The sequence below is a fragment of the uncultured Shewanella sp. genome, assembly GCF_947495455.1.
Lineage (GTDB): Bacteria > Pseudomonadota > Gammaproteobacteria > Enterobacterales > Shewanellaceae > Shewanella.
In genome coordinates this window covers 1-57,671 of sequence record NZ_CANLZC010000015.1, presented here as the reverse complement: position 1 = coordinate 57,671, position 57,671 = coordinate 1, and the positions used below count along the sequence as shown (strand labels likewise).

Sequence of the window (57,671 nt, the reverse complement as noted above, 5' to 3'; positions counted from 1 at the left end):
AAAACAACGCACTCAATCGGATTATGGAGCACTAAAGGCCAATATAACCTTAACAGTTTGAAACAGCATCTGATTAATTTTATGAATTTAGAAAATACAGACAATAAAAATAGAATATTCGCGGTGATTAATCACACTCAAACACCATTACGCTTGTACTACAGTATTTTTCATTTTTTTATGATGATAAAAGATCCCAGCTACATTCCATTTTTTAACGCTCAAGATAGCCATAAAAAAGCGTTGATAAAAAAAGTATACGCGATATTGGCAACCCCAATTGCTATCGAGGATAGACAACAAAAAACGTTAGAGTACAATGATGTTGAAACAGAATTACAACATTATTTAAGGGTTTTACACACATCGAGGGTCAACTCCACACAAAATACTGGCACTTCATTAATTGAAGCCAATGCTTTTTATTTATCTCTACTTAATTTATGTCGCTACAAACATCAATTAATAGAAGAAAATAATAGAATAAATCAATATAGAACAAGTATCGCTTAGGCTAATAATATGCTCGACACTAAGTCAGCACAAAAACCGCCGACAAAATAAAGCACACAATGAACAAGTCCTCTTCAAATTGAGAGCCTTAACAATACGCAGGCATTTTTCTAACGCCTTTACGCTGCCATCTTCCAGTACATGGCCTCATACTGCCCCCCACAAAACGTGCAAACTCGCTCCCTGTATCATAATAAGCAATAGTGATTGATCCACTTCAATCACCTTCTATTGTATAACAAACTATCTGCCGAATTTAAGGTCTGCCAACGCCGGAAAAATCCACATTAACTGTGTATATCTCACCTGTTAGCCTTGATATTGCATCATCAGGATCAAAGGTTTTTGTCGTCATAATAAACAGCGTTTTTCGATCTTTCCCTCCTAATACGCAAGCCAGTGGATGCACTTCTTCAGGCAAACTGATTTGCTCCAAATACTCCCCTTGTAAACTGACTCTATAGACAAAACAAGACTGACTGCAAGCGACCCAAATAGCCCCTTGATCATCGAGACAAATACCATCAGGGCAACTGCCATTTGGAAAGCTGGCCACTTGCCATTTATGGCATAACTGTCCCTTAGCATCTAATTTAAAGGCACTTAAGCAATCTGAAAAACTTTCCGCTACAAATAAAGTACCACCATCAGCACTAATAGCCATTCCATTTGCGGTGCCGATTTCAGCCACGGCTGTGGTGCAATGTCCATCAATATCAAGATGCTTAATATTACCCGTTCTGGGCGCCTCACCTTGCATATAATTAAAACTGATATTACCGATAAAAGCATGTCCTCTTTCATCAATAATCATGTCATTACTGGCAAAACTCTCCTCATCATGTAAATCAGCCCAAACAATAAATTGCTCACCATCTTTCTTTAACACCTTATGTTCAAATACAGATACCGCACAAAAATCACCATTAGGCATCCACCCAATACCGGATAATACTCCGTCATAACCTGCCTCCACCCTCACTTTGTTATGACTATCCAGCACCTTTATTTCCCCTAAAAACACATCGGTAAACCAAAGCTCACCTTGATGCCAACGAGGAGATTCGGGGTAACACAACCCTTTAATCACACTCTTTACTTGTGCCATAGGATGACTCACCTTGAAGAAGAGATATATTAAGCATAGCTCAAGTGAGTAAAAACATTAAAAATACTTACTAATCAATTAGTAAAATAGTATTGTTGTGATAAAAAGAATGAAACAGATACGATTTACTCGTCAGTAAAAGCAGCATGAATAAGAGGGCAAAATCACATGAATTTAGTAGGTTCAACAATCACACTCAAACAGTATGATGAAAGCGACTGGCCACTCGCGTTACACCTATCAAGCGATCCTAGACTCATGCAACATGTGTACGATCCTTTCACTGAAGCAGAGGCGAGAGCCCGTTTTGAAACAAGGCTCCTACCTTGGACAAAAGAGAGTGAACACTGGCTATCTTTGAGTATTAACCATAATGAAACGCAAGAGAAGTTCGGCAGCATAGGGTTAAAAATCACTAATTCCGATGCTAAAATCGCCGAAATCGGATTTATGCTTAAAACCTCAGCCCAGGGAAAGGGTTATGGTTTTACCGCGCTCTCCCTCATTCTCAAACATGCCTTTGACACTTTAAAACTAAACAAACTGGTCGCAACTTGCGCCGTTAGCAATATCGGCTCCTATAAACTGCTAGAAAAAGCAAACTTTATACGAGAGGGACATTTAAAGCAGAATACCCTCATTGGCGGCCAATATGTTGATGATTATTTATACGGACTGTGCTCAAGAGACTGGCGCTCAAAGTAACTAAAAGCCAATAGAAACACGTCAGTTATAAAACTAAAAGGTGAGGCTAAGCTTCACCATTCTTGATTTTGTCTATAAAAATAAAATCTAAGCCCTTGCTACGCTAGAAGCAGATTTAAATAAAGACTCATTACCAGGTTTAGGCATATGTGGCACCAATAAAGCTAGCCCAAGAGACACCACAGCCATTCCTGCACCAATGTAAAATACCAAAGCAGGGCTCACCATCCATACCATACCAAGAAAAACCGGCAAGATAACCGCCGCTATATGATTAATGGTAAATGAAACGCCAGAGGTTGAGGCAATATCTTCAGGCGACGCGATTTTTTGAAAGTAAGTTTTTGTGGCTATAGCCATAGCAAAGAAAATATTATCAATAACATATAAGCTTGATGCGACCCAATGATTATCCACCAGTCCATAAGCGATAAACACCACTATCAAGCCCGTATACTCAACCAGTAATACATTTCTCTCGCCAAAATGCCCTACAACACGACCAATCTTAGGCGCTAACCAAACTGTTGCAACTTGATTAATAATGAATAACATGGCCATGTTCTCCACCGAAAAACCAAATTTTTCCACCATCAAGAAGCCTGCAAACACCACAAATATTTGTCTACGTGCTCCACTCATAAACACTAAGGCGTAATACAGCCAATAACGCTTCCTTAACACTAAATGTTTATGTTGAACTGATTTTTGCGGTAATAATGGAAAGCAAATAAATAAATAAAGTGCCATAGCACAACCTAATACGCCCGCGATCAAATACACTAGCCAATAAGGCATCTGCAAAAACTCCATGGCGCACCAAATGATGCTGAATGTAAGCAAAGCAGCCATTGCCGTTTTACTTAATATTTTCCCCATCACAGCAGGCGCTTCTTTTTTTCCTAGCCACTGGATCTGCAAAGATGTATTTATGGTTTCAAAATAATGAAAGCCTATAGACATCACAATAGTCGTGGCATATAAGCCATAACTGCTTGGAAAAAAACCCGTTAAACCGACCCCAACAGACAATATTGCAAGAGACACCACAGCTAAATATTGCTCTTTTAATAACAACAATAAAAATACGGCGCCAAAGGCGAGAAAGCCGGGAACTTCCCGCAAGGTTTGTAATATACCAATTTCTGTCCCTGTAAAACTGGCCAGCTCAACACTGAAGTTATTCAGTAATGCTTGCCAAACAGAGAAAGTAATCGCCACACAAATGGCACTGATCAACAAAAATTGTTGAGTGGCTTTATCCTGTAATAGACTCTCTTGAGGCTGGCTCTTATCCCTATATTTCATTTCTATTCCTAAGTTATAAGATAATAGTAAGCAGTCTACTGAGAAATAATGTGGCAAACTTCATTAATTATGACGTATTATTTATCAAATACGCCATACTGAATCCACTCCTTTGATATATTCATGAGGAATAGCCAACATGACGCCCTACCCCTTTAAGCTTAAAAAAGTCATGCAACACCCAATGGAAGGTATTGTCGCCACCCATGAGGCCAATACGATAGGCACACCTCACCATCATACGTGGTGCCAATTACAATATGCCGTTAAAGGCACCATGAACATCATTGCCGACAATCAAAGTTTTGTTATCCCTCCACAAAGAGCCGTTTGGCTGCCAAAATATATCACACACCAAGTCAATAATTTATCAACTGTGGATTATCGAAGCTTACATATAAGTGATGAATTAGGGGAAGAAATCGGTAATAAGATCAAAGTGATTGAAGTCTCTGATTTTTTAAAAGAGCTCATTCTTCGTGGCTGCAATGCATGGCAACAACCGTACCATACCGATCATATTGACCGAGCCATGATGACTTTGATCATTGAGGAAATAAAGCATGCTACTGAGAGTCCATTGCATTTACCTTGGCCAAGCGATCCTCGCCTCAAAACGATCTGCCAAATACTACAAAAAAATCCTGCCGATAATCGAACCTTACCCGAGTTAGCTGCCCTATCGGGTGCATCGGTTCGTACATTGAACCGTATCTTTATTAAAGAATGCCAATTAGGCTTTAGTGATTGGCGACAAAAACTACGTGTATTAATTGGGCTTGAGCGTTTACAAACCAATACTTCTATCACTCAAGTTGCCTTAGATCTGGGCTACAGCTCCAGCTCCAGCTTTATTCAAGTATTTAAAAAGCACTTACATGCTTCGCCTAAAAGTTATTTAAAGCATTTATTATAAATATCATTATGATATAAAGTGCTAAACAGTAGAGGACCTATGATGCAATATTGGTGTATGCAATGCCAAACTCACTATCTACCAGAGCCCACCCGTATCAAATGTGACTGTGGAGGTGCCCTTTGGCTGAAAAACGATAACTTAAGGTTAAATAAGCACGATATTATACAGCATGATTTTTCGCTTTGGCGCTACTGTAAGGCATACCCCATTACAAGAGCGGATGTCACTGTATCTTTTAATGAAACCCTCACACCTATGCCTGAAACATTATGGGATAATATTCCCATTCTCGTTAAAATGGACTCCTCAATGCCCACAGGTTCCTTTAAAGCAAGGGGCGCTGCCATGGTCATTAACACTTTAGCCAAACAAGGCATCGACTGTTTTGCAGAAGACTCCAGCGGCAATGGTGGCTCAGCCTATGCCGGATATTGCGCCAAAGGCAACTTAACACTGAATGTCTTCCTTCCCGCAGGCACGGCGGCAGGAAAAATAGTACAAACTAAAATGTATGGCGCCAATTGTATCGAAATTAACGGTACGCGAGAAGATGTTGCCAATGCAGCAATCAACAGCCTACAGACCCACGGGAGTTATTATGTTGGCCACAATTGGCATCCATTATTTATTGAAGGCGTCAAATCCATCGCTTATGAGATCTGGGAGCAAAATAACTTTCAAGCGCCAGATAATTTCATCGTTCCAGCAGGCAATGGCAGCCTGATTGCTGGCGCCTACCTCGGCTTCAATGAACTTTTAAGGGCTGGAGAAATCAGCAAAATACCAAGATTATTCGGCATTCAATCTGCCGCTATCAATCCTTTTGTTAAACAGTTTAATAACGATGATTCCCCATTAAAGCCTAAAAATACCATAGCAGAGGGGATCCGTATCACTCGATCTTCCCGCATATTTGAGATTATTCAGTTTGTACGCCGTACTCAAGGCCAATTTATTGATGTCACAGAACAACAGATCAAACAAGCCTTAATAAAGATGGGGCAAAAAGGCTTTTTCATTGAGCCCACCTCAGCGACGGCCTTTGCAGGAATAAGCACACTCATTGAAAATAATATTATTAAGCCTGAGCAAACTACGGTCGGAGTCATAACAGGTCATGGATTAAAGGCCACGGAGCAAATACAAATGTTGACACTTAATGAATAAACCCGTCAACAACATGATTGAACTTTTCAGGGTTTTCAATAAATGTAAAATGCTTTCCCCCTTCCTCGACTTCAAAAATCACTAATTGAGAACCTTTAATCATAGTCTTCATCCATATTTGAGAACTCACCGGTGTGGGACTGCCTCGACCAACAATGATTAAGGTCGGAATATCAATACGCCCAATAACATTGCGACAATCTTGATGAAATTCATTATACAGAAGAACAGCAGCTTCAGGGTTTGACAAGGCACAACTAGTGTCAATGAGTAACTGTCTATCCTCAGGTTGAATATTTTGAGTGATTTGCCTCAGTAATAAAATCGTTTTGGCCAAATCGGCTTGCTCGCTCAATAAGGTATTCACAAACTCCATAGAAGAAGCTGAATCCACAAAGGAGCCATAACTGGCCACCTCTGTTGGCGACCAAGTGGGGTTTGAAGTTAACACCGGAATTTTATCCACCAATATCAATTTAGCAAGTCGCTCACTTTGAAATAATTCCCAATAACAACACATCACCGCAGCGCCAGAGGCATGACCCAACACAACCGCGTTATATAGATTCAAATAACAAAGTAATTCATTCACATCTTTCGCTAGCCGATAGATTTTAAAGCCATAACTCACCTTTTCCGATAAACCATGCCCTCGCATATCCAACGCAATGACGCGATATTTATCCCTTAAGGCAGCAATTTGATATTTATATTGCTCACTACTTTGTGACCAACCATGTAATAAGACTAACGGTGTGCCCATACCTTCATCAATATAATGAAGCCTGACATTATCATTAGTCATAAAATAATGATGTGCGAATCGAGAGAAATTCATCTGACCTCTTTAGGCATCGCCTAACGCCTGTTGCATAAAGTTATCTATAACACGATTAAACTTCATGGAATTTTCCAGAAAAGGAAAGTGTTTTCCGCCTTCATATTCTTCAAAAATAACCAATTCCGCATCTTTGATTTGCGCTTGTAGCCATTGCAACGATGACAGCGAAATCGGACTCGCTCTTCCAGCAATAATAAGCGTTGGCACATTGATCCTTTTCAATACAGAGCGCCAATCTTGGTGAACATCATCATAAAAAAGGGTTGCAGACTGCTGCTCAGGCACGATCTGGCTTGAATCCAGTAAACATTGTCTGGAATACAAAGAAATAGGCGGTGTTAACATACAATTTAACAATACCCCTTTATACTGAGCTCCTCCGCTCCCTGCGATCATATTGTTGATCTCGACCGCGGTATTTTCATCCATTCCAGCACCAAAGTGCTTTACTTGTTCAGGCGTCCAACTAGGATTAGAAATTGTTAGTGAAGGTCTATCAAGCAAAACTAACTTAGCAAGTCTTCGCCCATTAAAAAGCTCCCAATAACATAACACAACAGAGCCACCAACGGAGTGCCCTAAAGCAGTGATCTTATCTAAAGATAAGAATTCAAAAAATTCATGAAGATCTTTAGCAAAACGATAAATTTTATAACCATAGTCCACTTGTTGAGATTGCCCATGCCCCCGCATGTCCAGAGCGATAACACGATACTTTTGACATAAGCCTAAAATTTGATATTCAAATTGCCGTGAACACAAGGTCCAACTGGATAACATCACCAATGGCTGACCTTGCCCTTTGTCAATGTAATGCAGCTTCACCTTATCTGAGGTACTAAAATAACCATGATCCGCGGGCAAAATCGTCAGTGGTTTCATGCATCCTCCTAAGAAGGCTCTTGAATGAAGTCATCAAGCACACGATTGAACTTGTAGGGGTTTTCAATAAATGGAAAATGACCTTATCTGAGGTATTAAAATAACCATGATCCTCGGGCAAAATCGTCAGCGGTTTCATGCTTCCTCCTAAGAAGGCTCTTGAATGAAGTCATCAAGCACACGATTGAACTTGTTGGGGTTTTCAATAAATGGAAAATGACCTTATCTGAGATATTAAAATAACCATGATCCTCGGGCAAAATCGTCAGTGGTTTCATGCTTCCTCCTAAGAAGGCTCTTGAATGAAGTCATCAAGCACACGATTGAACTTGTTGGGGTTTTCAATAAATGGAAAATGACCTTATCTGAGATATTAAAATAACCATGATCCTCGGGCAAAATCGTCAGTGGTTTCATGCTTCCTCCTAAGAAGGCTCTTGAATGAAATCATCAACCACTTGATTAAATTTTTCAGGATTTTCTAAAAAAGCAAAGTGATTACCACCCTCTTCTTTTTCAAAAACCACCAATTGCGCATTGGGTATTTGTTGTTGCAGCCATTGATGGGAGGAGACAGAAACCGCACTTGCTCGACCAACAATCAATAGCACGGGTATGTTTATTCGAGGTAAAAGATCTCGCCAATCCTGATGCGCATTACTGTAAAATAAACTAGCGGACTCTTTATTTGGCAACTTCATACTGGTCGCCATAATTTCATCTTGTTCATCTTTTGACAGTGTTTTTGAAAATAAAGAGTGTACAAAATTATATTTATACTTCTCTCCTGCTTCACTGGCTAATTGATTGGTAATATCGATGGCAGATTTAGGATCCAAAACGGCACCAAAATTCTCTTTTTCTTCCCGTGTCCATTTTGAATTAATGACCATAGTTGCAGCCTTGTCCACCAGCACCAGTTTAGCAACACGTTCTGCGCCAAACAAATCCCAGTAACAATAAATAACTGTCGCGCCAACCACATGGCCTAACAGAACGACGTTGTCTAGCTTCAAATGAAGCAAAAGCTCATACACGTCTTTTGCGAAACGATACACTTTATAGCCATAATCGACATATTCAGACTCTCCATGACCCCGCATGTCCACTGCAATCGTGCGATACTTTTGGCTTAAAGCCTCGATTTGATGTCGATATTGCACCGTACTCATGGTCCAACTTGGGATCATCACAATAACTTGGCCTTGACCTCTATCAATGTAGTGTAATTTCACCTTATCTGATGTATAAAAATAACCATGTTCTGAAGAAGTATTCATATTAACACCTTAGATACCACTATCCGTATTTTGAATAAACTCATCCACAACCCGATTAAACTTCTTATAATTTTCAATAAAAAGAAAGTGGCTGCCACCTTCTTCTTTTTCAAAAATAACCAGTTGAGCGCCACTTATTTGTTGTTGTAACCATTCTTGCGATGCCACCGAAACTAACCCTGCTCTACCTACAACTAATAAAGTTGGCAGCGAGATCCTAGGTAAAAGATCACGCCAGTCCTGATAGGCGTTACTGTAAAAAAGCGTCGCAGAGGCTTTGTTGGGAACATGCATACTTGCCTTTAAAATCAATGTTTTTTCTATTGTCGGCAGTTTTTTTGAAAACAACGAGTGTACAAAATTAAATTTATATTTTTTACCTTCTTCTCCCGCAAATTGGTTACTAATAGTCATTGTAGATTTAGAGTCTAATATGGCGCCATATTGCATTTTTTGCTTCAGCGTCCACTTAGTATTCATCATAGATGTAGCCGCCTTTTCAACTAAGATTAGTTTCGCTAATCGACTTCCACCAAACAAATCCCAGTAACAATACACAATACCTGCGCCAATAGAATGCCCAAGCAGAATCACGTTACTTAATTCAAGATGCAGTATTAATTCATGTACATCTTTTGCAAACCGATACATTTTATAGCCATAATCGACATATTCTGACTGACCATGACCTCGCATATCAATGGCAACCGTTCGATATTTTTTGCTTAATATCGCAGTTTGATGTCGATATTGCACCGTACTCATGGTCCAGCTTGGGATCATCACAATGACTTGGCCTTGACCTTTATCAATGTAATGCAATGTCACATTATCACTGGTTTTAAAAAAGTAACTATCATGTTTTGAAGCAAACATACCAACAGCCTAAGCGCTATAAATACGTTAGCTATTATAACATTTCTACGATGAGATGAAGCGCTAAATTGTAAGTATTCATTTATATTGAAACCGACACAAAATTATTTATAATCAATGCATTATGCATAACGCCTCACCCATTTTTCCTCTTGTATATTATTATGTAAATTTATGTAGATTATCGACTCATAAAAAATAAAAGATAAAAAAATGAAACAGCAACTACACTCTAAAAAAACACATAGCCATCAATAAAGGGATGAGTTTATGGCAATTGCTTGTGTTAAAACAAGAGCAAATAAAGGTGTTGATGCCCCATCAATTACCGTTGAAGTGCACTTAAGTAATGGCTTACCTGCTTTTAACTTAGTGGGATTACCAGAAACCTCAGTCAAAGAATCCAAGGAAAGAGTGCGCAGTGCTATTCTTAATACAGGTTTTGAGTTTCCAGTCCGTCGAATCACAGTCAATTTAGCCCCAGCCGATCTCCCTAAACACGGAGGACGCTATGACCTCCCCATTGCTATCGGCATTTTGGCCGCATCAGGACAAATACCGCTAAGCTCCCTCACACACATCGAGTTTATCGGAGAACTCGCACTTTCCGGTCATGTACGTCCTTGTCAAGGCCTTATTCCCGTTATCGTTGCAGCACAAAAACAGCAAGTTGATATTGTGCTGCCAATAGACAATCAACAAGATGCAATTTTAGTCGGCTATAACAAAGTCTACTTTGCTAGCACACTGCAATCACTTTGCGCTTTTTTGCATGGACAAACTCACCTACCCAGCATAGAAGAGGAAATACATTGGCAAAAGATATCCACTCAACAACCGAAAAAAAATGCGGGTTGCTTAAGCGATATTCTTGGTCAACAACAAGCAAAATTAGGCTTAGAAATTGCCGCGGCCGGCAATCACAATTTATTAATGATGGGGCCACCAGGAACAGGTAAAACCATGTTAGCCTGCAGAATATTAAGCATCTTACCTAATTTGAATTACCGAGAAGCCTTAGAAGTTGCCACCTTATATTCTGTTGCTGGCCTGACGATAGACAAAGATACATTCTTTTTACGAAAATTCCGTAACCCACACCATACCAGTTCAGCCATATCACTTATCGGCGGTGGCAGTATTCCTCAGCCGGGCGAAATATCTTTGGCTCATAAAGGCGTATTATTTTTAGACGAGATTGCCGAATTTCCTCGAAAAGTGCTCGATTGCCTCAGAGAACCTATGGAGACAGGTGAAATAGTCATCTCGCGCGCTGCCGCCAAATTGACCTATGCCAGTCAATTTCAACTCATTGCAGCAATGAATCCCAGCCCTTGCGGAGATATCAACAATCCAAGAGCCAACCCAGATCAAATATTACGTTATTTATCCCGATTATCAGGCCCTTTTTTAGATAGATTTGATTTAACATTAGATGTTCCTAAATTACCTCTTGGCACCTTAAATAATTCGTACTCTCAACAAGAAACCAGTAAAGTCATCGCCAAGCGGGTACAGCAAGCTCGCGAAATACAGCTTGAACGTTCAGGCATATTCAACAATGAGCTCACGGGAACCCAACTCAAAAAAAGCAACTGGTTTCATCCTGCCGATTTGGTTTATTTAGAAGAAATACTCAATAAACTAGGATTATCCGTACGGAGTTATCATAAAATACAGAGAGTTGCTAGAACAATTGCCGATCTGAAACAGGTCAAAAACATTGATCGCTCTCATATTGCCCAAGCCTTGAGCTACCGAGCCATAGATAAATTGCTTCACAATTTAAAAGCCTAAACCATTCATTATTGATAGAGTGAAAAATAAATTAAAAGACAATGTCCAATAACCAAGCAAATATTTCATCAAAGCTTAATATTTGAACAGATTTACATTTCATGATTGAGCCTAGAAGCGACTACGAGTACCATAGGTCTCCAATTTTTATCGAGGCAATATTAAATGGGTTCGTTCGTATCAGGGATCACAGGCTGTTTGGCCTTTTCGTTATATACACTAAATACACTTTTCTGGATCGTACCCATTCTCATCATAAGTTTGTTCAAACTCATTCCTATCAAGGTCATACGCACAGCATGCACTTATCTCATCGACTTTTCAGCCAGCTCTTGGATAAGCTTCAACGGCATCATAGAGAAAATATTCCACCCAGTGAAAATTAATCTTGAATGTGAACAAACTCTTAGCAAGAAAGAATGGTATATGGTCATCGCAAATCACCAGTCTTGGGTCGATATTCTAATTTTGCAACGTATATTGAACCATCGTATTCCTTTTTTAAAATTCTTTTTAAAGCAAGAACTCATTTTTGTTCCAGTACTAGGGTTGGCATGGTGGGCACTGGATTTTCCTTTTATGAAGCGCTATAGCCCGTCTCAATTAAAGAAAAATCCAAAGTTGAAGGGTAAAGATATTGAAATAACAAAAAAAGCTTGTTCTAAATTTAAAACAAAACCTGTTAGTGTCATGAATTTTGTCGAAGGAACGCGTTTTAATAAAAATAAACACACCAAACAAGCATCACCTTTTACCCATTTGCTCAAACCAAAAGCGGGCGGCTTGGCTTTCGCTCTTGCAGCGATGGGAGAACAAATCCACAAATTAGTCGACGTCACTATTCACTATCCTGAAGGCAGTCCAACATATTGGGAATATATCTCAGGTAAAGTCAAACAAGTCAACGTGCATATCAAAGTCACTGACATTGACAGTAAAATGCGTGGCGATTATAGCAAAGATCGTCAATTTAAGATTGATTTTCAAGCGGAACTGAATAAGATCTGGAAAAGAAAAGATGAACAATTAACCATCATGTCCCAACAAGAGACTTCAAATAAAGAGGTGAGATAATCAATGCTTAACTTTTTACCCGGCCCACTTCTATATTTAATAAGTGCTGTATTATTAATTATTAATACAACCATTTGGAGCAGCCTTATTCTCATAGGAGGACTCATTAAGCTGATTATGCCATTTAATTCTGGACGTATTTTTATCTCGAAAATAATGAATCGATTTATGTGGGCTTGGGCCACATGCAATGGGGGCACTTTATTTCTACTTGCTGATATTGAGTGGGATATTGAAGGGTTAGAAAGTTTAGATAAAAACGCTTGGTATTTATTAATTAGTAACCATTTAAGCGGATTTGACATTGCGGTTCAAACTTACATATTGCGTAATCACATCCCTATGCTTAAATTTTTCCTTAAAAAAGAACTATTATTTGTTCCATTACTAGGAATAGGTTGCTGGGCTTTAGACATGCCATTTATGAATCGCTCCAGTCCACGCAAACTAAAGAAAAATTCAAAGCTTAAAGGAAAAGATCTGGAAGCAACACGGCGAGCTTGCAAAAAGTTTCGCCATATACCCACCTCTATCATGAATTATGTTGAAGGCTCACGATTTACTGAACAAAAAAAAGCCCGTCAAAATTCACCTTATCGACATTTATTAAAACCTAAAGCTGGCGGAATAGCCTTTACTCTGAGTGCAATGGGAGAGCAGTTTACCAATGTACTCGATATCACACTTTTGTATCCAGAAGCGATCAATAAAAACGCCTTAGTTGAAGTCATGCATGGTCGAGTAAAAAAAATCACCATTCGCATTCGTGTTTTACCTGTACCGCAAGTAGACGATAAACGATACTTTTCAGACCCTCGGTACCGTGTAGAGTTTCAACGCTGGCTCAATGAAATTTGGAAAGAAAAAGATGAAACATTACACCAATTAATCGATGCACATCAAAGGCTGTCAGCAAGCAATGATAAAGCAATCGAAGATCAAAAAAAGTCTATTTAATACCAATCTAAGTAAATAAGTGATCATTCAGCGGGAATTAAAAATGCGGTAGGTAAGGTCTTTAATTGCTCCTGCATTAACAGACAGTCCCACCATCCATGGCGGTCGCGTCTGTTTGACGCTAATAATTATTCTATATCGAAAACAGACAACGCAGCATAACGTATTTTTAAACCCGCACAAAGTGAGCCTAACAAAGCCTTCATCACTGAAGGCTTTTGATTCCAGCTAATTCATGCAGCACAAGCACTGTTTTCTTTTCTTGCCACTTTAACAAGCCAATCTTTTGGGCCTTGAATATACCCTTTTTGAATATCAGTCAAAACCTTATAAATTCGCTTGGTATGTTCTCCGACACTACCATCACCAACGGTCAATACTCGCCTATCTTCAAAAATATAGGAGCCAACAGGCGCCACTACCGCTGCAGTGCCAAAACCGCCCGCTTCGATAATTTCTCCAGATTCGATGTCTTGAATAAATTTCTCCAGCATGACTGTTTCTTGCCTAACTTCACAACCAAGTAAGCGGCCTAACTCTAAAATAGATTCTGACGTAATGGATTTTAAAATCGTATCAGTAAAAGTAGGAATGATCACAGTACCATCTTTTAATATGTGGAAGTGATTCATCGCCCCCACTTCTTCTATTTGTTGGTTAGTTGCATCTAAATATAACACTTGAGCCGCACCATATTCAGCCGCGACTTTCCCCGCTTTTAAAGAAGCAGCATAATTACCCGATGCTTTTGATGCGCCAGTCCCCCCAGATACCGCACGATGAAAACGCTCACTGATCAACAAACGGATCGCTTGATTAAAGCCTGCTTTGTAATAAGGGCCACTCGGGCTTAAAATCACACAAAACGTATATTGCTCACTAGGAGAAACGGACAAACGATCTTCTGTTGCAAAAATAAATGGGCGTATATATAAACAAGCATCATCTTGCATTGGAAACCATAATCTGTCGATATCAATCAATGCCTCAATGCCTGCTCGTTGCATTGCCTCTGGCACACCTTGCATACACAGAATATCCGCTGAACGATTTAAACGCTCAGCATTCTTATCCAACCTAAAAGTGTAAATTTCACCATCTTTATGACGAAATGCTTTGGCTCCCTCAAACACTGACTGACCATAATGGAGTGCTATCGCGCCAGGAGCGACTTCAAAAGGCGCATAGGGCACAATTCGAGGATTAATCCATTGCCCATCCCTAAAATCCATTAAAAACATATGATCAGTTCTTAGCTCACCAAAACCAACATTATCTTTAGGTTCAAAAGCGGTTTGTCGACGCTCACTGTTTGACTTTAAATTGTAACTTATTTGCATGAAATACCACCTTAATCAATGTAACGCAGACTATGTAGCCTCACGCCGAAAGTCAAGCAGAAAGCATTACTCTGTCGTTTCTTTTGTAACTTAAATAAGAAAAATATCAGGTAAATAAGATCGTTAACTACCTCACATCATTCTATATTCATATCACAAAGAATAAACCATACCAAGCAATGGATTAACATGGCCATACATTTAAAACCCAACTGATTAACATAGCTAAAAAACATTAAAATTCAATGAGTAAAATATTCAGTCATTATTCAGCTGCTCTCTCCTATGATGTTGCGAGAAAAAAGGTCTAATAATATCGCGGAGTCAATGATGAAAACAAAATATCTTGTTTTAGCATCTGTAGTTGCAGCAACGCTTTCTATTCCAGCCATGGCAGCCAATAATTTCGTCGGTGCCGCTTACGGTAACCAACAAAATAATTATGACGTCGGTGGTGGTTATTCAAAAAATGTAAATGATCCAACCCATCAATTACGTGCAGGTACTTACATCAACGAAGAAGCACGTCTATATTTGACTTATTCTTTTAATGATGATGATTTTGCAAAGCAGCAAATGGGACTTGTCTCTTACGATTTTCTTATTCCCGTTTCTAGCGATCAAAAATTAAACTGGTTTGTCGGCGCAACAGCAGGTGTGAACCACATCAGTCCTGATACACCTTATCTCAATTCAGTAAATCGATTCGTATGGGGTGGTCAAACAGGTTTACAATATAAACTCGATTCCAAATTAAGTACCGAAGTCGGTTACCGCTACTTAAAACAAGATTACTCTGAAGGCGCTTTCTCTTTTGATAATTCACAACAAGTCTATCTCGGCGTAGATTATCGCTTCTAAAAAGAACCATCATGACAAAGCCCCTTAAAAGGGGTTTTTTTTGGCATAAAAACCCTTTATTGAACTTTTTTTCATCACTTGAAAGAATTGGCTATTCACTACGCCTGTCTCACTGCTAGAATCAGTATTTGTAATCTTGACACAAAAGGAACTCCCATGAGCCTTGAATTATTATCAAAACTAGAAACTAAAATCCAAACTGCCCTTGAAACCATTGAATTATTGAAAATGGAGCTTGAAGAAGAAAGACAATCAAGTAAGTCATTAATAGAGAAAAACCAACATTTGCAACAAGAGCTCACTTCTTGGAATGAGAAAGTGACCGGATTAGTTGGTTTACTCAATGAAGAGGTTAGCTAATTATTAGCTTGCTTGTGCTTCAAGGTTTTGCAACTCAATTAGCTCATTGAGTTCATTAATAGCCTGCTGAACACTTGGCAGGCTTTTCTTTGGTAATAACACTTTCCCCTTTGCAAACTCTAATCTTCCTAATCCTCTGATCCAAATGGATCCTTTCAAAAAAATCCGCACGTGTTTAACAATCAATTTTGGTGCATAAACGGGAAATACCCTCATAAAACGCCTCCTATAATGATTTAAAATTAACACATTTCAAAAACGCAAAATACATGTTGAATATCACTTAACGTCTTTCTTATTCTTCGACACTAACAATAGAAGGTGAGTTGCACTTTTTACAAACAAAAACTAAATTTAATCATGTTTACAGCATAAAAAATCAATTTAACCTTACCAATCAGATAAATAGTTCGCATAAATAAGAAAATGGCGCTTGCCAAAAAAATGACTCTCTGTTAAATTTCATGAGTTACTCAGGGTAATATTGAGCGAATAACGCTTATAGCCGTACTTCTCACAAAAATGAAGTACGGCTTTTTTCTTTTAGGCCCTACTTCAACCCTGTTAAATAATAGGCTATTTGCCTCATTTCATCATAAGATTTAATAGCTCCAGTTTCGATGCGATACTTGCCATTAACAATTAACGTCGGCACGCCTACAATACCTGCCTCTGTTACCGCTTGTTTCATTTGAGCGACTTTACTACTGACCATAAAAGATGCTGCAGCGGCATCAAAATCAGCACTATCAACGCCATTGTCAACAAAGACTTTTTTAATATCATCTAATTGAGTAAAACGTACCTTCTGCTCATGCACAGCACGAAATAACGCCCCTTCAATAACGTCTTCCACATTCAATAATTGCGCAATGGCAAAGGCTTTAGTCATTTCTTCCCCCATTGCCCCTCCCACAGCGGCAACTTGTACTTGCTTAAAGCTCACCCCCTGAGGAAGCTGAGCTTTCATTTTTGGCACTTCCATCTGAGAAAATTGATAACAATGCCCGCAATAAAATGAAAAAAAACTGGTAATTTCGGGCGTTAAAGATGGCTGTTCACGAATAACCGTATAATGCACACCTTCTTTATACTCTGTTGCTAACACATTCAACGTCATGGATAACAAAGTCACCATAAACCAAAAAATCTTCTTCATTATATGCTTCCAAAATACTCGTATAACTAAGAACCAGACATTGCTTAACGATCACTATCATCAAACAATATTTTCTAATTCATTTAGTTTTCAATAAAATAAGGTAACAATATAAAAGATTGATTCACATTAAGCTGTTAGACAAATAGATAAAAAAAGAAGCCAAATGGCTTCTTTTTAAAGAGTAAAAGGGCTTAACTCACAGTGCTTATTTCAGAGTGGTAAGATAAAAAGCAATGTTGAGCATGTCATCATAAGATTTAATCGCACCGGTTTCGACACGATATTTACCATTAACGATCAATGTCGGCACACCATTAATACCCGCATCTTTCGTTTCGCGAACCATTTGTGCCATTTGCGCATTGACCATAAAAGAGTTAGCAGCCGCATCAAATTCAGCCCCATCGACCCCATTAGCCACAAATAATGCTCTGACGTCATCTAAACTCGTAAAACGTTGTCTTTTATCATGAATGGCAGAAAAGATAGCAGGCTCAATTTTATCTTCAACCTTTAACAGCTGAGCAACCGCAAAAGCACGAGCCATGACATCTCCCATGTTCACGCCGCCTTTTCCTTTGCCGCCTAAAAAGTCAACTTGCACTTGTTTAAACGTCACACCTGCGGGTAAACGCTTCTTAATTTTTGGTACTTCCGTTTTTTGAAAAGTATAACAATGGGGACAATAGAAAGAGAAAAACTCCGTAATCTCAGGCTTGCTTGTAGCAGGCCCTTGATTAATCACAGTATAATGTACACCTTCTTTATATTTTGATGTTACTACAGGCTTAGAAACATCAGGTTTAACTGGCGCAGTATCAGCGATTGATAGCAAAGGTGTCATCAGTAATGCCACTGCAATAATGAATGCTTTTTTCATGCTTATTCCTTGTCGACTTCAAATAAAATAATGTTCAATTGCAGCATATCATAGTGTGCTTTGCACTGTATTTCAAAACCGTAATAATATATTACTGACTGAGTCAACTGGGCTTTAGTATTGAGGTATTAAACTCAATGGCGCCTCGTTCAATGCAGCGAGCTGTTCTTTAAACGCTAAAATTTGCTGCTCCCAATACTTATCCTGCCCAAACCAAGGGAAATTCATTGGAAAAGCAGGATCAAGCCAACGCCGACTCAACCAAGCGTTATAATGCAACATGCGCATCGCACGTAATGGTTCGATTAACGCTAATTGCCGTGTATCAAAGTCACAAAATTCTTCATATGCTTCCAAAATCACTTCAAGTTGCATCAATTGTTGCGGCCTATCTCCCGAAAGCAACATCCACAAATCTTGTATGGCAGGCCCCGTTCGTGCATCATCTAGATCCACAAAACTTGGGCCGTCATTAGGGGTCCATAAAATATTACTTGGATGTAAATCTCCATGTAAGCGTATCTCTGATACCTCAACGCTTTCCCATAGGCCACGGGCTTTTTCAAGCACTTGCTCAACAACAGTAAAATACGCCTGACTTAAAGTTTCTGGAACATGACCAGAAGCTTTTAACCAAGCTAATGACTCATCTCCCAATAATTGAGGTGACATTCTATCCCTATATTGAAACACCTTCTGTGATGAATATTGATGGATCCGTCCAATAAATCGTCCCGCCATTTCGAGCTGTTCAAGATTATCCACTTCAAATGAGCGCCCACCAATAGAAGGATATAACGCAAATTTAAACCCATCATACACATGCAAGGATTGATTATTAATCATAACAGGTGCTGCAATGGGTACTTCTTCTGCCACTAAAGCCACTGAAAAGTCATGCTCTTCTTGAATTTGCTCAGTACTCCAACGTTCTGGACGATAAAATTTCACCACATAACGCTGACCACGATCACACCGAAATTGATACACTCTATTTTCATAACTGTTCAATGCCAACAACCCAGTTTCAGGATAAATACCTAATGATTCTATAGCCGTTAAAATAAGATCCGGTGTCAAGGCTTGGTAATGAAACTCGCTTTGTACTGGCACATTTAGCCCTTGTTTATTCATGTTTATTCTTTCACTCATTTAGCGCAACATAAGGTTTTAGTTGCCCAGCTAAATAGATGAGCACCTCAATATCTTCCTCTTTTGACACCGACAGCCAACATATATCACCATAAAATTCATAATGTAATTGTAGCTGGCAGCCTTCAAAATCCAATAACCATTGATGGCGATCGGCTCCCCATTGCCGCTCAATAACATGGCAATCTAATTGTCTGACCAATGGCTCGGCAAAATCGGCAAAATGCTCAAAATCCACATTCGCCAAAATAGATAAGCTTAATTGTACTTCATTAAGCTGTATTGCTTTTATGTTCATATCATTCTTCTCAACTGCTGCAAGACATTATTATTCCCGCTTCATCATAGGTCGATTTTCGAGCGAAAGCAGACAAATTAGCTTGCGACTCAAAAGGTCGTTGTCATACTCGAGTCAACTGCGGCAATTTTAAGAAGTCATCCTTCTCGGCAGTCTCAGTATACTCGATAAACCAGAACCTGTTGATCTTTGGTGGTATTAATTTTAATCACTATTTTTCATCTCTCATTTTTGCTTTCTCTATTCGACTTTTACGACCAGAAAAACCACTCACAGTCCCATCAGTTAATCCATAATCCATTGCTTGCTGGCACATAGCAATGGCCTCATCAAAATCTCCTTTATCATTAAGTAAAGTGGCTAACTGCATAAAGCTGACACCTTTCAAATCTATCAAAGATCCATCTTTACTGATCCTCTCACATAAACATAAAAAAGCAGATGATAAACTTACGCCAAATTTAACATATTCCATATCTTTCTTTTGCTTATAACATTCAGCGATCGCCGCTATCATAGCCCTATATTCATCTTCCAATATTTCAGCTTGCTCGATATTATCAACATGCTTTTTAAGCCGATCATTCGCTTTATCAAAAAGCATAAAGGTTTGTGTATCAAAGACTGCCTGAGACTCTGTCTTCGAGTCCTGAACCAGCTCTTCAAATTTAGGCGTCGATAAACCTTCTGATTTCTCATTAAACTGAGAAGAATCATCGTTAACAGTCGCCTCTGGCGTTGAAATGGCTTTATTTCGCCGATAAAGATAAACCCCTATTAAGACAATAATAATGATGGCAATAATTTTCATTCTATCTTCCTTGGATCAATTAAACGCAAGTAATCAAAATACATATAAAAATCTCAACTATAAAAATCATAGTATATTGTTTAAAATAATTTTCTAACAATCACTATACAATTGAAACTTTATTACCACTCTGCTTTATTAAAAAACAAATTATTTATAGAAATCACCATAATATAAACATATGAAAATTATTTATATATAGGTTTATATTATTGTTTCTATTTAATATTATATAAGCCCGTAATGACATTAATAACCAATGCTCATAATGAATGAATTCAATCCGTTTTTCTTCCAAGCTTATCTTTGGCTCCCACTACTAGGCGGGCTTCATTGCTTAATACTTTGTACTTACATTCGCTTTATTCATCAACCTAGAACAAAAAAACATCATTTACTCACCTATATAACAGGGCTATTGGCGCTGTATTTTTTCACTGGGCTCATCAGTCAACACAACACATCTATCCCTATTAATATATTGTTTACACTTATCATGCCTATTTATTTCTTATTCATGCCATTAATGTACTTATACTGTAAGGAGCATGTAACATCGTCAAGTCATGATAACTTCAATTGGAAACATTTCTATCCCACTGTCGGTATTGTTATTCTGCTTGTGCTAACTTTGAGTAACCATAGATTTATAGCCGTTAATTCATTTGAAAATATTGGAATAGTAAAAAATTTCAATATTATTTTTATTGTTTTCCCTGGATTATTGAGCCTTCAAGCGGTTTTTTATTTTATTTTAATATTCAGACTATTAAATAAATTATTACTCAGTAAAAGTCCACTGGAAAATTCAGCATTACACCATATAAAATTTAAATGGTTACTCATTTTAACTTTTGCTCTTATCATGAATTGGCTGGTCATAAATCTATTACTTATGCTTCCTTTTTATACTGATAATAGGATTACCGTCTTTAATTTACTATTAACTCAAATCATTTTGTTAATATCTTTATACATACTGGCATTTTATGGCTTAAAACAAATGACCGATATAGCTTATATGAGAGATCAAAATCAGTCATCAATGAATCCAATCGCTCTTTCGGCAACAACACAAGCTCACTTACTTACTGAAGAGGAACTCGACTTTATACATCAAGTAATAAACAAGAGTTAGGGTGTATGACCCCATTATTCAACGCTATATATCGCTGAATCAGGGCTGACATGTTGAAAAATAACCCGCATAAAGATCACTTTTTAATCAATGGCTGTTCATTTTTAGCTAAGCTGTGCGTATGCTTAATGCTCACATTTTATTTTGGAGACAGCAATGAAACACCTTATGTCAAAAACGACTGCCTTATTCTTGATGATGTTAAGTCTCTTTTTTACGACACAAGCGTTAGCCAACAATAGCAATAATGAAAATGATTGCTACCGAATAGATGATTCTTATCAAAAAGCCATATGCAACTTCAAAAAAGCAAAAGAGACACGTCACTTCTTTAATACTGCCTACGGTTACGCCCTTTTTCCTACCGTAGGTAAAGGAGGTTTTGTTGTTGGAGGCGCCTATGGTGAGGGTCATGTCTACAAAAATGATAGGATCACAGGTGATACCACCATGACACAACTCTCTGTCGGCTTTCAGCTCGGCGGACAAGCCTATAGTGAAATCATTTTCTTCAAAAATGAAGATGCGTATCAAAAATTCACCAGTGGGAATTTTGAATTCAGTGCTCAAGCCTCTGCCGTCGCCATTGTTATTGGCGCCAATGCGCAAACCAGCACAACAGGCAATTCTGCTAGCGCAGGAAAATCGGCGGCCGCCGCTTCTTATGTTAATGGTATGGCCACCTTTACACTGGCTAAAGGCGGCTTAATGTATGAAGCGACATTAGCAGGACAAAAGTTTACTTTTGACAAAAGAGACTGATCTTTTTAATGAAACAAATATCCACTTTTAATCGCCATTTAAAATAAAAAAGCCAGCTGGGCTGCGCGACTCAACTGACTTTAACCGATTTCAATTTACCTTTGATGCTTCGGCGTTGTCCCCCAAACATTGGCTCTAGCTTGGCCTTTAATAGTGGATTGTTTATTCTTGCTACTTCTGTTTGAAGCTCGAGCACTTTGTTTGTTATCGCTGCTTTTTGAAGCAAACTGATCCTGTGAAAAACGCGTTAATCCTTGCTTGCCTTTTGTTGCTCCTTTAGGCTTATGACGTTGCTGTTCATGACGTGTTTCAGCAGGAACTAAGCAATTCGCGCCATTACCAATTAAATGTGCTTTATTCATATCAACAAGCGCTTCTCGAATAAGCGGCCAACCTGCAGGATCATGATAACGCAGTAAGGCTTTATGCAATCGGCGTTGCCTTCCCTTTTTCGGCACCGAAACTGTCTCGCTAGTATGCTTAACATTTTTTAATGAATTCAACTCAGTATGATAAATCGTTGTGGCATTAGCCATAGGAGAAGGATAAAAGTTCTGTACCTGATCCAGTTTAAATTTTTCCCCCTTTAACCATAGCGCCAGATTCACCATATCCTCATTGGTCGTACCAGGATGCGCAGAGATAAAATAAGGAATTAAATACTGCTTTTTGCCAGCCTCTTTGGAATACTTATCAAACAGTTCTTTAAACTTATCGTATGTGCCCATACCTGGCTTCATCATCTTACTTAATGGCCCTTCTTCGGTATGTTCTGGAGCAATTTTTAAATAACCTCCAACATGATGCTTAGCCAATTCTTTCACATAACGGGGATCTTCAATGGCTAAATCATAGCGAACACCCGATGCAATCAGAATTTTCTTAATACCCGGTACATCACGTGCCGCACGATAAAGATCAATTGTCGCTTGATGATCCGTATCTAAATGACCACAAATAGACGGGAAAACACAAGATAAACGACGACAGGTTTTCTCGGCTTTCTCGCTCTTGCACCCCAAACGATACATATTCGCCGTCGGTCCACCTAAGTCAGAAATAACCCCTGTAAAACCTGGCACTTTATCTCGTATTTCACCAATTTCACGCACAATAGACTCTTGTGAGCGACTTTGAATAATTCGGCCTTCATGTTCTGTAATAGAACAAAATGAACAACCACCAAAACAGCCACGCATAATGTTGACCGAGGTCTTAATCATGTCATAAGCAGGAATTTTATAGTTACCATAAACCGGATGGGCAACACGCTGATAAGGTAAATCAAAAACAGCGTCCATCTCATCAGTATTTAATGGCCATGCAGGAGGATTAACCCATACAGCACGCTCGCCATGAGGCTGGTATAGCGCCCTTGCACAACCTGGGTTTGTTTCTTGATGCAAAATACGTGAAGCATGAGCATATAAGTATTTATCTTGTATTACTTTTTCAAAAGCAGGTAGTAATACATAGGTTTTTTCCCAAGGCTTAGGGCGTGGTGGCTGTACGCTAATAGCTTTAGGCTTGTCATTATCAAATATTTTTGCATCACTAGGACCTGAGAAATTACTGCAACCTACATCATCTGCCCCATAAGGATTCGCTAAAGGCTCGATCTTATGCAATTGATCAAGCTTACGAGAATCCATGCCTCGCCACTGCTCTAATGGCGTTTTACGTAATACCGCCGTACCCCGTATATCATTTAAATCAGCAACAGACTCTCCGGCTGCAATGCGATGCGCAATATCAACAATAGGCCTTTCGGCATTGCCGTACACTAAAATATCGGCTTTCGAATCAAACAATACACTGCGACGAACTTTATCTGACCAATAATCGTAATGGGCTATTCGGCGTAGACTGGCTTCAATACCACCAATCACCACTGGACTGGTTTTATAGGCTTCTTTGCAACGTTGAGTATACACAGTAACGGCGCGATCAGGCCGCTTGCCTCCAACGTTTCCAGGTGTATAAGCATCATCATGGCGTAATCGTCGATCCGCTGTATAGCGGTTGATCATTGAATCCATATTGCCAGCTGTGACGCCAAAAAATAAATTAGGCTGCCCCAGTTGCATGAAATCAGCTTTACTCGACCAATCAGGCTGCGCAATAATGCCAACCCTAAAGCCTTGTGCTTCAAGTAATCGTCCTAGCACCGCCATACCAAAACTAGGGTGATCAACATAAGCATCACCTGTCACTATGATGATGTCACAACTATCCCATCCCAATTGATCCATCTCTTTTCGAGACATAGGTAAAAAGGGAGCAGTGCCATAACACTCCGCCCAATATTTAGGATAAGTAAATAGAGTCGATTCAACTTGCATGAGATAAAAAGCCTAATAATCTGAGTCAAAGCAGAAAAGCCCACTTGCCTTTCCACTCAGGGGGGCGAATTATACACTGAAATAAGAGCGATCCCCAAATTGGAACTTATCTTCACCCCGACTAAAGACATCCTAGCTCATAAGTATCGAGCTACATAGGATCAAAAAATTGAATGCAATTGACAACAACTAAGCCCAACATGACTAACCAAGTCAGTAACGTTCCCCAATATCGCCCAAAATGCGCTCCTCCTTTACCTAAGGTAAGTCCAACCGCATGTAATAAACGCGAAACTATCCACACACTTCCGAAACAATGTAACAAGGTAGGTGACATGCCATTGATTTCCGTCGCCATCATCAAAATGAGGGTCAAAGGGGCATTTTCTAACATATTCCCATGCACTCGAGTGGCTATCAGTAATGGTGTATTATCCTCAACACCGACACCTATTTTATGTTCACGCCTTAATCGGATAACTCGATAAGCAAAAATAATAACCAGTAAAGCCGTCAAACTGGCATAAAAACCTGTAATAGCAAGTGACATCTCTATCCCTCTTAAAATAATTTTGTTTTCTAACTCAACCCATTTCAAATTAAGTTAATAATATTAACAATTGCTTTCTCCTTTTCTAACGTAAATAGAGTAATATTACCAACCTATACCCGTGATACTTCAAGCTGCAGGATTCAGCTGGAGTTAAAAGCCTTTTAGACAAGGCATTGAACATCGAGCCTAGTCATTCTAAGTCGTTGTTTAATAACACAGTATAAAAGGCTTTTAAACCAGCCCTTTGGGAATGTGTAAAAGCACCGACTTCTGCGTTGTATCATCTTAAAAGGCAATCAGCATTTCGGCAATAATACGCCTTGAATTAGGCACTTTTACGCACTCTGAAAACATGCATCTTGAAGTATCACGGGTATAAATAGCAAGCACTTAACACCGACTTTTAATTTATGGTCGGGATCCGCATCACAACCCTTCTTTATAATAGTGAAAAGCAACAGTGGATAACGAACAATTTATAAAAAAACGCAAATTTATCATAAAATTAGGAAAAGCTTTACATAAGTTTGGCACGCCTGCATACCGACTCGAAGCACACTTACAATCTGTATCTCATTTATTGGGGATCGAAGGCTATTTTTTGATTTCCCCTACGAGCATGACATTTGTATTACAACATGATACTGAACAAGAATATAACCACCTTGCTCGAGTGAATCCAGGAGAGTTAGATCTCGGTGCTTTAGCAAGAACCGATGAATTAGTCGAAGAACTCCTCTCTGGCAAACGTAGTCTCACCGAAGCCCTGGAAAGATTAGAAGAAATTATCAATAAACCCAATCCTTATGGAGTCGGGCTCACTTTCTTAGCATATGGTACCTCAACTGGCGCTTTTGCAATGCTAATGGGAACCAGTTGGAGTGATGTATTGGCATCAGCAATACTAGGTTTTATGGTTTATGGCTTAGTCTACCGTGCTGAACGCTCTCCCCGTATGGCGGAAATGCTTGAACCTCTCGCAGCCATTTTATGCGCCATCTTCAGCTGTGCAATGGCACAATTTGATCACTACATCAATATTCCTGTGGTCATCTTATCTGGTATTATTATTTTTGTGCCGGGGCTCGCCCTCACACTGGGACTGGCAGAACTCGCCGCTCGAGATCTCATTTCAGGCACCGCACGCATCATGGATGCCTGTATGCTACTCTTTAAACTCTATTTTGGTGCTATTTTAGGCATGGCCATGGCCGGAGCACTTTTTAACCCCGCTCCTTTTATGGAACCAGAATCCTTACCACAATGGGCCATCTGGTCAGCCGTACCCATACTTTCCATGGCCTTAGTGATTATTTTTAAAGCACGCATAAAAGATTCTCCATGGGGTATTTTAGCGGGCATTGTCGCCTTTTTCTCTTCAATACTAGGCACCCTATATCTAGGAGAATCCATTGGTATCTTTTTTGGTGCATTAATTGTGGGCATTTACTCTAATCTCTTTGCTCGATGGATGAAAGCTCCCGCTTCTATCGCTCTATTACAAGGCATCGTCATTCTCGTACCAGGCAGTAAAACCTATATCGGTCTCAACACATTAATTTTGGGTGAAACTATGCTCAATCAATCTCATATTGGCACTCAAATATTTTTAATTTTTATGTCATTAGTCGCAGGACTCATCTTTGCCAATGTGGCAGTGCCCCCTAGACGAACTTTATAGTGTAACACCCCTTAACTTATTCATATAAAATCAATAGGTTAAGGTAAGTGTAATCACTTTTATGCCTATAGCGCTCCACGTCTATAGACAGGAAAAAACACTGTTTTTTCTTTTTCCACTGCTTTATTCCCACGACAACTTGACTAACCTGTCTTTTACATCTGTTATTAATAAACTTAATACGATAAATCTTACTGACTCAACACATAGGTTACTTAAGATCACCAGCAAGGAGGCGATCGAGCCATGAGGAATATATCATTTTATATATTTACTGTTATGGCTCTAACCTTAATTTCAACAAAAGCTTATGTTCAAGAGACAAGTCCTTTAAATAGACATACCCATAAAAAAACTAACGTAAAACCTAATCAAACGACTAAAAACTCATCAAACCTTGATAAAACGGATCTCAGTAAAAAACTTCACATAAATAAAATTGTCATTAAAAGCAATAATATCTTTGATACCTCACAACCTGATACTTTCTTTATCCATCGTTGGGCCAATGACTTACACATCAATACTCGAGATTGGATCATACGTAAAAATCTAAATTTTAATGAAAACAGTGACGTCACTTTAAAGCAACTGCAAGAAGCCGCTAGGCTGTTAAGAGCAGAACCCTACCTTCGCGATGCGAAAGTGACACTTTCATCACAAGATCCTAGTATAACCGACACAGAGAAAGGCCAAAGCGTACTCGTTGAAACATGGGATAACTGGTCCTTGTTACCCACAGCCGATTTTGGCAGTAGCGGGGGGAATACCAGCACCTCTATCGGCATAAAGGAAGATAATTTACTCGGACTGGGAATCAAGACCCAAATGAAATACAGTTCTGATATCGACAGAAAAGGCTATAAATTTGAAGTAGAAACTCCCGTTTATTTCTTAAGGCATGCAACATTAACCACCACCTTTTATGATAATGACGATGGCCAAGCGACAGATATTTACTTTAATAACCCCTTTTACTCCTTAGAAACAAAGCGAATGTATTCAGCTGAGTACCTTGATGATTTATTGACCGACACCTTAAGACAAAATGGCGAGGAAGTTAATGAGTTCAAACAACAAATAGACAACATTGAATTACAGTATGGTTGGCTGATCCATAAAAGTAATACTGAACTATCACGCTTTATCATCGGGGGAACTAAAGATAAAAATGATTTCACGAATACTGATGATTACCCAGACTCACAACTTCCTCAAAATAGAGATTTCCTTTTCCCTTGGGTAGGATACGAATATATTCAAGATGATTATAAAGTTCTCAACGATATCTACTTAATAAACAAAAATGAAGACTTTAATTTAGGCTGGTATCATTATGCTCAATTCGGCATTGAAACTAAAGATTTAGGCAACAATTTACCTGTTGGATTTCATCTAGAATGGCTTGCTAGCCGAGGTTACGAACAAGAAAACCACCTTTATCTGCTCAATTTTTCTGGGTATAGTGATCTTGCAACCAGTCAAAAAGACTATTTCCAGCTCAATGCTACAGGTGAACATTTTTACCACATCAATCCCAAATTTACTATCTATAACAAACTCAGGCTCAGTACCTCACAAAATAATTATTACGATGTGCCCTTTGCATTAGGTGATGACACAGGACTTCGTGGATACCCCGATAATTATCAATGGGGTGACAACCAATGGCTGATCACCAATGAATTACGCTACTACCCTAATATTAACCTCTACCAATTGGCCGAATTAGGCTGGGCCGCTTTTAGCGATATTGGTCAAGCCTTCGGCGGGGATGATGAAAATAATGAAGTGTCTGGCCCTATAGGAGTATTTGGCATTGGCGCAAGGATCTATTCGTCCAAAGCCAGTTTTGGTAATGTGGCACATATCGATCTCACCTTTCCTTTTACACGGGGTGAAGACGTCAATGCCGTAGAAGTTCGTTTTTTAGTGAAAAGTCATTTTTAATTCATTCAAGCTCGTTTGCTATACTATTCACTCAGTGCTCCCACTAATAATCCTCTTTCAATTAGGAGGAGATTCCCTTAAAATTGCAGCCTCTTTATCTTTCCATCGTTTCAAGGCCAAATTGATGAAACTCACTGCATTGACTCCTGCTCTATATGAACATCTTTATAGAGATATCCATGAATTTCGCACTACATTCGATTTGCCAATTGAATCACCACAAACCCTCGATGAAAAAGCAGATACACTGCACACATCCTTAGCAATTGAAGAGCTCACTGAATTAGCAGAAGCCGATTCAAGAATCGAACAAGCCGATGCAATTGTTGATAGTGTTTACGTATTAATGGGACGTTTGGTCCATCTTGGTGCATCCAATCTCAATGATCATATCGAGATCAGTTATATAATCGATCTACTCTTACATGTTGCGGCGAATAGAGAAATTGACTTCATCAGTTGTTGGAATGAGGTACATTCAAGCAATATGAGTAAAGTGTGCAGAAATGAAGATGAGCTCGCTGATACTATCGCCCATTATGCAAAACAAGGTGTCGAGATTATAGGCAATAAGAAAGGCGATTTTATTATTGCAAAATGTGCAAAAGATGTTGAGATGGCAGGTAAAATAGTTCGCCAAGGAAAAGTTCTCAAGTCTGTGTATTACCGCCCTGCTGAACTTGATAAATTAGTAACAGCTTAAAGCTTAAGCCACTAACAGAAGTCGCGCTTAAAACTCATGGCACGACTTCTATCAATGTGGAACTGATTCACCCTATCCAGTAATCTACCCCTAAACCAATAAATAAGCTCATTCCGGCCCAATTATTATTTAAAAAAGCCTTTAAACATAATGACCTGTCACGATGAAAAATCAGTTTCTGTTGATATAAACCAAAACCAATAAAAGCCAAAATCCCTAAGCCATAAATCCAGCCTCTCTCGGCTACATAGCCTGCGGTAATAAAGCACAATAAGGCCATAACTTGAAAAGCTAAAATAATCTGCCGATCAAAACGACCAAATAAAATCGCCGTTGATTTAATGCCAATCTTTAAATCATCATCCCTATCCGCCATGGCATACATAGTGTCATAGGCCACCGTCCAGCACCAATTTGCTGCAAATAACCACCAAGCTTCAGCAGGTATATGCCCTAACTGCGCCGCGTAGGCAATGGGAATAGACCAGCTCCACACGATACCTAGAAACATTTGCGGCATGTTAGTCACCCGCTTCATAAACGGATAAATAACGGTTAAAATGATCCCGACAATAGCCAGTTTCATCACTAAAGGATTGAGCATTAACACAAGCAAAAACGCAATAAAAGCCAATGCAAAAAATAACCCTAAGGCTTCTTTCTTGCTCACTTCACCACTGGCTAAGGGGCGGTTCTTTGTTCGCTCAACATGGCCATCTAACTCCCTATCGGCATAATCGTTAATGATATCGCCACAAGAACGCATGACCAAAACACCAATCACAAAAATCACAATATTTTTAACGTTCGGCATACCACCAGCTGCCAACATCAATGCCATTAAGCAAGGCCAAAGCAATAAAAAAGTGCCAATAGGGCGATCCATTCTCGCCAAGCGCATATAAACCGATGCTCTTTCTTTGATATTCATTAATTTCACACTCTCATTCAAGTCTCTTAGCAGGCTTCTAATCTTGCATAAGTCAACATTAGCCATTTACTGCCCACGTCAGCAAAGTTAACTTGAACACGTGACTGAGCACCACTGCCTTCATAATTGGTGACAATCCCTTCTCCAAACTTAGGATGCATGACTTTCTGGCCTATCTTGAAACCAGAATCATTACCTACACTGCTTTCACGGTTCGATGAGCTCACGTTCGGTTTTGACACTTTCGTTTTTAACCGAATCTCTTGCACATGTTCTTTAGGAATTTCACCAATAAAACGTGATGGCCTCGCATAATCTTCTCGACCGTATAATCGGCGAGATTCTGCATAACAAATATACAGCTTTTTCATCGCACGTGTCATACCTACATAGCAAAGACGGCGCTCTTCATCGAGCCTGTCCCCTTCTTCAATGGCTCTTTGACTTGGAAAAAGCCCTTCTTCGACACCTGCCATAAAAACCATAGGAAACTCAAGTCCTTTCGCTGAATGTAAGGTCATCAATTGAACGGCATCAGTAAAATCATCCGCTTGCCCTTCTCCAGCCTCCAACGCCGCATGAGATAAAAAGGCACTGAGCTCCCCCATATCTTCGCCTTCTTCTGGCATCACAAAGCTGCGAGCGGCTATCACTAATTCTTCCAAGTTTTCTATTCTAGCTCTGGCTTTTTCTCCTTTTTCAGTTTCATACATGGCTTTCAAACCAGAATGACTAATGACATGATCAGTCATTAAATGCAAAGAGTGTGTGGTCGTATCTTGGCTCATGCTCACGATCAAATCCATAAAGCCACGCACGGCATTTGCCGCTCGACCGCTTAAAACCTTTTCGTCTAATAAGCGCAGAGAGGCTTGCCATAATGTCAATTCATGTTGCCTAGCGGTTTGACGCAGAATATCTAAAGTCCGTCCACCGATCCCACGAGTGGGAGTGTTCACGACTCGCTCAAATGCCGCATCGTCATCTTTATTATTCATTAGACGTAAATAACCCATGGCATCTTTGATTTCTTGCCGTTCAAAGAATCGTTGACCGCCATAGATACGATACGCCAAACCTTTATGCAATAAGGCTTCTTCTAATACACGAGATTGAGCGTTAGAGCGATATAAAATGGCACAATCTTCTAACTTATTGCCCTTGTCTAACCACTCACTGATACACCCCACGATAAAGCGTGCTTCATCCATTTCATTAAAAGCACAATAAAGGCCAATAGGTTCACCGTCTTTATCTTCTGTCCACAATTTCTTACCTAAACGCTCAGCATTATTGGCAATCAATTCATTGGATGCTTTTAAAATATGCCCTGTCGAACGATAATTTTGTTCTAACCGTATGGTTTGTGCCGCAGGAAAATCAGCTAAAAACTTATGTAAGTTTTCTACTTGCGCACCACGCCAACCATAAATAGATTGATCATCATCCCCGACTATCATCACATTGGCTTTCGCACCCGCCAGTACTCGAATCCAAGCATATTGAATCGCATTGGTGTCTTGAAACTCGTCCACCAAAATATGCTTAAACCTATCTTGATAGTGCTCAAGTATATGGGGTTTATTAAGCCAAAGCTCATGGGCTCGCAGCAAAATTTCTGCAAAATCAACTAAGCCTGCTCGATCGCAAGACTCTTGATAGACTTTATAGATAGCGAGTAAATTTTGTTCAATGGGAAAGCCCCCCGCATCGATATGGGAAGGTCTCAAACCTAAGTCTTTTTTACCATTGATATAACCCTGCGCTTGTCTAGGAGGATATTGCTTTTCATCAAGGTTTAAACTTTTTAAAATACGTTTGATAAGTCTTAATTGATCATCTGAATCAAGAATTTGAAAGCTTTGAGGTAAATTAACCTCTTTATAATGAGTGCGAAGCAGTCGGTGTGCTAATCCATGAAAGGTGCCTATCCACATACGCCCCATATTGCCACCGGCCACTTTTTCAACCCGTTCGCGCATTTCTGCAGCCGCTTTATTGGTAAAAGTCACCGCTAAAATGGCATACGGGCTTTGTTGCTCCACTTGCATTAACCAAGCAATACGGTGGGTTAATACACGAGTTTTACCACTGCCAGCACCAGCCAAAACCAACATACTCGATTGAGGTGCGCCCACAGCCTCACGCTGCTTATCATTTAGGCCGTCCAGTAAAAAAGATACGTCCATTATTGCCTCCAAAAAATCAAGCAGGCAGTATAACAGAAGTTATCAGGTGAGGTTATCAGAGGGGGTTTATTACTCAAAAATAAAATGGATAAAAAGTATTTTGTCAGTCAAAAAATGCCTCAAGTAAAACTTAAAGGCATTATGTTGAATGTATCACACTATCCAAATACGGGTAATAAGTCAGCCATGGCCAATAAATGACACACACCTGTCATAATACCAAATAAAATGACAATAACTATCAATGGTGTGCCACCAAACACTCTAAAACTGTCACTATCAGGAAATAATTTTCTAGACTGATAAGCCATCATAGCAGGCACAATAACAGCCCATAGGGTGGCAGCAAGCGCGGCAAAGCCAATCGCAACAAGGAATCCATTAGGAAATAAAATGCCCATCACGGTAGGGGGAATAAAGGTCACCGCAGCCGTTTTCAAGCGCCCTTTTCTCGATGCATCAAAGTTAAATAAATCCGCTAAATAATCAAATAAACCTAAAGTGACCCCTAAAAAAGAAGAAGCCACCGCTAAGTTTGCAAATAAATTAAGCATGGTATTTAGCCATTCACTGTCAATAACTTGGGATAATGCCGCAACCAATACCCCCATATTGCCACCTTGATCGATAATATCGACAAATTGTTCTCGCGCTAAACTGCCCATCGTCGCAATGAGCCACAACAAATAAATACCTAAGGCAATTAAGGTTCCAACTACTATTGCTTTAATAATGGTTTTAGGCGCCTTACCATAATATTTCACTAAACTCGGCACATTACCATGATAACCAAAACTGGCTAAACCAAAGGGCAAAGCTGCCCAAAGGTAAGGAGAAAAAACCTGAGTGCCATCGGGTTGAAATAATTTAACCGTATTCACATCAAATAATAAGTTACCGATAGCGAGAAAAAACGTGATAATCATGCCACCTATCATGATTGTCGTAATACGATCGACCGCTTTGGTACTGATAAAGACAATCATCGACAGCACTAGAGCAAAAATCAGTCCAGCCACACTTTGAGGCAAGTCTAGATCAAAACTTGATAAGCTATGATCAACAATCGATCCTCCTCCACTAATATAGGCGTAGGTTAAAATATAGAGCACAAAAGCAATAGACACGCCGTTAATCACTCGCCAAAATTGCCCTAATGTCACCTTAGTTAAAGTATCAAAGCTATCCCCTGGGTTAAAATGCAAATTAGTCTCAAGCAATAATAAGCCTGATGCCAACATACAAAACCACACGCCCAATAACATTAAACTAGAATAACCAAACCACATTCCCGCACCAACAACAGGTAAAGAGAACATGCCTGCTCCGACCGCTGTTCCTGCAATAATCATCGCACCGCCTAATAAGGAACGATGAGGTTTGGCATTGGATATAACTTGAGATTGAATTAAAGTCGTCATTAACTTAAAGACTCCGCAGCCACACTATCGACTATGGTTTGCCTTACCGATGAACGTAACAATATATTGACTCGCGCTTGTATACGCTTCACATCGAGATGAGGCCCATTATCGCTAAAGTACTCTAACTCTTTAAGCTTCACGCTCAATGTGTTGTACAGCTTTTTATCATAAAACTCAGGTGCAGTAATACCATGCAGTGCCCCTAAACGCTTAGCGAGTCGATGACTCTCACGTTCAAGATCAGAACGTTCCATATCAGGAAACGCAGTCAGTAAATTAAAAATAATGGCGTATCGCTGTAAAGTCTCACTTACAGTCTCAGCCAGTAATAACACTTGCGCGGATTTAGCTTCAACAAGATCAAGAGTTTGATTTTCTGTGATCATGCCTTCATCAATAAACACATCGAGCACTTGGTTAACATATTGGGCAGGATCACCTAAGCCCATAAAAAGTTCAGCTTCAAGCAGAGGATAGAAATCATTCACCACCTCAAGAAGATCAGTTCGTGTACCATGATCTTGCCTAATCAAATAACTGGCAATAAGAGAAGGAATAATCAACAAATGGATCATGTTATTACGATAATAAGTCATAGTCACGGCATGGGTATCATCTATCGAGATGATATCCCCTAATGGATCTTGGGTTTCCACTATTTTATTTAGCTCTAATACCTGATCCACTAGACTCTGACCATTCCCCTCTGGTAAAGACATATATTGGGTATAAGGTTGTGCCTTTAAAATATGCAAATATAAATCCAGCTGCTTTTCCAGTAAACTGCGCTGTAAAGCATTACGCTCAGAAGCCAATAATACTAAGCTGGTTAAGGTCACTGAGCTCACTGCTGCTGCATCATTAATATAAGTCATCACTTTATTAGCGAGATTATTAACAACTGGCGTAAACCAAGGTTGTTTTTGCTCAGGATCAAGAGCAACATCTTCACGCCAATTAGGCACTTGCTCAGATAAAAAGTGACTTAAGGTGATCGGTTGACCAAAATTCACATAGCCTTGACCAAAGTTGCCCAGTTTACGGATCGCCCCAAAAACTTGCCATACTGATTCTTTTTCTTTTTTGTGTCCTCTCAATTCTTTATGGTAAGTCTTCACTTCCATCACATGATCATAACCCAAAAACACGGGAACCAAAGTTACTGGACGATCAACCCCTCTAAGCACACTATTGATTGTCATCGCAATCATGCCCGTTTTGGGCGGCAATAATCGGCCTGTTCGTGAACGCCCGCCTTCTGTGAAATATTCAACTGAATAGCCTTTACTGAATAGCTGAGATAAGTACTCTCTAAACACTGCGGTATAGAGTTTATTACCTCTAAAACTACGACGAATAAAAAAAGCGCCACCACGTCTGAATAAAGGACCTGCAGGCCAAAAATTCAAATTAATCCCTGCGGCAATGTGAGGTGGAACCATGCCCTGATAATATAAAATGTAAGATAAGAGCAAATAATCCATGTGACTACGGTGGCAAGGCACATACACAATTTCATGGCCATCATGGTGCAACTGGCGAATTTCCTCTGCACCTTTAATATTGATCCCTTTGTATAACTTGTTCCAAAGCCAAGTTAAAAAACGTTCTGCAATACGCACTAAACTATCTGAATAATTAGCGGCCACTTCATCTAAATAGTCCATCGCTTTGGCTTTCGCTTCAGCTTCAGATATTTTCTTACTACTTACCTCTTCTTTAATAGCCTTTTGTAATGATTCTGATTTCAGTAAGGCATGAAACATAGTTTGACGATCAGGCAACTCTGGCCCCGTCATCACCATACGCTGGCGTTTAAAATGCGCACGAGCCACTCGAGCTAATTTATGAGCAATACGTTCATCGGTACCATGCTCATTTGCCATATAACGCAATGAAACAGCATTAGAGAATTGCACAAAATTATGACGTCCTAAAAATAAGATCATCAAACATTTACGCAACCAAGTAGGATTCTCTCTCTCTAATACAGCCGCCTTCATGGTATCGTCTTCTTTACCCGGCGTTCTTCCCCAATACAAGCTCACAGGTACTAATTGAATGTCCAACTTGGGACTGCTGGTGTGCGCTCTTAATAATCGTTTAAACCAATGAATATAATGTTCAGCACTTTTCCGTTGCCCAAAAAGAGGTTTTGCACCTTCCAAACACACCACTCTAGGTGTGCTGATCCCGTTAATCTCTAGCGATTTATAGGGGCTTGGCAAACCAATTCTTTCTGTGACCTCATTCAATGCAGCCATATCACTCATTGACTCTGTTTTCATCACATAAACGAAAGGACGATTAGGATCTAGATTAAGATCTTTAAAAGGATCTTGAGGTACAACAATAGTATGTACTAACTTCTTTTGAATCCAACGAAGCGGTTTATACCAAAGTGAGTCTTGTTTAGACATTATTATTTTACAATGTAAGCGATTTCAATATGACCCCATACTATCAGAAAATAAAAACATTTGCTTAGCGTAAAACCTGCTTAATACTTGCACTCAAAAAAATACTGTATATACTAACAGTTACTGTATAGAAAAACAGGGTTGACTATGAAACCGCTCACCAAACGACAAGATGAAATTTTAACCCTCATAAAGCGAAATATCGCCGATACAGGCATGCCACCAACACGTGCAGAAATTGCCAAACGTTTGGGCTTTAAAAGCGCTAATGCCGCCGAAGAGCATCTAAAAGCCCTAGCCAAAAAAGGCTGTATAGAAATCATTCCGGGCACTTCTCGTGGTATCAAATTAACCCAAGTCGATACTGAAGCCAATTTAGGTTTACCCCTGATAGGTCAAGTGGCTGCTGGAGAGCCTATTTTAGCCCAAGAACATGTCGAACAACATTATCAAGTTGACCCCAGTATGTTTCGCCCTCAAGCTGACTTTTTGCTACGAGTTCGCGGTGATAGTATGAAAGATATCGGTATTATTGAAGGCGATCTGTTAGCTGTACATAAAATACAACAAGCTCGAAATGGGCAAATTATTGTTGCCAGAGTCGAAGATGATGTCACTGTTAAGCGCTTTGAAAAACAAGGGCATACTGTCTATCTGCATGCTGAAAATGAAGCTTACTCCCCCATTGAAGTTGATTTAACTCAGCAAAGTTTCAATATTGAAGGCCTAGCTGTAGGTGTGATCCGTAACGGTAATTGGCAGTAATACACTTTTTATCACTTATTTCTATAGGATAAATACGATGACTTAACAGCGTATTTATCCATTTTCACACTCACATGAATCATATTTAACTCCTTAATCAATAAGCAATGTATCAGTGTAGTCTACTCACGCTGTATCCTTTTCTTGGAGGTTACTACTTTGAAAAAAATAAATAAAATCCAACAGCATTCGGTAACCTTAACCAGCACACCAGCCCATCATCCCGGTCTGTGGCACTATCCAGCATCCCCCACTCCTCAACTTGATGCATCAAATCATAGCATCACTATTATTAATACTCAGTCTCAAGGAACCGAAGAACTACAAGGTGTTAGCCACAAACTCGCCAATTTAAGCCAAAAAGGACGCTGGATAGTGCTGATAAGCCCTCCTAATATTGGCTATAAATCCCTATTGGAGAAAGCGGGTGTCAGAATGGATAGAGTATTATTGGTGCATGGTAAAGATGAAGTTGAATCACTATGGGCAATGGAGAAAGCATTAACCAGTGGCACATGTAGTGCAGTGATCACTTGGACTAACGCGTTAAGCAGCAGAGATAATAGAAGGCTGCAAATCATTGCTAACAAAGCCTGCGCCACCGGATACATTCTCGACAAAAAAGACAATATCCCCTCCAATATGACTCAAGCTGAGCCATTACAAGCTAAGGCATTAAAAGATTACTCAACAAAACACCCACTGTTAAAAAATGAGCTACACTGAATGACATCCCTCTTTAAGAATCATCTTCTACCATTATTCAATACTGAGTCTTAATTCATTTAAAAAAAAGCCTCATTATTACCTAAATGAGAGCTTTCATTATCCAATATAAATAACAATATTGAATTGAAAATACGAAAATATATTTCTTAATATGACATCAATAAGATAATAAAATGCTCCCCCTCTTATCTATCAATTCTGACTAATATATGTTAACAGGTTTGTTCTCCTTTATTCAAAGTGATCAAGATCACATTTTTATTATTTTCACACTAAGTTATGAAGTAAACTAAGTGAATTATAATCCCTAACCTTCCACTGTTATCAAGCTTGATAATTTATCCTTACTTTTTTTGTGACCAAATTTATGTATATACACGCTTGAACAATACCTAAACATTAAGTAATGTATACTGCTATAACAACGATATTTGTTATATCTGAGCGATTCGTCGTTTGTCTTTGATTATATTTCTATGAGAACTTACTTAATTAAATATTAAAAATTTACACTCATTAAAATATTCAATTTAATATGCTCCAGATTAGCCCTATTCAAGGATTGAAAAGCAATTGTTAATCTCGTCCATGCCATTTCAAAGACTCAATTGGCCTGATATAGTCAGCCGTAGGTGCTCTGTGGAAATAAAAGTAAAGGGCTTATTTTTATATCAACCACTGCATTAGTACTTTGAAGTCATCGTTGCTTTTTTGAGAACTGAAGAGTTCACATAGAGCAAAGATTTCCTGTGTAACTCTTCTTTGTCTACGACGAAGGAGAAGTCTAGTGAAGCAATTGTGGTGTGGTGCTTTGGCGTTACTCTTAACGCCAGCAATCTTGGCAACAGAAATGCCTTTAAATATGACAGAAGGCGTAACAGATATCAGTAGCAGAGTGTATCACCTGCACATGACTATCTTATATATTTGCTGTGCCATAGGGTTAGTTGTTTTCAGTATAATGATTTATTCGATAATTTATCATCGAAAATCTAAAGGCGCTGTCGCCGCCAACTTTCATGAAAGTACAAAAGTCGAGATCCTCTGGACTGTTATTCCATTCCTCATTCTTATTGGTATGGCCGTTCCAGCGACAACGACATTAATTGCGATGGAAGATACCAATGATGCCGCATTAACCATTAAAGTCACAGGCTCTCAATGGAAATGGCATTACAGCTATTTTGATCAAGGTGTCGAGTTTTATAGCTTAATGTCGACTCCCAGAGATCAAATAGATGGCAATGCGCCCAAAGGAGAACATTATTTACTCGAAGTCGATAGACCTTTAGTCGTTCCAATCGGTCGTAAAGTTCGGTTTTTACTCACATCTGATGATGTTATCCATTCTTGGTGGGTACCCGCCTTCGCCATTAAAAAAGACGCTAACCCTGGATTTATCAATGAAACTTGGACACACATAGATGAACCGGGAATTTACCGAGGTCAATGCGCTGAACTTTGTGGTAAAGACCATGGTTTCATGCCCATAGTCGTTGAGGCCTTACCTGAAGATGAATTTGAAGCTTGGCTCGCAGCCCAACAACAAGAAGCCACTTTAGCGGCTTTAGAAGAAGAAGCATCATTAGCCGTCACGCTTGAAATGGAAGAACTCATGGAAAAAGGCGAGCAAGTGTATCTAACCTATTGTGCTGCTTGCCATCAACCCAATGGTATGGGGCTACCCGGTGCCTTCCCTGCAATGAAAGACAGCCCCATTGTCATGGGGGAAATCAGTAAACATATTGAAATCATTGTCAATGGTAAACCAGGTACTGCAATGCAAGCATTCAAAAAACAACTCTCTGCAGAAGATATTGCTGCTGTCATCACTTACGAACGAAACGCTTGGGGCAATAATACAGGTGACGTCGTTCAAGCTGCTCATGTTAATAGCCATGGTCAATAAGGAAATAATATGAATACTTTGACCCCAGAAAATCAAGTTAGCATGGAAGAAACACTCAGTCCTGAGCAGGATCATGATGATGGACACCATGCGCCACCACAAGGCATTATGCGTTGGTTATTAACCACTAACCATAAAGACATAGGAACACTTTATCTTTGGTTTAGTTTCATTATGTTTTTGCTCGGTGGTGTCATGGCCATGGTGATCCGCGCCGAGCTATTTCAGCCTGGATTACAGCTAGTGGACCCTAACTTCTTCAACCAAATGACCACAGTCCACGGTTTAGTCATGGTCTTTGGTGCTGTCATGCCCGCATTTACAGGTCTAGCCAACTGGTTAATTCCTATGATGATAGGCGCGCCTGATATGGCGCTGCCGAGAATGAATAACTGGAGCTTTTGGATCTTACCTTTTGCTTTCCTTATTCTTCTAAGTTCATTGTTTATGGAAGGTGGAGCCCCTAATTTTGGTTGGACCTTCTATGCCCCATTATCAACCCAATACAGTCCTGATAGCACCGCTTTGTTTGTATTTTCTGTGCATATTATGGGGATCAGCTCCATCATGGGAGCCATCAATGTCATAGTAACAGTAATCAACATGCGTGCACCAGGTATGACTTGGATGAAACTGCCTTTATTTGCCTGGACTTGGCTCATCACCGCCTTTTTACTTATCGCTGTTATGCCTGTATTGGCTGGCGCCGTCACTATGGTATTAACCGATAAATACTTCGGCACCTCCTTCTTTGAAGCCGCTGGCGGTGGCGATCCAGTGATGTTTCAACATATTTTTTGGTTCTTTGGTCATCCCGAAGTCTACATCATGATTTTACCCTCTTTTGGGATCATGTCGGCCATCATTCCCACCTTTAGCCGTAAAAAACTATTTGGTTATTCTTCTATGGTGTACGCCACGGCCAGTATCGCCATTTTATCGTTTTTAGTGTGGGCCCATCACATGTTCACGACAGGGATGCCCGTCTTTGCCGAGCTCTTTTTCATGTATTGCACTATGCTCATTTCGGTGCCAACTGGCGTCAAGATCTTCAACTGGGTTGCAACCATGTGGAAAGGATCACTCACCTTTGAAACCCCGATGCTCTTTGCTATTTCCTTCTTAGTCTTGTTTACCATAGGTGGATTTTCAGGCTTGATGCTCGCCATAACGCCCGCGGATTTCCAATATCATGATACTTACTTTGTTGTCGCTCACTTTCATTATGTCCTAGTAACGGGTGCCATTTTTACCATCATGGCTGCCGTGTATTACTGGTTACCCAAATGGACCGGACGCATGTATGACGAACGTTTAGGGAAATGGCACTTCTGGTGCTCAGTCATCTCAGTCAACGTCTTATTCTTCCCCATGCATTTCCTTGGACTGGCGGGCATGCCAAGAAGGATCCCTGATTATGCGATTCAGTTTGCCGATATTAATCAAATTGTCTCTATTGGTGCCTTTGCATTTGGACTGTCTCAGCTCATTTTCTTGGTCGTGCTAATCAAGTGTATTCGAAGCGGTGAAAAAGCACCCGCTAAACCTTGGGAAGGCGCAGAAGGGTTAGAATGGGATCTCCCCAGCCCTGCACCCTATCATTCTTTCTCAACGCCACCAGTGATCAAATAATCATGGATAAAGCAAATTCAAATAAACGCTTACTTCGTTTTCTCTTGTTAGGAGCAATTTCTATGTTTGGTTTTGGCTTTGCTTTAGTTCCACTTTACGATGTACTTTGCGAACAACTAGGGATCAACGGAAAAACACAAAATACGGCCAGTCGGTATATTGATAATGAGATCGATAAAAGTCGAACCATTACCGTCGAATTTATCTCCCAAGTGCAAAAAGATATGCCTTGGGAGTTTACGCCTCAAGTCAATCGCATGAAAGTTCATCCAGGAGAGTTAGTCCGTACTCACTTTACGGCAGAAAACTTATCAAGTAGGCAGATTGTCGGTCAGGCTATTCCATCTGTATCACCTGGCATGGGCGCGGCCTATTTTAACAAAACAGAATGTTTTTGTTTTAATCAGCAAACCTTAACTGCCAAATCAAATGCCAAATTACCACTAATATTCTATGTCGATCCCGCATTACCGGACAACATATCCACCCTGACCCTCTCTTATACACTCTACAATATCACCGACAAAGGTTATGTCGATGCACTAGAGCAAGGAGCAGCAAAATGACTACCAAACATGAACATTACTACGTCCCTTCTCAAAGTGCTTGGCCCATTATCGGCGCAATGGGGTTATTCCTCATTGCTTTTGGTGCTGGCACTTATATTTCAGAAATGGGCACTGAAGCCTCCTTTGGCAAATACACTTTAATAGCAGGTATTGCCGTGATCATATTTATGATCTTTGGCTGGTTTCGAGCCGTCATTGCCGAATCCATGGCCGGGTTATACTCAGATCAAATGGATCGTTCCTTTAAACAAGGCATGAGCTGGTTTATTTTTTCTGAAGTCATGTTCTTCGCCGCTTTCTTTGGCGCGCTATTTTATGCCAGAATGATTTCCGTGCCTTGGTTAGGAGGTGCATCTAACAATGCCATGACGGCCGCCATTCTTTGGCCTGAATTTATTGCAACTTGGCCTTTAGAAACAACCCCCGACGGCCGTTTAACCCAAGCAATGGAATGGATGGGATTACCCCTTTATAATACCCTTATTCTACTCGCATCATCCATCACACTTCACTTTGCCCACGTTAATTTAGAAAATGACAACCGAAAACCAGTCAAAGCTTGGTTGGGTGTTACCATTATTTTAGGGGCTGCCTTTCTTATTCTACAGGTACTTGAGTATACCCATGCTTACCAAGTCATGGGATTAACCTTAGATGCGGGTGTATACGGTAGCACCTTTTTCTTATTAACGGGAATACACGGTGTACACGTGACCTTAGGCACTGTGTTCTTATTTGTATTATTTATTCGCATTGCAAAAGGGCATTTTACGCAGGATAAACACTTTGCCTTTCAAGCAGGCAGTTGGTATTGGCATTTTGTCGACGTCGTTTGGCTTTGTCTCTTTGTCTTTGTGTACGTACTTTAAAGCTCGTCATACAACAAGCTCAAACATCATTTGTTTGAGCTTGTTTGAGCATCAAATTGCCATAAGGGTGATCAGTGAGGTCTGGGACTGGGATTAATCAATCCTGATAGGGAAGCCATCACAAGTAACGCCATGACAATCAATGCAAATAAAACTCGCCACCCTAAAAAGCGACTCATAGGGGCCGACTGTTTGCCTTTGACCATGACATACCAAGCACGACCTAGGTTGACAATCATGAATAGCAGTAGCAGCACTAAACAAAGCTTTAATAATAATAAGAGATCCATTCTTACTCCTCAAAAGGTAGCCATAAAATCTGGGCTATTTGTTTTGATCTCTACTGTGAGCGTGTTTTCGCTTTTGGTCAAGCTAGGTATGTGGCAACTTGAACGATATCAAGAGAAATTAAACTGGCAACAAGCACTCACCTTAAGACAAAGCCAAGCACCACTCAGTTATACTCAGTTACTCGCCATGCCTAGCGATACCTTGTATACCGGGTTTCGCTTACATGTTGACATCAATCCAAAGTCAAAAAAGATTCTGCTTCTAGATAATCAAGTATACCAAGGACAAGTAGGATATTTAGCTTATCAAGCGGTAGAAGTCTTACCCCATCTCCCTTGGTTATTGATTGAATTAGGCTTTGTTGCAGCTAACATTAACCGACAAGTTTTACCCTCAATCAATCCAATACGCGTCCCTACAAGATTAACTGGCCGCCTTTACAACAAACAAGCCAATCCAATGAGTCGAGCACTCATGGCCGAAAAGGGTTGGCCAAAACGCATTCAAAATTTGAATTTAAAACAGCTAGAAAAAGAGCTTAATCAAACACTGGCTCCTGCAGTACTTCAGCCCGACTTGCTTGACACTCACACCTTACCCCATCCATGGCAACCTTTTCCCATGACAGCAGAAAAGCACAAGGGCTATGCCCTGCAATGGTTTGTGATGGCAGCGGTATTTATTTTGATTATGGGAGGCTTACTATTACGAAAAATAAAATGATATTGCTTAATGATTAACAACGAAAAAGATGATGTAACAGCAAAAAGACCAGATATCTTCCTAGCCGCTTCGGGAAGTGAATATATTCTCTAGTTCACACTTAGCATCGCCTCAATGTGTTCTAGACAATACTCATAAACTAAAGTACGAGGAGATGAAATGAACTCCCCTAAACATAATGGAAAAAATACAGTCATTATCTTACTGTTAGCTTTTATTCTTCCCGTAGCAATGGCAAAACTTGTTCTCAGTATGGATCTTTATCGAGGAGGAGCCACCAATAATGGCACCTTAATTGCTGCCGATACGACTTATGCCAGTCTTATGATGAAAAATCCTAAGCCACATCAATGGCAAATATTGTATTTATTACCCAAAAATTGCCAGCAAAAATGTCAAAATCGCCTGTATATTTTACAGCAAAGCCATACGGCACTAGGCAAAGAAAGAGACAGAGTTCACCCTGTCATCATGCTTGATGAACACAGCGACATTTCAGCTTTATTGCCATACCAATTTATGACTCACACAGTCAACGACAAATTAGCGCCACTGTTAAGTGAACAGAAACTCATTATTGTCGATCCCTTAGGCAGTCTCATCATGAGTTACCCCATAGTTCGCAACAAAGACGCACAAATAATGCAGGGTAAAGCCCTCATCGCCGATCTTCGTAAATTACTGAAACTCTCAAGGATAGGGTAATGCAAATCAGTCCATTGCTAAAACTCACTCTCGTTTTTACCTTATGTGTTATTTTAATGGGGGCTTATACTCGTCTATCCGATGCTGGATTAGGGTGTCCAGATTGGCCTGGATGCTACGGCATGCTAAAAGTCCCCACTCAAGCCCATGAGCTCACTCAAGCTCAACACGCTTTTCCAGAATTCACCGTCGAGGCGAATAAAGCTTGGCTGGAAATGATACATCGTTACATTGCTGGCACTTTAGGCCTATTAGTCATGATGATCCTATGGCTATGCCTTAAAACAGCCAATGCACCTAAAAACTTACCCCTTTTTATAGGGGGCTTAGTTTTATTTCAGGCGGCTCTGGGAATGTGGACTGTCACGATGAAACTCATGCCCATTGTGGTCATGTCCCATCTACTGGGCGGTTTTACTATTATCTCCCTCGTCTTGTTGCTGTATTTACGCACTAAGCCTTTAAGGATAATAGGGGGTGATCCTCAGGCCAAAACTTTAACAAGGTTTTCACTGGTTTGTTTAAGCGTACTGGTTTTACAGATTATTTTAGGTGGATGGACATCCGCAAATTATGCCGCTCTTGCCTGCACCGCCCTTCCCATTTGTGAAGGCAACTGGTATCAAAACCTTGACTTCATCAAGGCATTTTCCCCCTTTCAAGGTAAGCACTCCACCTATGAGTTTGGCGTATTGGAATATCCAGCCCGTATGACAATACATGTTGCTCATCGTTTGTGGGCAGTTGTCACTGCAATCATGTTAGTCACATTGGCTTATAAACTCATGAAACGTGCACGCTCAGCGACTTTAAAACAAGCCGCTTGGGTGTTACTCATTCTTGTTGGACTGCAAATAGGACTAGGGATCAGTAACGTTATTTTTCACCTTCCTCTGGGTATCGCTGCTGCACATAACGCAGGCGCGGCTTTACTCTTACTGAGCCTTGTCTTTATCAATTACGCACTATGGCGTAAAGCATAACATTTTATGTTAAGGAGTTTGGAATGAATAAGTTACTTTCTTTACCTATTACCCCAGCATTACCTCAATGGCGCGCTTACTTAGAAATGACTAAACCTAGAGTCGTCGCCCTGATGTTACTCACTGTCTTTGTGGGAATGTGCCTCGCCATGCCTGGCAAATTATCTTATGCTGCCGTTTTCTATGGACTCATTGGCATTGCAATGATGGCCGGCGCAGCAGCCGCGTTTAATCATTTAATTGATCGCCGCATTGATGGTTTAATGTCTCGCACCGATAGTCGCCCTTTGCCCCAAGGAAAAGTCTCTATACCCAGAGCCATACTTTTTTCAGTGACCCTCAGCATATTAGGCTTCATTTTACTCTATACCCAAGTCAATCCACTCACCGCATGGCTCACTTTTGCCAGCTTAATTGGCTATGCTGTCATTTATACCGCTTATTTAAAACGCGCTACACCACAAAATATTGTCGTGGGAGGACTTGCAGGTGCCATGCCTCCCTTACTTGGCTGGACAGCCATCAGTGGTGAATTTCATGGTCATGCACTCTTATTAGTCATCATTATTTTTACTTGGACTCCCCCCCATTTTTGGGCGCTCGCTATTCACAGAAGAAATGAATACGCAAAAGTTGATGTCCCCATGTTACCTGTGACACATGGTGTTGCATTCACCAAAACCTGCATTTTTTTATATACTTTATTAATGGCTATCGCCTGTTTACTGCCTGTACTCGTTGGCATGTCAGGCCCTCTATACCTTGTTTGTTCAACATTACTCAGCGGTATATTTATTTATAAGGCTTGGGTATTAAAGTTTAATGATAAACCTGAATTAGCAATGGGGTTATTTCGTTTCTCGATTTATCAACTCATGTTGTTATTCGCAGCGCTCCTTATCGATCATTATATTTGGGTAGCCTAACCCATGCATTGTAAGCCAGCACAATAAAGGGAATATAAAAAGGATCTGACATGAAAAAAGTAAGCTTATTCATTATCTGTGGGATCATTCTACTGACATTAGGTGTTGTGACAGCTAATCAATGGAAAGAAAAAGATCACAAAAAACCGCTTGAATTAAAAACCAGTTATCTTTTCCCCGAAGCACGCACACTACCGCCTTTTAAACTCTCAGATCAACAAGGTCAACCTTTTACCAATCAGCAATTAATGAATAAATGGAGCCTCATATTTATCGGTTATACCTCTTGTCCCGATGTTTGCCCAACGGCCATGAGTAAATTAACAGCCGCTCAGGCTCAGCTTAATAATCACTTAGACATGCAAGTTATTTTTGTCTCGGTCGATCCTCAACGAGACACACAAGATAAACTTCAAGATTACATCAATTTCTTCAACCCAGAATTCGTTGCTGCCACAGCTGAGCATCAAGTGTTGATGCCCTTTACCCGTAGCTTAGGTTTTGTTTATGCCATGGTGGGTGAAGAAGAAAACTATCAAGTGGATCATAGTGCTTCTTACGCACTTATCTCACCCAAAGGCGAAAAAGTCGCTATCATTAAACCTAAATCCCCTGATGCTGGGATCCCCCCACAAATTAAAAATAGTGAACTGATTTCAGATATTACCCAAATCGTTGCACATTATTGAATCTTTTCTCAGCCCCATTGAAATCTCTTTCTTCAATGGGGCTTTCTCATCATTATTATGATTCCTTTTTCCAAGATCCATCATCATTTGGTCTAACCCAAGGCTGTGAAAACCAATAATAATTCCCTGTTTTTTGACTTGGTGCAGTGCAATTATAACGAGATCGACCCGGCGGTAAATCTAATTCAGCTCTGATACTCATCACATTCGGCGCAGTCCAAACAGGTTTTTTTGCACCTTGACCTTGAATAAAACACATCATTTGATTTGGATCCATATCACTCATATCCAAAGTCAAGATTAACTTAGGTCGCCAATCACCATTAGAAAGCTCAGGGTTAGTGTTATTTTGAGCGAGCACAGGCATATTCAAACTGTGCAATTTAACTTTTAAACTCGCTAAATTGGCGTAAACCCCGGCCACTGGAAAGCGCGGAAGCGCTTCTAATTGTGAATAAATACCCGCAGCGCCTGATTGCTGCCCAAAAGCCACGAACCCAAGCTTTGCCATTAAGTTTTCTAGATCTTGATTATATTCACCATAAGGATAAGCCAACATTTTTAAATTATGACCCGTACCCGCCTTAATTTTCTCTTCTGTTTTTACAATATTCTTTTCTATTCGTGCTAACCACTGCGCTTTCGATTCATCAATTTGACGTCGAATAAGATGCTCATGTGCCCAACTGTGATTAGCTATTTCAGCGCCTTCTTTCGATAAATCGATCAGTTGTTGCCAACTCATCATATTTTTATACTTCTTTTCAATAGGTTCTATAGCAACAAACAAGGTGTAAGGGAAATGATATTGCTTTAAAATAGGATGAGCCACATCGGCAATACTTTGGTAGCCATCATCAAAGGTTATCGCTACAGTCTTAGGTGGCATGGTTTTTTTTGCTTTGATTGCCGATACAATCTCAGATAAAGGCACCACATTAAATGCATTTTTAGCTAAATATTCCATTTGCTTTTGAAATTGCTTTGGAGTCACGCTAGTGACCGCTGGTGTATGAGCAGACACATGATGATATTGCAAAATCACACTAGCCTGAGCCGAAAAACCTGTTAGCACTAGCAGCACCAATAACACGTTTTTAATCATAACTATTCTAACCTTAGCATTTAATATTATGAGCAATACTTAGCGCCATAATGGCCTTTATACCCGTGATACTTGAAGATGCCTGTTTTCAGAGCCTGTAAAAGTGCCTAATTCAAGGCGTATTATTGCAAGAATGCTTATTGCCTTTTAAGATGATACAACGCAGAAGTCGGTGCTTTTACAGACTCCCAACGGGCTGGTTTAAAAGCCTTTTATACTGCGTTACTGAACATCAGCTTAGAATGACTAGGCACGCTGTTCAAAGCCTTGCCTAAAAGGCTTTTCATTCCAGCTGAATGCTGCATCTTCAAGTATCACGGGTATACAACTTGATCTATGAGTATATACAAAAAGGTATACTTAGAGGCACGACTTTATATAAAATAATCCATCATCGAGGATACGGCTTTTCATTATTCTAACCACTTTTCATAAGAGCATGCATCACTTATGTCTTTATTTGCATTAATCAGTAATACCAAAAAAAATAAACGTTTATTTGCATTAGCTCTACCTATGATCCTCTCCAATATCACAGTGCCTCTATTAGGACTTGTCGATACTGGGGTCATTGGCCACCTTTCCAATGCTTATTATTTAGGGGGAGTCGCCTTAGGCTCAACCATGATAAGTGTGATTTTATTTTTACTGGGTTTTTTACGTATGGCGACAACTGGGCTCTCCGCTCAAGCCTTTGGTGCCAATGATAAACAAGCTCAATATCAATTACTTTTTCAATCCGCAAGCTTAGCCTTAATCTTAGGCATGCTGACTGTTATTTTTCAATCACCTATTGCTCAATTGTCAATTTATTTATCCAGTCCCAGCCGTGAAGTCGCCCAATATTGCATTGAATATTTCAGCATTCGAGTCTGGTCGACCCCCTTTGCATTATTAAACTTAGCCTTGTTAGGTTGGTTACTTGGCATACAAAAACCCAAAGCTGCAATGTGGCAATTAATCCTCGCTAACACAGTGAATATCACCTTAGATTTACTGTTTGTTATGGGTTTTGGTTGGGGAGTCAAAGGCGTCGCTCTAGCCTCAGTATTCGCTGACATATCAGGTTTTATTCTAGCTGTAACAGTTATTTGGCATCATTTAAACACTGACAACCAATTTCAGCTAAAAGCACTATTTCGTCACTTAAACATTAGCCACTATCGCGCGTTATTGAGTCTCAATCGAGATATCTTTTTACGAAGTCTGTGCCTGCAACTGGTCTTTACTTTTATCACCTTTCACAGTGCCAGTTTAGGCGATAATATATTAGCGGCCAATGCCGTCTTACTCAATCTCGTCATGCTTATCTCCTATGCCCTCGACGGTATTGCCTATTATGCTGAAGCAGAAGTCGGCCGAGCCTTTGGTGAAAAAAATCGGCAATTGCTACAAGAAAGTGTCAGCCTCGCTTGGGCTTGGTCTGCTATCGTCGCAATAGGTTTTATTGTCGTTTTTATGTTTGCAGGAGAATATTTTATTCACCTACTGACCAACATAGACACAGTACAGACAATGGCCAAACAGTACTTGTACTGGATAGTTTTTCTGCCTTTATTGGCTTTTAGCTCCTACCTGTTTGATGGTGTCTATATTGGAGCAGCCCAAGGAAAAATTATGCGTAATAGCATGCTAATTTGCACTTTTATGGTTTTCTTTCCTATCTGGTCAATATTGGGGGGGCAGGATAACCATGCCCTTTGGGCAGCATTAAGTGCCTTTATGTTTTCAAGAAGTCTCACGCTTGGCCTGCACTATCACTTCAAACTCAAGCATGTTCACTCATAATATAAAGTATCAACTTATTGCAAAACGAAATAGAGAAAACAAAAAAGCCTGCTAAACAGCAGGCTTTGAAATCTATGTCATTACTGATATGAATGCTCACCCGCTTGATGATCGGTCACATCTTTAACACCGACTAGCTCACCGGAAAACATTTCTAATAATTGTTTTTCAATACCATCTTTTAAAGTCACATCCACCATAGAACAGCCATTACAACCACCACCAAACTGCAATACAGCAACTTTATCTTCTGTGACTTCGATAAGATTAATATTCCCACCGTGGCTGGCTAATTGAGGGTTAATTTCTGATTCAATCACATATTGGATACGCTCAATTAAAGGCGCATCATCAGACACTTTACGCATTTTGGCATTTGGTGCTTTCAATGTCAGCTGAGAGCCGAGTTGATCCGTCACAAAATCAATACTCGCGTCTTCAAGAAAAGGCGCACTTTTCTCATCAACCATGGCACTAAAACCATTAAAGGTGAGCTCAGTATCATCAACTTCCACCGCATCTGGTGGGCAATAAGACACACCACACTCAGCCTGGGCAGTACCTGGACTGATAACAAACACACGAATATGTGTGCCTTCAGGCTGATCTGCTAGCAATTTAACAAAATGAGCCTGAGCGGTATCAGAAATATTAATCATGAAATATGCTCCGTCAGGATATACCTGAGCGTTTTAATAAGGAATAACCTATGATACTCCGACATGAGTATTCTGTGTAGTCCCGATTGAGTCTATCAGCATAATTTTAACACTAAGTTATAATGTATGGATTTAATCCTAAGATACGAAATAAAGTAACAATAAGCGTTAATCCATTAACTTTGGTGCCTCAGCCCTTGCCAAACACCAGACTTGAACATGAATATGCTGCCGCTGAAATAAACGCGCTATCTCCTTAGCCGTTTCCCCCGTCGTCACCACATCATCTATTAAGGCAATACGCTGAAATGGCAGTCTAGATTCTAATTCAAAAGCATGCTTCATATTTAGCCTTCTCTGTTTTCCCGATAACCCCGCTTGAGCTTGAGTGTGTTTGACTCGAACCAATTTATGGCTAAACAATGGAATATTGAGTTTTTTGCTCAAACCACTGGCAATCACCCAAGCCTGATTAAAGCCTCTTTGTCGTAAACGCTGTCGATGTAATGGCACTGGAACCAATACTTGCGGCATTTGCAGAAAACCTTGCTTAGACAACAATAATAAACGCGCAATTAATGCATCGGTTAAACAATCTAAAGCCGCAAATTGTGTCTGGTACTTCATCGCTGCAACAAAAGGGCCGAGCCCTTGATGATAGCTACAAGGAGCAACAATGATAAGTGGTGATATGCTTAAACAGCTGCCACAAAAATCTGCCTTCAAAGACATTTTACGCCCACAACCTAAACAAACAGGACATGAATATAAGCAAGCATTGAGACAAACATCACAGACTCCGCTTTGAGGAAAAGCGATCCCTTGATGGCACATCAAACACCGATTAGGTAAAATTCGCATAAAAAGGAGAAAACCTTTAGTCTTCCCCTCTTGAACACAAGCCATCATCATGCGGAAGTACTTAAGTAAGTGCCTGCGTATTAGAGGGCTCAATGTTTTCAGTCGTCGTTTTAACACCATAACGTTAAACAGGTAATATTTAGTGGAATACCAAGAAAACAGTCGAATCACCTTAACCAAACAAGGACTGCACCTAATCTCACAGGGACAAGGGCCCGATATTGTCATGCTTCACGGCTGGGGAATGAATAGTGCCGTATTCACACCGCTACAGCCGACTTTCTCACAGTATAGGGTGCACTATGTCGATTTGCCGGGTTTTGGTCACAGCACAAGTATAGAAGGTAATATTGACGCATGGGTTGATGCGATCATTGATGCGATCCCCGATAACAGTATCTGGCTGGGCTGGTCTCTGGGGGGGTTAGTCGCCTCAAGAGCCGCCTTACGTTATCCAAATAAAATTAAAGCCTTAGTGACAGTCGCTTCTTCTCCTTATTTTATGGCCCAAGAAACATTAGCCAACAATCCCCCTTGGCCAGGAATGGCACCACAAGTACTCGAACAATTTCATCATTCTCTGAGCTTAAATTTATCTCGCACCATCAGTCAATTTCTTGCCATTCAAGCTATGGGAAGCCAAAACGCAAAAAGAGACATTAAACAATTAAAAGCCCTCCTATCTGCTCGCCCAGAACCTAAAAGTCACGCGCTAACACAAGGGCTCAACATGCTAGCGCGCACTGATTTACGCCGTGAGATTGCCCATATTAATCAACCTTGGCTTAGGATTTGGGGGCGTCTAGATGGGCTAGTGCCTTATTCTATTCACTCATTAATGCCACAGAAAGCATCCATCACAGATGTTGTTATGCCCAAGGCTTCACATGCACCTTTCATTAGTCATACTGAACATTTCGTTGAAACGATACATTTATGGTTAAATCAACAATATACCCGTGATAAGCATACTCATCTCATATGAAGGAGCGTACTCATCACAATAAGAAAAAGGCAACTCAATACAATTCGGTTCAATGTACGACGGATAGACGTAGACATTTGTGACCTCCAGTCAATCTAAAATAGCAACCAAAAAAGCTGATAATAAGTAAAAATAAACCCAATTAAGACAAGCTAATCAATAAGGCTTATGTTTACCTATTCAGCTTAAAATTAATGCAATAAATAAGGGATCCAAAGTAATAAAGAAAATAAAATAACTAACTTTAGTACTTCTTTAATAATTAATTTCACCTTGCTTCTCCCACTGCTTTTTTGAAAACATTACGTTAAGGGAAACCGCTTTAATCTAAGCTGAATAAAAAAGGGATAGCTTAGCTATCCCTTTAATGACAATGACTCAAATGGCTTTTTATTAAAACTCATTAATGCGCATTTTTTCCTTGAATATTGAGCCTTTCTTTCTTTAACGGGTCCACTTGGGGCTCTGTCACATTAAAGTAGCCTTTTGCATAAGCTAAGCTCCCCCAAAGCGCCCAAGCAAGGGCAGTTTGTTTCATATTTTGACTTTGAACTTCAGGTTTTAAACTCTGATCAGTGGGATTATATTTAAAACCCTTAGGTTCATGCTCAGGCTGTAAAATCACCACATCATTGCCTCGCATATACGCCATATTTTTATCATATTGCATCAAAGCTCGGCCAGGCCAGTCATCGCTCACTTGTGTCAAATCTTGGCCTAATATAGGATAAGTTGCAGAAATTCCCATCAATGATAATAAGGTCGGCGCCAAATCAATTTGGCTCACAACACGACTATCTTGTTTAGGCTCAATGCCTGCTCCCAAAATGACACCTGGGATCCTAAAGCGAGAAATAGGCACTAAATTAGCCCCACTCACTCGACTATCATGATCAGCCACAATTAAAAATACAGTGTCTTTCCAATAATCTGATTGCTTGGCAAGCCTGAAAAATTCACCAATGGCAAAGTCAGCATATTTTGCAGCATTATTACGGGTCTGCTTAGGTTGCTCATACAATTGAATACGGCCATCGGGAAACTCAAAGGGATCATGGTTACTTGAACTAAACACTAAGCTCGCAAACGGCTTACCTTCTTGATGTAAACGCTCAAACTCACTGTTGGCTTTACGCATAAGATCTTCATCACTGACCCCCCAAGAACCTACAAAAGCAGGTGAACTATAATCTTTCTCATCAAGAATATTCTGAAAACCATTGCCTAAAAAGAAGCTTCGCATATTATCAAAATAACTCTCGCCACCATAAATGAACTGAGTGGTATAGCCTTTCTTAGCCAATAAATCGGCAATAGTGAAAAAATTGGTTTGACTCTTTCCTAATTTAACCACAGAACGCGCAGGTGTCGGTGTAAATCCCGTTACCACGGCCTCTATCCCTCTGACAGAACGAGTGCCTGTTGCATAAAGGTTATTAAAGGACCAACCTTGTTGAGATAGCTTATCCAAGTTGGGAGTCAATGGCAGTCCACCTAAATTCCCCACAAATTGAGCCCCTAAGCTCTCTTCTAAAATAATCACTAAATTTTTAGGCTTACCTTTATAGCTGGCCTCGTTAAAAGTACGGCTCGGAAACGCCTTTGAGGTAAAATCACTTAATGGACGACCACTATCGGCCCTGACTAAATTAATAATGTCATTTTGATCCATCTTACCGTAAATTTTAGCCGCATCAGCTTCACTTCCCATTTGTTTTATAGCAAAAAATAACGAATAAGAAGAATTAATCACCAAAGAATTCACTAAAGGATCCGTTGAAAAAGCCACCATAGCGGGATTTAACGGCCTATGGCCAAGTGTCGATCTCCCTCCAGCAAACGCCACGACAATCACCAAAAAAACAATAACAGGACGCCAATAGAAGCGAGGATAAGTCACTTTCTTGAGGAGTGAACCACTTAATCGCCAACCAAACCAAAGGGTAACAATAGTGAGTAATAATGAAAAAACCACTTCTATTGGTCGACCTGACCATAACATAGACAGGACTTCTTTAGGATAAATCAGATATTCTATATAAAGCCGATTAGGGCGAATGCCATATTCTTCGATAAAAGCGGGTGTCGATACCTCTAAGAAAACGATTAACCATAAACCTACCGTTAACCAAATCCTTAAAATAACCTGCCATAAGCGACCCACAAAATGTGGACCACTAAAAATAGCTGTGCCTAAGGCAGCCACTCCCCAAAGCCAACATAAAGTCGCCACATCCACTCTGAAACCTTGAAGCAATAAGTCAGCCCAACCACCCGCATCAGTCACTCGATCCGCTTGCCATAACCCTAAACCCAAACGGCTAACCATCAAAATGACCAAGGCGATGACACAAAAAACTAAAATAGAACGAAACGAGCCTAAGTTGAACTTATCTTGCATAGACCCCCCTCAAGACAATAGGTTGCACTCATTCTGTGTTGAACAAAACAAGCATAAGTCCTCCTCCCTAAGTCATCATTTTCATTTTTTGGACGCAGTACGTAGAAATATTACTCCTAAAGCCTCCCTTTTGTGCATGTCAGCAAGGCTGTTTCATGCACTCATACCATTATTTCTTTAATTTAGCGAAGGCATCAGCAAAGGCATTACCCATGGCAGCGTTCATCGGTTGTTTAGGTTTATTTTTTACTGTGTGCCCTTGTTGAACATGTCGTTTAGATTGCGGTTTATGACGCGCTCCATCACTCACTTTCACAGGCTTAGCTTTAACTTCTCCCGGTTTATCTGTCAGGCGCATACTTAAACTAATACGCTTACGTTCAGCATCCACTTCCATGACTTTGACTTTCACCACATCACCCGCTTTCACTAATGTATGTGGATCGCTAACAAATTTATCGGTTAAAGAAGAAATATGCACTAAACCATCTTGATGTACACCCACATCAACAAATGCACCAAAATTAGTGACGTTTGTCACAACACCTTCAAGGATCATGTCTAACTTAAGATCGCTGACCTCCTGTATGCCCTCCTTAAAGCTTGCTGTTTTAAACTCACCCCGCGGATCCCTGCCAGGCTTATCTAATTCGGTTAAAATATCTGTTACGGTAGGTAAACCAAAATCATCTATCGTGAATGCTCCAGCATCGATATTCTTTAACACCTCTGTATTACCCACCAAGGCCTCAAGTGTCAGATCTTTCGCTTTTGCTATTGCTTCAACCAACGAATAGGCCTCAGGGTGAACCGCAGAAGCATCCAAAGGATTCGATCCCTTTGTAATACGTAAAAAACCTGCAGCCTGTTCAAAAGCCTTTGGCCCTAATCGAGGCACCTTAAGTAGCGCTTTACGATCATTAAAACGCCCATTCTCATCACGATATTGAACAATATTTCTTGCTAAGGTCTTATTTAATCCCGCAACTTGTGCCAGTAGCGAAGGAGAAGCCATATTCACATCCACTCCAACCGCATTAACACAATCCTCAACAACGGCTTCTAAAGATATAGACAATTGGCTCTGACTCACATCATGCTGGTATTGCCCGACACCAATAGCTTTAGGCTCGATTTTAACCAACTCCGCAAGGGGATCTTGTAAGCGACGGGCTATCGATACCGCTCCTCGAATAGAGACATCTAAATCAGGAAATTCTTCTGCTGCCAATGCAGAAGCAGAATACACAGATGCCCCAGCTTCACTCACCATGACTTTCTTTAGTGAAGGGCAATCTGATTTCAATCCACTTATCAACTCACTGACCAGCTTATCTGTTTCACGAGATGCCGTACCATTACCAATGGCAATAAGCTCAACCTTATGCATCTTAACTAAATTAGATAAAGTTCGAATGGACTTATCCCATTGATTTTGTGGCGCATGAGGAAATATCGTTGTATGAGCCACACATTTACTGGTGTCATTGACTATGGCCACTTTCACGCCACTGCGCAAGCCTGGATCTAAACCTAAGGTCACTTTTGATCCCGTTGGCGGTGCCATTAATAGATCAGATAAATTACGACTAAACACTTTAATAGATTCGTTTTCTGCCACCTCTCGCATGCGAGCAAAAAACTCCGTTTCCATTTGTGGTAATATCTTGGCACGCCAAGTCGCTGTTATCACGGTTTTCAGCCATTGATCAATATCACTGGCCCCTAAATTAAAGTTTAAATGCTCAGCAATAATGACGACACAGTAACTACTCTTATGACTCCCAGCCTCTTGCTCAGGATCAACATTTAACGATAGAGCAAGCACACCTTCATTACGTCCTCGAAGCATAGCTAAAGCACGATGTGAAGGTACTTTCATTAACTTTTCACTGTGTTCGAAATAATCCTTGAATTTAATTGCCTGCTTATCTTTACCTTTAATTAATTGACTTTCAATCAAAGCATTTTGGCTTACATGGCGGCGAATTTTTCGCAATAATTCAGCATCTTCAGCAAAGCGTTCCATTAAAATAAAACGTGCACCTTCCAGTACTGATTTCGTGTCCTTAAAGCCCGCCGCTTCATTAATAAAAGGCAATGCAGTTTCTTCTAAGCTTCCTTCCCTCGAAGACAACAAGCCCTCGGCCAAGGGCGCAAGACCTGCTTCGATAGCAATTTGCCCTTTAGTCCTTCTTTTAGGCTTATAGGGTAAATACAGATCTTCTAATCGAGTTTTACTTTCAGCTGTGTTAATCGCATGGCTCAACTCAGGCGTCAGTTTTCCTTGAGTTTCAATGCTGGACAATATCACTTCACGTCGTTCATTTAAATCTCGTAAATACTGTAATCGACTAGATAAATGACGTAATTGAGTATCATCTAATCCACCGGTTGCTTCTTTACGGTATCGAGCCACAAAAGGCACTGTCGCGCCATCGTCTAATAATTTAATCGTAGACGTAACTTGTTGCTCGTTAACCTTAAGTTCTTGAGCGATAGTGTGAGCAATATTCTGCATAAATAACATTGAGCCTAGATTGAAAGTCAAAATTACCCTCCACAATACCACAGCCACTGAGTAAGGTTAACCCAGAATCCCATTCCGATTAATATTCCTCCCTTAAAGATCCCCTCATATTTTTATTCTAAATAATCCCGAAGACATTGCGATAAATAAGATGGTTCTTCATATAAC

At 40.0% G+C, this 57,671-nt stretch carries 51 protein-coding genes and 1 pseudogene (1 of these 52 running past the window's edge); 27 read left to right on the top strand and 25 right to left on the bottom strand.

Translation table 11 applies throughout. From position 1 onward, the window contains the following. On the top strand, positions 1-513 hold the 3' portion of the coding sequence (locus tag Q0791_RS06630; protein ID WP_299004028.1) for an FUSC family protein. The gene continues 1,797 nt to the left of window position 1, outside the view; the window shows 513 of its 2,310 coding nt (coding positions 1,798-2,310); its start codon lies beyond the left edge, outside the window; its stop codon occupies positions 511-513. 256 nt (positions 514-769) lie between these two features. Here the strand turns inward: Q0791_RS06630 and Q0791_RS06625 are convergent, their stop codons facing one another. Then, a complete protein-coding gene (locus tag Q0791_RS06625) occupies positions 770-1,621 on the bottom strand; it encodes an SMP-30/gluconolactonase/LRE family protein (RefSeq protein WP_299004026.1) in 852 nt (283 codons plus the stop codon). A gap of 168 nt (positions 1,622-1,789) precedes the next feature. Here Q0791_RS06625 and Q0791_RS06620 point away from each other — a divergent pair, with 168 nt between their 5' ends. Beyond that, positions 1,790-2,326 (top strand): GNAT family protein, encoded by a 537-nt coding sequence (locus tag Q0791_RS06620; RefSeq protein ID WP_299004024.1) that lies wholly within the window; start codon positions 1,790-1,792, stop codon positions 2,324-2,326. 87 nt (positions 2,327-2,413) lie between these two features. Here Q0791_RS06620 and Q0791_RS06615 read toward each other — a convergent pair whose 3' ends face one another. Continuing rightward, positions 2,414-3,634 (bottom strand): MFS transporter, encoded by a 1,221-nt coding sequence (locus tag Q0791_RS06615; protein WP_299004023.1) that lies wholly within the window; start codon positions 3,632-3,634, stop codon positions 2,414-2,416. Between the two features lie 139 nt (positions 3,635-3,773). Between Q0791_RS06615 and Q0791_RS06610 the strand changes: the two genes are divergently transcribed. Together Q0791_RS06610 and Q0791_RS06605 are read left to right on the top strand one after the other, a co-directional pair. Then, positions 3,774-4,550: a helix-turn-helix transcriptional regulator gene (locus Q0791_RS06610; RefSeq protein ID WP_299004021.1), complete on the top strand. Its 777-nt coding sequence runs from the start codon at positions 3,774-3,776 to the stop codon at positions 4,548-4,550. Between the two features lie 18 nt (positions 4,551-4,568). Continuing rightward, entirely contained in the window at positions 4,569-5,720 is a 1,152-nt protein-coding gene (locus Q0791_RS06605) for a pyridoxal-phosphate dependent enzyme (protein ID WP_299004018.1), read from the top strand. Here the strand turns inward: Q0791_RS06605 and Q0791_RS06600 are convergent. The 4 genes from Q0791_RS06600 to Q0791_RS06585 form a co-directional block, all read right to left on the bottom strand. Beyond that, the gene (locus Q0791_RS06600) at positions 5,710-6,558 is read right to left on the bottom strand and encodes an alpha/beta hydrolase (RefSeq protein ID WP_299004016.1); all 849 of its coding nucleotides are present in this window, start codon (positions 6,556-6,558) and stop codon (positions 5,710-5,712) included. The two genes, Q0791_RS06605 and Q0791_RS06600, sit on opposite strands and share 11 nt — an antisense overlap. Positions 6,559-6,567: 9 nt before the next feature. Next, positions 6,568-7,443 (bottom strand): alpha/beta hydrolase, encoded by an 876-nt coding sequence (locus tag Q0791_RS06595; protein WP_299004014.1) that lies wholly within the window; start codon positions 7,441-7,443, stop codon positions 6,568-6,570. A 425-nt stretch (positions 7,444-7,868) separates the two neighbouring features. Beyond that, entirely contained in the window at positions 7,869-8,723 is an 855-nt protein-coding gene (locus Q0791_RS06590) for an alpha/beta hydrolase (RefSeq protein WP_299004012.1), read from the bottom strand. Between the two features lie 9 nt (positions 8,724-8,732). After that, complete coding sequence (locus tag Q0791_RS06585; protein WP_299004010.1) at positions 8,733-9,599, bottom strand: alpha/beta hydrolase; 867 nt, start codon at positions 9,597-9,599, stop codon at positions 8,733-8,735. Between the two features lie 270 nt (positions 9,600-9,869). On the opposite strand from Q0791_RS06585, the gene Q0791_RS06580 reads away from it, so the two are divergent. The 3 genes from Q0791_RS06580 to Q0791_RS06570 all read left to right on the top strand — a co-directional run bounded on the left by Q0791_RS06580 (position 9,870) and on the right by Q0791_RS06570 (position 13,427). Further along, entirely contained in the window at positions 9,870-11,396 is a 1,527-nt protein-coding gene (locus tag Q0791_RS06580; protein WP_299004006.1) for a YifB family Mg chelatase-like AAA ATPase, read from the top strand. Between the two features lie 165 nt (positions 11,397-11,561). Next, positions 11,562-12,470, top strand: coding sequence for an acyltransferase (locus Q0791_RS06575; RefSeq protein ID WP_299004004.1), 909 nt, complete (start codon positions 11,562-11,564; stop codon positions 12,468-12,470). A 3-nt stretch (positions 12,471-12,473) separates the two neighbouring features. Continuing rightward, positions 12,474-13,427: an acyltransferase gene (locus Q0791_RS06570; RefSeq protein WP_299004002.1), complete on the top strand. Its 954-nt coding sequence runs from the start codon at positions 12,474-12,476 to the stop codon at positions 13,425-13,427. Between the two features lie 233 nt (positions 13,428-13,660). Here the strand turns inward: Q0791_RS06570 and Q0791_RS06565 are convergent, their stop codons facing one another. Next, complete coding sequence (locus tag Q0791_RS06565; protein ID WP_299004000.1) at positions 13,661-14,767, bottom strand: branched-chain amino acid aminotransferase; 1,107 nt, start codon at positions 14,765-14,767, stop codon at positions 13,661-13,663. A gap of 327 nt (positions 14,768-15,094) precedes the next feature. On the opposite strand from Q0791_RS06565, the gene Q0791_RS06560 reads away from it, so the two are divergent. Beyond that, a complete protein-coding gene (locus tag Q0791_RS06560; RefSeq protein ID WP_299003998.1) occupies positions 15,095-15,628 on the top strand; it encodes an outer membrane beta-barrel protein in 534 nt (177 codons plus the stop codon). Positions 15,629-15,784: 156 nt separating this feature from the next. Continuing rightward, entirely contained in the window at positions 15,785-15,988 is a 204-nt protein-coding gene (locus Q0791_RS06555; RefSeq protein WP_298773662.1) for a cell division protein ZapB, read from the top strand. A 3-nt stretch (positions 15,989-15,991) separates the two neighbouring features. Here Q0791_RS06555 and Q0791_RS06550 read toward each other — a convergent pair whose 3' ends face one another. The 6 genes from Q0791_RS06550 to Q0791_RS06525 form a co-directional block, all read right to left on the bottom strand. Then, on the bottom strand, positions 15,992-16,204 hold the full coding sequence (locus Q0791_RS06550; RefSeq protein WP_299003996.1) for a DUF1107 domain-containing protein: 213 nt from the start codon (positions 16,202-16,204) through the stop codon (positions 15,992-15,994). Between the two features lie 334 nt (positions 16,205-16,538). Then, positions 16,539-17,147: a thiol:disulfide interchange protein DsbA/DsbL gene (locus tag Q0791_RS06545; RefSeq protein ID WP_299003994.1), complete on the bottom strand. Its 609-nt coding sequence runs from the start codon at positions 17,145-17,147 to the stop codon at positions 16,539-16,541. Positions 17,148-17,355: 208 nt separating this feature from the next. Further along, a complete protein-coding gene (locus tag Q0791_RS06540; protein ID WP_299003992.1) occupies positions 17,356-18,030 on the bottom strand; it encodes a thiol:disulfide interchange protein DsbA/DsbL in 675 nt (224 codons plus the stop codon). Positions 18,031-18,144: 114 nt separating this feature from the next. Then, positions 18,145-19,164, bottom strand: a complete 1,020-nt coding sequence (locus Q0791_RS06535) for a serine/threonine protein kinase (protein ID WP_299003990.1) — start codon at positions 19,162-19,164, stop codon at positions 18,145-18,147. 10 nt (positions 19,165-19,174) lie between these two features. After that, positions 19,175-19,480 (bottom strand): DUF3630 family protein, encoded by a 306-nt coding sequence (locus tag Q0791_RS06530; RefSeq protein WP_299003988.1) that lies wholly within the window; start codon positions 19,478-19,480, stop codon positions 19,175-19,177. A gap of 211 nt (positions 19,481-19,691) precedes the next feature. Further along, a complete protein-coding gene (locus Q0791_RS06525; protein ID WP_299003986.1) occupies positions 19,692-20,291 on the bottom strand; it encodes a hypothetical protein in 600 nt (199 codons plus the stop codon). A gap of 268 nt (positions 20,292-20,559) precedes the next feature. Between Q0791_RS06525 and Q0791_RS06520 the strand changes: the two genes are divergently transcribed. Continuing rightward, positions 20,560-21,429 carry a hypothetical protein gene (locus Q0791_RS06520; RefSeq protein WP_299003984.1) on the top strand — a complete coding sequence of 290 codons (870 nt, stop codon included), beginning with the start codon at positions 20,560-20,562 and terminating at the stop codon, positions 21,427-21,429. Positions 21,430-21,597: 168 nt separating this feature from the next. Continuing rightward, entirely contained in the window at positions 21,598-22,191 is a 594-nt protein-coding gene (locus tag Q0791_RS06515) for a lipid-binding SYLF domain-containing protein (protein ID WP_299003983.1), read from the top strand. Positions 22,192-22,286: 95 nt separating this feature from the next. Here Q0791_RS06515 and Q0791_RS06510 read toward each other — a convergent pair whose 3' ends face one another. Both Q0791_RS06510 and Q0791_RS06505 read right to left on the bottom strand, forming a co-directional pair. Next, complete coding sequence (locus Q0791_RS06510) at positions 22,287-24,533, bottom strand: YgiQ family radical SAM protein (RefSeq protein WP_299003981.1); 2,247 nt, start codon at positions 24,531-24,533, stop codon at positions 22,287-22,289. 151 nt (positions 24,534-24,684) lie between these two features. Then, positions 24,685-25,083, bottom strand: a complete 399-nt coding sequence (locus Q0791_RS06505) for an MAPEG family protein (RefSeq protein WP_299003979.1) — start codon at positions 25,081-25,083, stop codon at positions 24,685-24,687. Positions 25,084-25,546: 463 nt separating this feature from the next. Here Q0791_RS06505 and Q0791_RS06500 point away from each other — a divergent pair, with 463 nt between their 5' ends. From Q0791_RS06500 to Q0791_RS06490, 3 genes are all read left to right on the top strand, one after another. After that, a complete protein-coding gene (locus Q0791_RS06500; protein ID WP_299003975.1) occupies positions 25,547-26,767 on the top strand; it encodes a threonine/serine exporter family protein in 1,221 nt (406 codons plus the stop codon). 246 nt (positions 26,768-27,013) lie between these two features. After that, positions 27,014-28,717, top strand: coding sequence for a ShlB/FhaC/HecB family hemolysin secretion/activation protein (locus Q0791_RS06495; RefSeq protein WP_299003973.1), 1,704 nt, complete (start codon positions 27,014-27,016; stop codon positions 28,715-28,717). 124 nt (positions 28,718-28,841) lie between these two features. Continuing rightward, positions 28,842-29,420 carry a nucleoside triphosphate pyrophosphohydrolase family protein gene (locus Q0791_RS06490; RefSeq protein WP_299003971.1) on the top strand — a complete coding sequence of 193 codons (579 nt, stop codon included), beginning with the start codon at positions 28,842-28,844 and terminating at the stop codon, positions 29,418-29,420. Positions 29,421-29,487: 67 nt separating this feature from the next. Here the strand turns inward: Q0791_RS06490 and ubiA are convergent, their stop codons facing one another. From ubiA to plsB, 4 genes are all read right to left on the bottom strand, one after another. Continuing rightward, positions 29,488-30,351 (bottom strand): 4-hydroxybenzoate octaprenyltransferase, encoded by an 864-nt coding sequence (gene ubiA / locus Q0791_RS06485; RefSeq protein WP_299003969.1) that lies wholly within the window; start codon positions 30,349-30,351, stop codon positions 29,488-29,490. Between the two features lie 26 nt (positions 30,352-30,377). Beyond that, positions 30,378-32,540: a DNA helicase II gene (gene uvrD, locus Q0791_RS06480; protein WP_299003967.1), complete on the bottom strand. Its 2,163-nt coding sequence runs from the start codon at positions 32,538-32,540 to the stop codon at positions 30,378-30,380. A 158-nt stretch (positions 32,541-32,698) separates the two neighbouring features. Further along, on the bottom strand, positions 32,699-33,961 hold the full coding sequence (gene mtr, locus Q0791_RS06475; protein WP_299003965.1) for a tryptophan permease: 1,263 nt from the start codon (positions 33,959-33,961) through the stop codon (positions 32,699-32,701). Next, positions 33,961-36,384 carry a glycerol-3-phosphate 1-O-acyltransferase PlsB gene (plsB, locus tag Q0791_RS06470; protein WP_299003963.1) on the bottom strand — a complete coding sequence of 808 codons (2,424 nt, stop codon included), beginning with the start codon at positions 36,382-36,384 and terminating at the stop codon, positions 33,961-33,963. Before plsB ends, mtr begins: the two co-directional genes overlap by 1 nt. Positions 36,385-36,531: 147 nt before the next feature. Between plsB and lexA the strand changes: the two genes are divergently transcribed. The 6 genes and pseudogenes from lexA to Q0791_RS06440 all read left to right on the top strand — a co-directional run bounded on the left by lexA (position 36,532) and on the right by Q0791_RS06440 (position 42,857). Next, a complete protein-coding gene (lexA, locus tag Q0791_RS06465) occupies positions 36,532-37,149 on the top strand; it encodes a transcriptional repressor LexA (RefSeq protein WP_299003961.1) in 618 nt (205 codons plus the stop codon). A gap of 228 nt (positions 37,150-37,377) precedes the next feature. After that, positions 37,378-37,875, top strand: a complete 498-nt coding sequence (locus Q0791_RS06460; RefSeq protein ID WP_299004050.1) for a SulA-like leucine-rich domain-containing protein — start codon at positions 37,378-37,380, stop codon at positions 37,873-37,875. 790 nt (positions 37,876-38,665) lie between these two features. Further along, positions 38,666-39,760: pseudogene (coxB, locus tag Q0791_RS06455) on the top strand (cytochrome c oxidase subunit II); the annotation flags it as partial. A 36-nt stretch (positions 39,761-39,796) separates the two neighbouring features. Continuing rightward, entirely contained in the window at positions 39,797-41,419 is a 1,623-nt protein-coding gene (ctaD, locus tag Q0791_RS06450; protein WP_299003959.1) for a cytochrome c oxidase subunit I, read from the top strand. A 2-nt stretch (positions 41,420-41,421) separates the two neighbouring features. Then, positions 41,422-41,985 carry a cytochrome c oxidase assembly protein gene (locus Q0791_RS06445; RefSeq protein WP_299003957.1) on the top strand — a complete coding sequence of 188 codons (564 nt, stop codon included), beginning with the start codon at positions 41,422-41,424 and terminating at the stop codon, positions 41,983-41,985. Further along, positions 41,982-42,857 carry a cytochrome c oxidase subunit 3 gene (locus Q0791_RS06440; protein ID WP_299003956.1) on the top strand — a complete coding sequence of 292 codons (876 nt, stop codon included), beginning with the start codon at positions 41,982-41,984 and terminating at the stop codon, positions 42,855-42,857. Before Q0791_RS06445 ends, Q0791_RS06440 begins: the two co-directional genes overlap by 4 nt. A gap of 71 nt (positions 42,858-42,928) precedes the next feature. On the opposite strand, the gene Q0791_RS06435 is transcribed toward Q0791_RS06440, so the two are convergent. Next, on the bottom strand, positions 42,929-43,147 hold the full coding sequence (locus Q0791_RS06435) for a DUF2909 domain-containing protein (RefSeq protein ID WP_299003954.1): 219 nt from the start codon (positions 43,145-43,147) through the stop codon (positions 42,929-42,931). A 55-nt stretch (positions 43,148-43,202) separates the two neighbouring features. On the opposite strand from Q0791_RS06435, the gene Q0791_RS06430 reads away from it, so the two are divergent. The 5 genes from Q0791_RS06430 (at position 43,203) to Q0791_RS06410 (ending at position 47,174) form a co-directional block, all read left to right on the top strand. After that, positions 43,203-43,871 carry an SURF1 family protein gene (locus tag Q0791_RS06430; protein ID WP_299003952.1) on the top strand — a complete coding sequence of 223 codons (669 nt, stop codon included), beginning with the start codon at positions 43,203-43,205 and terminating at the stop codon, positions 43,869-43,871. Positions 43,872-44,030: 159 nt separating this feature from the next. Further along, positions 44,031-44,576, top strand: a complete 546-nt coding sequence (locus Q0791_RS06425) for a hypothetical protein (protein ID WP_299003949.1) — start codon at positions 44,031-44,033, stop codon at positions 44,574-44,576. Then, on the top strand, positions 44,576-45,559 hold the full coding sequence (locus Q0791_RS06420) for a heme A synthase (RefSeq protein ID WP_299003947.1): 984 nt from the start codon (positions 44,576-44,578) through the stop codon (positions 45,557-45,559). The genes Q0791_RS06425 and Q0791_RS06420 overlap by 1 nt, the downstream gene beginning before the upstream one ends. Positions 45,560-45,582: 23 nt before the next feature. Continuing rightward, complete coding sequence (gene cyoE / locus Q0791_RS06415) at positions 45,583-46,485, top strand: heme o synthase (RefSeq protein WP_299003945.1); 903 nt, start codon at positions 45,583-45,585, stop codon at positions 46,483-46,485. A 50-nt stretch (positions 46,486-46,535) separates the two neighbouring features. After that, positions 46,536-47,174 carry an SCO family protein gene (locus tag Q0791_RS06410; protein ID WP_299003942.1) on the top strand — a complete coding sequence of 213 codons (639 nt, stop codon included), beginning with the start codon at positions 46,536-46,538 and terminating at the stop codon, positions 47,172-47,174. 55 nt (positions 47,175-47,229) lie between these two features. On the opposite strand, the gene Q0791_RS06405 is transcribed toward Q0791_RS06410, so the two are convergent. Then, positions 47,230-48,279 carry a polysaccharide deacetylase family protein gene (locus Q0791_RS06405; protein ID WP_299003940.1) on the bottom strand — a complete coding sequence of 350 codons (1,050 nt, stop codon included), beginning with the start codon at positions 48,277-48,279 and terminating at the stop codon, positions 47,230-47,232. 450 nt (positions 48,280-48,729) lie between these two features. Between Q0791_RS06405 and Q0791_RS06400 the strand changes: the two genes are divergently transcribed. Then, entirely contained in the window at positions 48,730-50,067 is a 1,338-nt protein-coding gene (locus Q0791_RS06400) for an MATE family efflux transporter (RefSeq protein WP_299003939.1), read from the top strand. Between the two features lie 80 nt (positions 50,068-50,147). On the opposite strand, the gene nfuA is transcribed toward Q0791_RS06400, so the two are convergent. Both nfuA and Q0791_RS06390 read right to left on the bottom strand, forming a co-directional pair. Then, entirely contained in the window at positions 50,148-50,726 is a 579-nt protein-coding gene (gene nfuA / locus Q0791_RS06395; RefSeq protein WP_299003937.1) for a Fe-S biogenesis protein NfuA, read from the bottom strand. Between the two features lie 168 nt (positions 50,727-50,894). Further along, on the bottom strand, positions 50,895-51,587 hold the full coding sequence (locus Q0791_RS06390) for a ComF family protein (RefSeq protein WP_299003935.1): 693 nt from the start codon (positions 51,585-51,587) through the stop codon (positions 50,895-50,897). A 142-nt stretch (positions 51,588-51,729) separates the two neighbouring features. Here Q0791_RS06390 and bioH point away from each other — a divergent pair, with 142 nt between their 5' ends. Next, positions 51,730-52,572: a pimeloyl-ACP methyl ester esterase BioH gene (gene bioH, locus Q0791_RS06385; RefSeq protein WP_299003934.1), complete on the top strand. Its 843-nt coding sequence runs from the start codon at positions 51,730-51,732 to the stop codon at positions 52,570-52,572. Between the two features lie 403 nt (positions 52,573-52,975). Here bioH and Q0791_RS06380 read toward each other — a convergent pair whose 3' ends face one another. Together Q0791_RS06380 and Q0791_RS06375 are read right to left on the bottom strand one after the other, a co-directional pair. After that, positions 52,976-54,973, bottom strand: a complete 1,998-nt coding sequence (locus Q0791_RS06380) for an LTA synthase family protein (protein WP_299003933.1) — start codon at positions 54,971-54,973, stop codon at positions 52,976-52,978. Positions 54,974-55,142: 169 nt separating this feature from the next. Next, a complete protein-coding gene (locus Q0791_RS06375) occupies positions 55,143-57,494 on the bottom strand; it encodes a Tex family protein (protein ID WP_299003931.1) in 2,352 nt (783 codons plus the stop codon). Between the last annotated feature and the right edge of the window lie 177 nt (positions 57,495-57,671).

Bases quoted from the DNA above. Each gene is read 5' to 3' on its own strand.
- Q0791_RS06625 (WP_299004026.1), bottom strand. From the start codon at position 1,621: ATGGCACAAGTAAAGAGTGTGATTAAAGGGTTGTGTTACCCCGAATCT.
- Q0791_RS06620 (WP_299004024.1), top strand. From the start codon at position 1,790: ATGAATTTAGTAGGTTCAACAATCACACTCAAACAGTATGATGAAAGC.
- Q0791_RS06615 (WP_299004023.1), bottom strand. From the start codon at position 3,634: ATGAAATATAGGGATAAGAGCCAGCCTCAAGAGAGTCTATTACAGGAT.
- Q0791_RS06610 (WP_299004021.1), top strand. From the start codon at position 3,774: ATGACGCCCTACCCCTTTAAGCTTAAAAAAGTCATGCAACACCCAATG.
- Q0791_RS06600 (WP_299004016.1), bottom strand. From the start codon at position 6,558: ATGAATTTCTCTCGATTCGCACATCATTATTTTATGACTAATGATAAT.
- Q0791_RS06595 (WP_299004014.1), bottom strand. From the start codon at position 7,443: ATGAAACCACTGACGATTTTGCCCGCGGATCATGGTTATTTTAGTACC.
- Q0791_RS06590 (WP_299004012.1), bottom strand. From the start codon at position 8,723: ATGAATACTTCTTCAGAACATGGTTATTTTTATACATCAGATAAGGTG.
- Q0791_RS06585 (WP_299004010.1), bottom strand. From the start codon at position 9,599: ATGTTTGCTTCAAAACATGATAGTTACTTTTTTAAAACCAGTGATAAT.
- Q0791_RS06580 (WP_299004006.1), top strand. From the start codon at position 9,870: ATGGCAATTGCTTGTGTTAAAACAAGAGCAAATAAAGGTGTTGATGCC.
- Q0791_RS06575 (WP_299004004.1), top strand. From the start codon at position 11,562: ATGGGTTCGTTCGTATCAGGGATCACAGGCTGTTTGGCCTTTTCGTTA.
- Q0791_RS06570 (WP_299004002.1), top strand. From the start codon at position 12,474: ATGCTTAACTTTTTACCCGGCCCACTTCTATATTTAATAAGTGCTGTA.
- Q0791_RS06565 (WP_299004000.1), bottom strand. From the start codon at position 14,767: ATGCAAATAAGTTACAATTTAAAGTCAAACAGTGAGCGTCGACAAACC.
- Q0791_RS06560 (WP_299003998.1), top strand. From the start codon at position 15,095: ATGATGAAAACAAAATATCTTGTTTTAGCATCTGTAGTTGCAGCAACG.
- Q0791_RS06555 (WP_298773662.1), top strand. From the start codon at position 15,785: ATGAGCCTTGAATTATTATCAAAACTAGAAACTAAAATCCAAACTGCC.
- Q0791_RS06550 (WP_299003996.1), bottom strand. From the start codon at position 16,204: ATGAGGGTATTTCCCGTTTATGCACCAAAATTGATTGTTAAACACGTG.
- Q0791_RS06545 (WP_299003994.1), bottom strand. From the start codon at position 17,147: ATGAAGAAGATTTTTTGGTTTATGGTGACTTTGTTATCCATGACGTTG.
- Q0791_RS06540 (WP_299003992.1), bottom strand. From the start codon at position 18,030: ATGAAAAAAGCATTCATTATTGCAGTGGCATTACTGATGACACCTTTG.
- Q0791_RS06535 (WP_299003990.1), bottom strand. From the start codon at position 19,164: ATGAATAAACAAGGGCTAAATGTGCCAGTACAAAGCGAGTTTCATTAC.
- Q0791_RS06530 (WP_299003988.1), bottom strand. From the start codon at position 19,480: ATGAACATAAAAGCAATACAGCTTAATGAAGTACAATTAAGCTTATCT.
- Q0791_RS06525 (WP_299003986.1), bottom strand. From the start codon at position 20,291: ATGAAAATTATTGCCATCATTATTATTGTCTTAATAGGGGTTTATCTT.
- Q0791_RS06520 (WP_299003984.1), top strand. From the start codon at position 20,560: ATGAATGAATTCAATCCGTTTTTCTTCCAAGCTTATCTTTGGCTCCCA.
- Q0791_RS06515 (WP_299003983.1), top strand. From the start codon at position 21,598: ATGTCAAAAACGACTGCCTTATTCTTGATGATGTTAAGTCTCTTTTTT.
- Q0791_RS06510 (WP_299003981.1), bottom strand. From the start codon at position 24,533: ATGCAAGTTGAATCGACTCTATTTACTTATCCTAAATATTGGGCGGAG.
- Q0791_RS06505 (WP_299003979.1), bottom strand. From the start codon at position 25,083: ATGTCACTTGCTATTACAGGTTTTTATGCCAGTTTGACGGCTTTACTG.
- Q0791_RS06495 (WP_299003973.1), top strand. From the start codon at position 27,014: ATGAGGAATATATCATTTTATATATTTACTGTTATGGCTCTAACCTTA.
- Q0791_RS06490 (WP_299003971.1), top strand. From the start codon at position 28,842: ATGAAACTCACTGCATTGACTCCTGCTCTATATGAACATCTTTATAGA.
- ubiA (WP_299003969.1), bottom strand. From the start codon at position 30,351: ATGAATATCAAAGAAAGAGCATCGGTTTATATGCGCTTGGCGAGAATG.
- uvrD (WP_299003967.1), bottom strand. From the start codon at position 32,540: ATGGACGTATCTTTTTTACTGGACGGCCTAAATGATAAGCAGCGTGAG.
- mtr (WP_299003965.1), bottom strand. From the start codon at position 33,961: ATGACGACTTTAATTCAATCTCAAGTTATATCCAATGCCAAACCTCAT.
- plsB (WP_299003963.1), bottom strand. From the start codon at position 36,384: ATGTCTAAACAAGACTCACTTTGGTATAAACCGCTTCGTTGGATTCAA.
- lexA (WP_299003961.1), top strand. From the start codon at position 36,532: ATGAAACCGCTCACCAAACGACAAGATGAAATTTTAACCCTCATAAAG.
- ctaD (WP_299003959.1), top strand. From the start codon at position 39,797: ATGAATACTTTGACCCCAGAAAATCAAGTTAGCATGGAAGAAACACTC.
- Q0791_RS06445 (WP_299003957.1), top strand. From the start codon at position 41,422: ATGGATAAAGCAAATTCAAATAAACGCTTACTTCGTTTTCTCTTGTTA.
- Q0791_RS06440 (WP_299003956.1), top strand. From the start codon at position 41,982: ATGACTACCAAACATGAACATTACTACGTCCCTTCTCAAAGTGCTTGG.
- Q0791_RS06435 (WP_299003954.1), bottom strand. From the start codon at position 43,147: ATGGATCTCTTATTATTATTAAAGCTTTGTTTAGTGCTGCTACTGCTA.
- Q0791_RS06425 (WP_299003949.1), top strand. From the start codon at position 44,031: ATGAACTCCCCTAAACATAATGGAAAAAATACAGTCATTATCTTACTG.
- Q0791_RS06420 (WP_299003947.1), top strand. From the start codon at position 44,576: ATGCAAATCAGTCCATTGCTAAAACTCACTCTCGTTTTTACCTTATGT.
- cyoE (WP_299003945.1), top strand. From the start codon at position 45,583: ATGAATAAGTTACTTTCTTTACCTATTACCCCAGCATTACCTCAATGG.
- Q0791_RS06410 (WP_299003942.1), top strand. From the start codon at position 46,536: ATGAAAAAAGTAAGCTTATTCATTATCTGTGGGATCATTCTACTGACA.
- Q0791_RS06405 (WP_299003940.1), bottom strand. From the start codon at position 48,279: ATGATTAAAAACGTGTTATTGGTGCTGCTAGTGCTAACAGGTTTTTCG.
- Q0791_RS06400 (WP_299003939.1), top strand. From the start codon at position 48,730: ATGTCTTTATTTGCATTAATCAGTAATACCAAAAAAAATAAACGTTTA.
- nfuA (WP_299003937.1), bottom strand. From the start codon at position 50,726: ATGATTAATATTTCTGATACCGCTCAGGCTCATTTTGTTAAATTGCTA.
- Q0791_RS06390 (WP_299003935.1), bottom strand. From the start codon at position 51,587: ATGCGAATTTTACCTAATCGGTGTTTGATGTGCCATCAAGGGATCGCT.
- Q0791_RS06380 (WP_299003933.1), bottom strand. From the start codon at position 54,973: ATGCAAGATAAGTTCAACTTAGGCTCGTTTCGTTCTATTTTAGTTTTT.
- Q0791_RS06375 (WP_299003931.1), bottom strand. From the start codon at position 57,494: ATGCAGAATATTGCTCACACTATCGCTCAAGAACTTAAGGTTAACGAG.